General features: G+C 63.7%; 48 protein-coding genes (2 of these 48 cut by a window edge). 19 read left to right on the forward strand and 29 right to left on the reverse strand.

What is annotated here, in order from left to right; translation table 11 throughout:
* Window positions 1–3,406: the 3' portion of an FtsK/SpoIIIE domain-containing protein gene (locus tag LFT47_RS14655; RefSeq protein WP_236811887.1), read on the forward strand. The gene continues 725 nt to the left of window position 1, outside the view; 3,406 of the gene's 4,131 nt are visible here — the last part of the coding sequence; the start codon falls outside the window, past its left edge; it ends in the stop codon at window positions 3,404–3,406.
* A gap of 6 nt (window positions 3,407–3,412) precedes the next feature.
* Here the strand turns inward: LFT47_RS14655 and LFT47_RS14660 are convergent, their stop codons facing one another.
* A complete protein-coding gene (locus tag LFT47_RS14660) occupies window positions 3,413–3,799 on the reverse strand; it encodes a hypothetical protein (protein WP_236818605.1) in 387 nt (128 codons plus the stop codon).
* 339 nt (window positions 3,800–4,138) lie between these two features.
* On the opposite strand from LFT47_RS14660, the gene LFT47_RS14665 reads away from it, so the two are divergent.
* The gene (locus tag LFT47_RS14665; protein ID WP_003804966.1) at window positions 4,139–4,387 is read left to right on the forward strand and encodes a WhiB family transcriptional regulator; all 249 of its coding nucleotides are present in this window, start codon (window positions 4,139–4,141) and stop codon (window positions 4,385–4,387) included.
* Between the two features lie 98 nt (window positions 4,388–4,485).
* Here LFT47_RS14665 and LFT47_RS14670 read toward each other — a convergent pair whose 3' ends face one another.
* Genes LFT47_RS14670 through LFT47_RS14685 form a run of 4 tightly spaced genes read right to left on the reverse strand, consistent with a single transcriptional unit; the run spans window position 4,486 to window position 12,851 of the window.
* Window positions 4,486–5,955 (reverse strand): sensor histidine kinase, encoded by a 1,470-nt coding sequence (locus LFT47_RS14670; RefSeq protein ID WP_236811889.1) that lies wholly within the window; start codon window positions 5,953–5,955, stop codon window positions 4,486–4,488.
* A 30-nt stretch (window positions 5,956–5,985) separates the two neighbouring features.
* Window positions 5,986–10,839, reverse strand: a complete 4,854-nt coding sequence (locus LFT47_RS14675; RefSeq protein WP_236811891.1) for an NAD-glutamate dehydrogenase — start codon at window positions 10,837–10,839, stop codon at window positions 5,986–5,988.
* Between the two features lie 57 nt (window positions 10,840–10,896).
* Complete coding sequence (locus LFT47_RS14680; RefSeq protein WP_236811893.1) at window positions 10,897–12,210, reverse strand: AAA family ATPase; 1,314 nt, start codon at window positions 12,208–12,210, stop codon at window positions 10,897–10,899.
* Entirely contained in the window at window positions 12,207–12,851 is a 645-nt protein-coding gene (locus LFT47_RS14685; protein ID WP_236811895.1) for an SAF domain-containing protein, read from the reverse strand. The genes LFT47_RS14680 and LFT47_RS14685 overlap by 4 nt, the downstream gene beginning before the upstream one ends.
* A 153-nt stretch (window positions 12,852–13,004) precedes the next feature.
* On the opposite strand from LFT47_RS14685, the gene LFT47_RS14690 reads away from it, so the two are divergent.
* Window positions 13,005–13,220: a helix-turn-helix domain-containing protein gene (locus LFT47_RS14690; protein WP_059387549.1), complete on the forward strand. Its 216-nt coding sequence runs from the start codon at window positions 13,005–13,007 to the stop codon at window positions 13,218–13,220.
* 45 nt (window positions 13,221–13,265) lie between these two features.
* On the opposite strand, the gene LFT47_RS14695 is transcribed toward LFT47_RS14690, so the two are convergent.
* Window positions 13,266–13,838 carry a hypothetical protein gene (locus LFT47_RS14695; protein ID WP_236811898.1) on the reverse strand — a complete coding sequence of 191 codons (573 nt, stop codon included), beginning with the start codon at window positions 13,836–13,838 and terminating at the stop codon, window positions 13,266–13,268.
* Window positions 13,839–13,992: 154 nt separating this feature from the next.
* Between LFT47_RS14695 and LFT47_RS14700 the strand changes: the two genes are divergently transcribed.
* Entirely contained in the window at window positions 13,993–14,778 is a 786-nt protein-coding gene (locus tag LFT47_RS14700; protein WP_236811900.1) for a LysM peptidoglycan-binding domain-containing protein, read from the forward strand.
* A gap of 69 nt (window positions 14,779–14,847) precedes the next feature.
* Entirely contained in the window at window positions 14,848–15,360 is a 513-nt protein-coding gene (locus tag LFT47_RS14705; RefSeq protein ID WP_236811901.1) for an Rv3235 family protein, read from the forward strand.
* Between the two features lie 136 nt (window positions 15,361–15,496).
* Here the strand turns inward: LFT47_RS14705 and secA are convergent, their stop codons facing one another.
* From secA to mtrA, 7 genes are all read right to left on the reverse strand, one after another.
* On the reverse strand, window positions 15,497–18,241 hold the full coding sequence (gene secA / locus LFT47_RS14710; RefSeq protein ID WP_236811903.1) for a preprotein translocase subunit SecA: 2,745 nt from the start codon (window positions 18,239–18,241) through the stop codon (window positions 15,497–15,499).
* A gap of 134 nt (window positions 18,242–18,375) precedes the next feature.
* Window positions 18,376–19,617 (reverse strand): winged helix-turn-helix domain-containing protein, encoded by a 1,242-nt coding sequence (locus tag LFT47_RS14715; protein WP_236811904.1) that lies wholly within the window; start codon window positions 19,615–19,617, stop codon window positions 18,376–18,378.
* A gap of 32 nt (window positions 19,618–19,649) precedes the next feature.
* Complete coding sequence (gene hpf / locus LFT47_RS14720) at window positions 19,650–20,375, reverse strand: ribosome hibernation-promoting factor, HPF/YfiA family (protein WP_234748144.1); 726 nt, start codon at window positions 20,373–20,375, stop codon at window positions 19,650–19,652.
* 162 nt (window positions 20,376–20,537) lie between these two features.
* Window positions 20,538–21,443 (reverse strand): ComF family protein, encoded by a 906-nt coding sequence (locus LFT47_RS14725; protein ID WP_236811905.1) that lies wholly within the window; start codon window positions 21,441–21,443, stop codon window positions 20,538–20,540.
* 143 nt (window positions 21,444–21,586) lie between these two features.
* Window positions 21,587–23,248, reverse strand: coding sequence for an LpqB family beta-propeller domain-containing protein (locus tag LFT47_RS14730; RefSeq protein ID WP_236818607.1), 1,662 nt, complete (start codon window positions 23,246–23,248; stop codon window positions 21,587–21,589).
* 53 nt (window positions 23,249–23,301) lie between these two features.
* Window positions 23,302–25,161, reverse strand: coding sequence for an MtrAB system histidine kinase MtrB (mtrB, locus tag LFT47_RS14735; RefSeq protein ID WP_442863473.1), 1,860 nt, complete (start codon window positions 25,159–25,161; stop codon window positions 23,302–23,304).
* Between the two features lie 103 nt (window positions 25,162–25,264).
* On the reverse strand, window positions 25,265–25,939 hold the full coding sequence (gene mtrA / locus LFT47_RS14740; RefSeq protein ID WP_236811907.1) for an MtrAB system response regulator MtrA: 675 nt from the start codon (window positions 25,937–25,939) through the stop codon (window positions 25,265–25,267).
* Between the two features lie 176 nt (window positions 25,940–26,115).
* On the opposite strand from mtrA, the gene LFT47_RS14745 reads away from it, so the two are divergent.
* From LFT47_RS14745 to LFT47_RS14770, 6 genes are read left to right on the forward strand one after another with little or no spacing between them, the layout of a single operon-like run.
* Window positions 26,116–27,378: a hypothetical protein gene (locus LFT47_RS14745; protein ID WP_236811908.1), complete on the forward strand. Its 1,263-nt coding sequence runs from the start codon at window positions 26,116–26,118 to the stop codon at window positions 27,376–27,378.
* Window positions 27,375–28,061 carry a DUF4129 domain-containing protein gene (locus tag LFT47_RS14750; RefSeq protein ID WP_236811909.1) on the forward strand — a complete coding sequence of 229 codons (687 nt, stop codon included), beginning with the start codon at window positions 27,375–27,377 and terminating at the stop codon, window positions 28,059–28,061. The genes LFT47_RS14745 and LFT47_RS14750 overlap by 4 nt, the downstream gene beginning before the upstream one ends.
* Entirely contained in the window at window positions 28,058–29,227 is a 1,170-nt protein-coding gene (locus LFT47_RS14755; protein ID WP_236811910.1) for a DUF4350 domain-containing protein, read from the forward strand. Before LFT47_RS14750 ends, LFT47_RS14755 begins: the two co-directional genes overlap by 4 nt.
* 41 nt (window positions 29,228–29,268) lie before the next feature.
* Window positions 29,269–30,312: an AAA family ATPase gene (locus LFT47_RS14760; RefSeq protein ID WP_236811911.1), complete on the forward strand. Its 1,044-nt coding sequence runs from the start codon at window positions 29,269–29,271 to the stop codon at window positions 30,310–30,312.
* A 40-nt stretch (window positions 30,313–30,352) separates the two neighbouring features.
* Entirely contained in the window at window positions 30,353–31,645 is a 1,293-nt protein-coding gene (locus tag LFT47_RS14765) for a DUF58 domain-containing protein (RefSeq protein ID WP_236811913.1), read from the forward strand.
* Window positions 31,646–31,698: 53 nt separating this feature from the next.
* Window positions 31,699–32,433: a DUF4166 domain-containing protein gene (locus tag LFT47_RS14770; RefSeq protein WP_236811915.1), complete on the forward strand. Its 735-nt coding sequence runs from the start codon at window positions 31,699–31,701 to the stop codon at window positions 32,431–32,433.
* A gap of 15 nt (window positions 32,434–32,448) precedes the next feature.
* Here LFT47_RS14770 and LFT47_RS14775 read toward each other — a convergent pair whose 3' ends face one another.
* Window positions 32,449–33,486 (reverse strand): hypothetical protein, encoded by a 1,038-nt coding sequence (locus tag LFT47_RS14775; protein WP_236811917.1) that lies wholly within the window; start codon window positions 33,484–33,486, stop codon window positions 32,449–32,451.
* 4 nt (window positions 33,487–33,490) lie between these two features.
* Window positions 33,491–33,877: a chorismate mutase gene (locus LFT47_RS14780; protein ID WP_236811919.1), complete on the reverse strand. Its 387-nt coding sequence runs from the start codon at window positions 33,875–33,877 to the stop codon at window positions 33,491–33,493.
* Between the two features lie 78 nt (window positions 33,878–33,955).
* Between LFT47_RS14780 and LFT47_RS14785 the strand changes: the two genes are divergently transcribed.
* Window positions 33,956–34,615: an NADPH-dependent F420 reductase gene (locus tag LFT47_RS14785; protein WP_236811921.1), complete on the forward strand. Its 660-nt coding sequence runs from the start codon at window positions 33,956–33,958 to the stop codon at window positions 34,613–34,615.
* A gap of 80 nt (window positions 34,616–34,695) precedes the next feature.
* Here LFT47_RS14785 and LFT47_RS14790 read toward each other — a convergent pair whose 3' ends face one another.
* From LFT47_RS14790 to mnmA, 5 genes are all read right to left on the reverse strand, one after another.
* Window positions 34,696–36,405: an ABC transporter ATP-binding protein gene (locus tag LFT47_RS14790; RefSeq protein WP_236811922.1), complete on the reverse strand. Its 1,710-nt coding sequence runs from the start codon at window positions 36,403–36,405 to the stop codon at window positions 34,696–34,698.
* Window positions 36,402–37,451, reverse strand: coding sequence for an ABC transporter permease (locus LFT47_RS14795; RefSeq protein WP_236811923.1), 1,050 nt, complete (start codon window positions 37,449–37,451; stop codon window positions 36,402–36,404). Before LFT47_RS14795 ends, LFT47_RS14790 begins: the two co-directional genes overlap by 4 nt.
* Before the next feature lies 1 nt (window position 37,452).
* Window positions 37,453–38,541 (reverse strand): ABC transporter permease, encoded by a 1,089-nt coding sequence (locus LFT47_RS14800; RefSeq protein ID WP_236811924.1) that lies wholly within the window; start codon window positions 38,539–38,541, stop codon window positions 37,453–37,455.
* A 115-nt stretch (window positions 38,542–38,656) separates the two neighbouring features.
* Window positions 38,657–40,285 carry an ABC transporter substrate-binding protein gene (locus LFT47_RS14805; RefSeq protein ID WP_236811925.1) on the reverse strand — a complete coding sequence of 543 codons (1,629 nt, stop codon included), beginning with the start codon at window positions 40,283–40,285 and terminating at the stop codon, window positions 38,657–38,659.
* 257 nt (window positions 40,286–40,542) lie between these two features.
* Window positions 40,543–41,664, reverse strand: a complete 1,122-nt coding sequence (gene mnmA / locus LFT47_RS14810; protein WP_236818609.1) for a tRNA 2-thiouridine(34) synthase MnmA — start codon at window positions 41,662–41,664, stop codon at window positions 40,543–40,545.
* A gap of 235 nt (window positions 41,665–41,899) precedes the next feature.
* On the opposite strand from mnmA, the gene LFT47_RS14815 reads away from it, so the two are divergent.
* Window positions 41,900–43,138, forward strand: a complete 1,239-nt coding sequence (locus LFT47_RS14815; protein WP_236811926.1) for an NAD(P)/FAD-dependent oxidoreductase — start codon at window positions 41,900–41,902, stop codon at window positions 43,136–43,138.
* Here LFT47_RS14815 and LFT47_RS14820 read toward each other — a convergent pair.
* The 3 genes from LFT47_RS14820 to LFT47_RS14830 form a co-directional block, all read right to left on the reverse strand.
* Complete coding sequence (locus LFT47_RS14820) at window positions 43,117–44,385, reverse strand: cysteine desulfurase family protein (protein ID WP_236811928.1); 1,269 nt, start codon at window positions 44,383–44,385, stop codon at window positions 43,117–43,119. The genes LFT47_RS14815 and LFT47_RS14820 overlap by 22 nt on opposite strands.
* 95 nt (window positions 44,386–44,480) lie before the next feature.
* On the reverse strand, window positions 44,481–45,146 hold the full coding sequence (locus LFT47_RS14825; RefSeq protein WP_236811930.1) for a helix-turn-helix transcriptional regulator: 666 nt from the start codon (window positions 45,144–45,146) through the stop codon (window positions 44,481–44,483).
* A 51-nt stretch (window positions 45,147–45,197) separates the two neighbouring features.
* Window positions 45,198–46,076 (reverse strand): diacylglycerol/lipid kinase family protein, encoded by an 879-nt coding sequence (locus tag LFT47_RS14830; RefSeq protein ID WP_236811932.1) that lies wholly within the window; start codon window positions 46,074–46,076, stop codon window positions 45,198–45,200.
* A gap of 237 nt (window positions 46,077–46,313) precedes the next feature.
* On the opposite strand from LFT47_RS14830, the gene LFT47_RS14835 reads away from it, so the two are divergent.
* The 5 genes from LFT47_RS14835 (at window position 46,314) to LFT47_RS14855 (ending at window position 50,333) form a co-directional block, all read left to right on the forward strand.
* A complete protein-coding gene (locus LFT47_RS14835; protein ID WP_236818611.1) occupies window positions 46,314–47,273 on the forward strand; it encodes a J domain-containing protein in 960 nt (319 codons plus the stop codon).
* A 44-nt stretch (window positions 47,274–47,317) separates the two neighbouring features.
* Window positions 47,318–47,785 carry a tRNA (cytidine(34)-2'-O)-methyltransferase gene (locus LFT47_RS14840; RefSeq protein WP_236811934.1) on the forward strand — a complete coding sequence of 156 codons (468 nt, stop codon included), beginning with the start codon at window positions 47,318–47,320 and terminating at the stop codon, window positions 47,783–47,785.
* 232 nt (window positions 47,786–48,017) lie between these two features.
* The gene (gene sigK, locus LFT47_RS14845) at window positions 48,018–48,614 is read left to right on the forward strand and encodes an ECF RNA polymerase sigma factor SigK (protein ID WP_236811936.1); all 597 of its coding nucleotides are present in this window, start codon (window positions 48,018–48,020) and stop codon (window positions 48,612–48,614) included.
* Window position 48,615: 1 nt separating this feature from the next.
* Entirely contained in the window at window positions 48,616–49,494 is an 879-nt protein-coding gene (locus LFT47_RS14850; protein ID WP_236811938.1) for an anti-sigma factor, read from the forward strand.
* Between the two features lie 77 nt (window positions 49,495–49,571).
* The gene (locus LFT47_RS14855) at window positions 49,572–50,333 is read left to right on the forward strand and encodes a MerR family transcriptional regulator (protein WP_236811940.1); all 762 of its coding nucleotides are present in this window, start codon (window positions 49,572–49,574) and stop codon (window positions 50,331–50,333) included.
* 89 nt (window positions 50,334–50,422) lie between these two features.
* Here the strand turns inward: LFT47_RS14855 and LFT47_RS14860 are convergent, their stop codons facing one another.
* From LFT47_RS14860 to LFT47_RS14885, 6 genes are all read right to left on the reverse strand, one after another.
* The gene (locus LFT47_RS14860) at window positions 50,423–51,796 is read right to left on the reverse strand and encodes a GntT/GntP/DsdX family permease (protein ID WP_236811942.1); all 1,374 of its coding nucleotides are present in this window, start codon (window positions 51,794–51,796) and stop codon (window positions 50,423–50,425) included.
* Window positions 51,793–52,338, reverse strand: coding sequence for a gluconokinase (locus LFT47_RS14865; RefSeq protein ID WP_236811944.1), 546 nt, complete (start codon window positions 52,336–52,338; stop codon window positions 51,793–51,795). The genes LFT47_RS14860 and LFT47_RS14865 overlap by 4 nt, the downstream gene beginning before the upstream one ends.
* 74 nt (window positions 52,339–52,412) lie before the next feature.
* The gene (locus tag LFT47_RS14870) at window positions 52,413–53,192 is read right to left on the reverse strand and encodes a PIG-L deacetylase family protein (RefSeq protein WP_236811946.1); all 780 of its coding nucleotides are present in this window, start codon (window positions 53,190–53,192) and stop codon (window positions 52,413–52,415) included.
* A gap of 5 nt (window positions 53,193–53,197) precedes the next feature.
* The gene (locus LFT47_RS14875; protein WP_236811947.1) at window positions 53,198–54,151 is read right to left on the reverse strand and encodes an electron transfer flavoprotein subunit alpha/FixB family protein; all 954 of its coding nucleotides are present in this window, start codon (window positions 54,149–54,151) and stop codon (window positions 53,198–53,200) included.
* A gap of 14 nt (window positions 54,152–54,165) precedes the next feature.
* On the reverse strand, window positions 54,166–54,966 hold the full coding sequence (locus LFT47_RS14880; RefSeq protein WP_236811948.1) for an electron transfer flavoprotein subunit beta/FixA family protein: 801 nt from the start codon (window positions 54,964–54,966) through the stop codon (window positions 54,166–54,168).
* A gap of 288 nt (window positions 54,967–55,254) precedes the next feature.
* Window positions 55,255–56,946: a S1C family serine protease gene (locus LFT47_RS14885; protein ID WP_236811949.1), complete on the reverse strand. Its 1,692-nt coding sequence runs from the start codon at window positions 56,944–56,946 to the stop codon at window positions 55,255–55,257.
* Between the two features lie 331 nt (window positions 56,947–57,277).
* Between LFT47_RS14885 and LFT47_RS14890 the strand changes: the two genes are divergently transcribed.
* Window positions 57,278–57,671, forward strand: partial view of a TPM domain-containing protein gene (locus LFT47_RS14890; protein ID WP_236811950.1) — the 5' end (the start) only. The gene runs 1,670 nt beyond the window's last position; 394 of the gene's 2,064 nt are visible here — the first part of the coding sequence; it begins with the start codon at window positions 57,278–57,280; its stop codon lies beyond the right edge, outside the window.

Consider the following 57,671-nt stretch of genomic DNA (forward strand, 5'->3'; position numbering starts at 1 on the left):
CACGGCAATTTCTGCGATCGCGGTCCTCGCGCCTGCATTTTCGGGCAGACGCGAGCGCCGCTTTCTGGCTGCCGCGATCGCGGCGGCAGCCGAACAAGACCGGGCCCGACGACGGCGGTGTTCACCGTCCGCCGCTGAGCTCGCCTTCGCCGTCAACTCGGCAGCTTTTCCCTCAAGGGAACACGGGCGAATGCAGCTGGCGCTGCCAAGAACCACCACAACGCAAGGATCCGGCACAGCCCAAGGAGCCAGCGCGGCGCAAGCCTCGGGCACAACCAAACGAACGGCGGGTTGCCGCGATGTGTGGCTCCGGCTTGGCACCTCTCCGCAGAACGCCAGGGTTGCCCTCGATCCTGCGGACCCGGGCTTTCAACCACCGCAGCTGGGCCCCGTTCCGGTAGTTCTGGATCCTTCCATCCAGGCCGTTTCCCTCACGGGACCCGAAGCCAAGGTGCAAGGAATGTTCAGATTTCTGCTCATGCAGCTGGCAGCTTTCCCCGCCGCTAGCAATGCTCCCGTCCTCATACACGGCCCACTATCCCACTTGCCGTCAAGCGCCCGGTTCCTTCCCGGCCTCACCTTGACCACGGACGCCCCTTCAGCCGTGGCTGCCCTTTCCGCGCTCGCGGATAGACCGGGAGCACTGTTTCTGGTGGGGCCCGAACGTGATCCCGCCGTCGACCCACTCCGGCGGCTGGCGATAGAGTCCGGCTGGAGAATCTTCCAAAGCACCGCGAGGGGCGACGAGAGCGGTTCCGTCGAGCTCTGGAACAAACGCGCAATCCTTCGTTCGCCTCATTCGGAAACGGAATTTGACCCTGACCTTGTCCCGCACCCGGTCTTCGACCGCTACTGCCGCTCATTGGCAAGATTGCCCCGCTTGGCGAAGGAAGGGGCGCCGCCCGTCCCCTCTACCTGCCAACTTGCCGAATTGCTTCCCTCTGAGCCCTCAAGCATCGCTGCCCGCTGGAGCGCTTCTTCAGCACGCGGAGGGCTATCAGCGTTTATCGGGCACGGAGCTGACGGGCCCCGTTCGCTGGACCTGGTTTCGGACGGCCCGCATCTCCTCGTTGCCGGAACTACGGGATCCGGAAAGTCTGAGCTTCTGCGCACGATCGTGGCCGCGATCTCGCTAACCCACAGCCCGGACAGGGTCAACTTCCTGTTTGTTGATTTCAAGGGAGGTTCGGGCCTCGGGCCGCTGGCAGATCTTCCGCACTGCGTCGGAATGCTTACGGACCTCAGTGAACACGAGCTTGAACGTACCCTCTCCTCCCTCAGGGCCGAGATTCGGATGCGGGAAGCGAGCCTTGCGAAGGCCGATGTCCCTGATTTGCCCGCGTATTGGGCCAAAGCCGGAGGAACCGGGAGCGGGGGCACTGCGGGTCGGAGAAGCCAGCTCCCGGTACTGCCCCGCCTTGTCCTTGTAATCGACGAATTCAGGATGCTCATTGAAGACGCACCAGAGGCCTTGGCCGAATTGATGCGGATCGCCACCCTGGGCCGTTCCCTGGGAATTCACCTGATCATGGCGACACAACGTCCTCAAGGTGCGCTGAGTGCGGATATCCGGGCCAATGTCACCACCAGCATTGCCCTTCGCGTCCAATCAGAAATGGAATCCCGGGACGTCATCAACTCGCCGGCAGCGGCCTCGATTCCGGTCTCCCTGCCTGGCCGCGCCTATATGGTTCGCGGAGCGGAAGATGCCGAGCCCTTTCAGTCAGCAACCCTCTCGGGCAGCGAAAATGCGCGGGCGAACGCAAAGGCCATTTCGTTGCAGGCAGCGGGGTCGCTCCGCTTCAGCGGTTCGTCTGAAACCGCGTTGGCGGAGGCTCAGGGTGCGATCGCAACGCCGGCAGAAGCCGCCCGCCCCGTTATCGAGGCAATCAACCGGGTTTGGGACATCCGCGGAGGTATGCCGCCCCGGAAACCTGTTGCACATCCACTTCCCGAGTCCATCACGCTTCCGGAATCCCTTGGCATCACAGCAATGATGGGCAAGCACTCTGCAAGCGGAACGCCGGCAGGCCCGACCGCCTACCTTGGCTTGGCAGATTTGCCCTCGCAACAACGAGGTGCCAGCCTGTGCTGGACTCCTATCGTCCACGGGAATCTTGGACTCGTTGGCCCTCCTGGAAGCGGAGTTGAAGACACGTGTCGGGCAGCGGCTGCGCAGCTTGTCGGAGGTGCCGATGAACTCCATCTCTATGTCCTCGACGGTGACGGTTCATTCGCCGACGTGGCCGCCCAGGGACGCGTGGGGGCCGTTGCCTCCCCCCACGACATCAGAAGGGGCGTTCGCATCCTCGAGAGGCTCGCAGCTGAGATGTCGGCGCGGCAATCCGGGGGAACCGCCGCCGGGCAAGTCCCGCTTTTGCTGGTCATTTCGAACTGGGGTTCGTGGGTCTCCGAGTTACGCGCCGGACCGCTGGCCTGGGCCGAAGACGTTGTCCACGCCATCGTCCGCGATGGACAGAAGACAGGACTGGCTGTGCTTGTCACTGGCGACCGCGAACTGACCGCCTCGCGCATGTTCGCGTCAATCCCCAACCGCGCATACTTTCCCGCCGGGACCACAGAAGAAGGGCGGTTGGCGTGGCCCCGTTTTTCGGCCATGAATCCCCTGAAGGGTAGGGCGGTCGTAAGTGGCAACTTGCTCGGGGGTGACACCGCAGTTGCGCAGCTTGTCGAGCCGCCGCCAATAGCGGCTTGGCCGTACTGTGTGCCCCCCGAGCCTGCACGGCGCCCAATCCGGGTGGAGCCCTTGCCGCAATTCATCCGGGCTTCGGATCTCACTGCGGATGGCCGAAGCGGCACTACTCCCCTTTCCCGCGCCCAGGTGCCCGGGTCGGTGCTCCTAGGGGTTGGAGGGGACGAACAAGAACCTGCTTGGATGACACTGCCTCGAGCAGGCGTGCTCCTCGCCCTCGGCACCCCCGGTTCCGGCAAGTCGTCGTTTCTGGCCGCTTTGGCCATGCTCAACCCAGGCCATCAATGGTGGACACCACCCAAAGGGGCCGATCCTGACGCCTTTTGGGCCGAATTCAACCGGAATGCAAGCCGCAGGCTCGTGGGAGCAGAAGTCATCCCCCTTGTGGACGACGTAGAACGCCTCACCAGCGAAACTGCTGTCCTCCTGGCTGAACTTCCTGGTATGGGTTTCTCGGTGGTGGCAACTGCGGGCAGCCCCGCCCTGCTGCAGCTGACGCCCCTTGCTTCCCTGGCCCGAAACCACGGAAGCGGAATTCTCCTGGGCAACGGGCCGCCCACGGCTCGAGATTTCTTCGCTCTGCGGGTCGATGTCGAACCGGCGCCGCCACCGGGTCGTGCAGTCCTCATCGAGAATGGACGAACACGCACTGTCCAGATCGCCGCTCCGGGCGAGGAAGCCGTACCCCGGTGAAAAGAGTCAAAGGGCTGCGCGGGATCCGCCCGTTCGGGAGGCAAAGGCAATGACCCGCTTGTCGAACAAAAACACGATTCCGGCCAAAGCCGGCACCACCATGGCCAGGCCGGCAGGAACCAGTCCTCCGGTCATGGTGGGAAACCCGATCGTCAGGGCGAACAGCTGGGCAACCAACGCGGGTGCCCGGGTCCAACGGTAGCCACGGAACAGGAAGTGCCCCACGGCAAACAACAATGCAGAAAAAGCCAGCAAAAGGCCAAGGGTAAATACGGCTCCCCAGAAGGAGGCCACCGGAGCCCCGGTCACCAGCTCGTATACATACAGGGCCCCCGTGGCCAATAATGCGAGGGCTTCCAGCACAACCACAATGGAAATAACAACGATCCCCACAGGGCGCGGCCCACCGCCGGATGACCGGCCAGTGTTCTCGCTGCCGGTCCGCTGGCTGTCGTCGCCGGGCGCTGCTGGGTCATGGTTAGGGTTCAGAGGGGGTCTTGACACATTGGCACCATACCGGACATAGTCGAATACCTGTGAGCAGACCGGTGGCCAATGTGATGCATCGCTCACGGTTTCAAACGCTAAAACCCCTTGTTTACATGGCGTTAACATGACACGCTTGACTCAGACGACCAAGGGGGCCCAATGGGTCCCCTTTCCTATGAAGCCTCTCGTGAATATTTTCACAAAAGGCTTAACTAGTACTCACGAATGGAGTGACTGATCAGCATGGATTGGCGTAACCGCGCAGCCTGCCTTGACAAGGACCCGGAGCTTTTCTTCCCCGTAGGCAACACCGGCCCTGCGCTTCTCCAGATCGAGGAAGCGAAGAGTGTCTGCCGTCGCTGTCCCGTTGTGGACACATGCCTTCAGTGGGCCCTTGAATCGGGCCAGGACGCTGGCGTCTGGGGCGGCATGAGCGAGGACGAGCGACGCGCACTCAAGCGACGCGCAGCCCGCGCCCGCCGCGCTTCCTAAGCGACTGGACCCGCGAAGATGGCCCGGACCGATAGGTCCGGGCCATCTTCGCATTCCCGACAGCGGTCACCGATAGAGCGCCCCGCCAGCGGCCGGCGTCAGCTCCGCACCAGGTTTAGGACGATCTCGACGGCGGTGCCACCGCCGTCGCGCGGCCGCCACTGGATGCTGCCACCCAACTCGCTCGTGACAAGAGTCCGCACAATCTGAAGGCCAAGACCCTCCGTGTACGACCCCTCGGGCAGTCCGACGCCATCATCGGCGATCGTCACCGTGAGGAGTTCATCGCCGCGCTCCCCCGTGGAACGATCGGCCATCAACCACACAGTTCCGGCCCGTCCTTCAAGGCCGTGTTCCACGGCATTTGTCACGAGCTCATTGATGACCAGCGCAAGGGGCGTGGCGAAGTCGCTCGGCAATTCGCCGAACAGGCCCGCGCGCTCAGTCCGGACGTGCTGCGAAGGGGACGCCACTTCTGCCGAGAGCCGGAACTGGCGTCCAATGAGTTCATCGAAATCAACGCTCTGCGTGAGCCCTTGTGAAAGCGTCTCGTGGACCAACGCAATCGTCGCCACTCGTCGCATTGCCTGTTCCAGGCCTTGTTTCGCCTCGTCGCTGACCATCCGTCGCGACTGCATGCGCAGCAAAGCAGCCACCGTCTGCAGGTTGTTTTTGACGCGGTGGTGGATTTCACGAATTGTCGCGTCCTTGGTCACCAATTCGAGCTCGCGGCGTCGCAGTTCTGACACGTCGCGGCACAGTACCAGGGCACCGAAGCGATGCTTCTCGTCGCGCAATGGAATCGCGCGCAACGACAAGCTGACGCCGCGGGACTCGATCTCGCTGCGCCACGGCATCCGACCGGTAACGACCAGCGGCAGCGTCTCGTCCACCATACGCCGGTCCTTGAGGAGTCCTGCGGTTACTTCCGCGAGGGACCGTCCTTCCAAGGTTTCCACCTCGCCGAGGCGGCGGAATGCGGAGACCCCGTTCGGACTCGCGTACTGCACGATGCCGTCGGCGTCGAGCCTGATCAGGCCATCACCCACGCGGGGAGCGCCCCGGCGCGAACCCGTCGGTGAAGCGAAGTCCGGCCAGAGGCCCAGCGTTCCCATCCGCAGCAGATCGTAGGCGCATTGCCTGTACGTAAGCTCCAGGCGGGAAGGCATCCGTGAACTGGAAAGATCCATATGCGATGTGACGACGGCAAGGGTCCGTCCGTTCCTGACCATGGGCACTGCTTCAACCCGCAGGGCCATCTCGCTGCTCCAGCTCGTTTCGCTGGAGCGTTCGATGGAACGGCTGGACCACGCTTTGTCGACTATCGGTCGCAAATCCGAGCGGATGCCTTCCCCGACGAAGTCCGCATGAAACACCGTATGGCTCGTCGACGGCCTCACGTGAGCAAGCGCGATGTAACCGAATTCAGGATGCGGAAACCACAGGGCCAAGTCCGCGAACGCCAGGTCGGCGACCATCTGCCAGTCGCCGACCAGGAGGTGCAGCCATTCGGCATCTCCAGGCCCGAAATCAGCGTGCTCCCTGATGGGGTCTGTAAAGATTGCCACTGCACCTCCATATAACGCCCAGGCTTGTCCCTAGCGTCGAACGATTGACCTCAAGAGCCTCAATGCTACCGACAGAGAAGCCATGTCGTCGGCCTCCAGCGCGTTGACCTCGTCGAACATGCTCTTCGCGCGGCCCAATTGCTCGGCATTGAGGCCTTCCCAGGCCCGCAAACGGGCCTCGGCGTCGAGGCCGGCGTCGGTCGATTCGAGCACCGACGTCGTCATGTCCGCTACGGTCGAGTAGAGGTCGTCGCGCAGTGCTGCCCGGGCAAGCGCCTGCCAACGGTCATCGCGCGGGAGCGCTGTGATCCGCTCCAGCAACGAATCGACGTGGAATCGATCGAATACCGTGTAGTAAACGTGGCTGACCTCTTCCACGCGGGCGTCGCGGCTGTGCGTGATCTTGGCGATGTCCAAGAGCACGAAGCTCTCGAAGAGCTCGGCCCAGCGATGGGCGAGCGTGTCGGGAAGGCCCCACGAGCGCGCCTTTTCAAGCCACCCTGTAACCCGCTCTTTGTCGCTGCCGCGCAAGTAGTCGAGCACCCTGGCCCGCATCGGATCCATCATCGGCTTGAATTCCGCGACGATCTCCGAGATCGGCTTCGAGGCGTTGCCCTGGCTGAGCAACCAGCGAACGGCGCGGTCAAGAAGCCTTCGGATGTCGAGGTGGACGGTGCTCCAATGTTCCGTGGGGAACGAAGCAGGCAGGGCATTGAGCTCCCGCACCATCGAATCGAGTTCGTAGATCTCACGGAGGGCTACGAACGCCTTCGCGACGGCGACCTCGGTAGCCGAGGTCTCCTCCATGGTGCGGAAGGCGAAGGTGATGCCACCCAGGTTGATCATGTCGTTGGCCACCACAGTCGCGATAATCTCGCGACGCAAGGGATGGGTGTCCAGTTCGGCGTCAAACCGTTCGCGGAGCTGCTTCGGGAAGTAAGAGCGAATCGTCTTACGGAACCAAGGATCGTCAGCCAGATCGCTGTCGCGCAATGCCGAGCCCAATTCGATCTTGGCGTAGGCGGCGAGGACGGACAGTTCCGGGGACGTCAGGCCCTGGCCCTGTTCCAGCCGCTCACGAAGGGTATCGGTGGTCGGCAGCGCTTCAAGGTCCCGTTTGAGGTCGGCGGACTTCTCGAGCCAGTCCATCAGGCGCTCGTAGCTCGGGCTCCACTCGGCGACGCGTGTGCGGTCGTTGAGCAACAGGATGTTCTGGTCGATGTTGTCTTCGAGCACAAGGCGTCCGACCTCGTCGGTCATGTCGGCGAGGAACGATGTGCGCTCAGAAGCATCCAGTTTCCCGGCCGCAACCATCCGGTCCACGAAAATCTTGATGTTGACCTCGTGGTCGGAACAATCCACGCCGGCGGAGTTGTCGATCGCATCGGTGTTGAGGATGACACCCTGCAGTGCAGCCTCGATGCGTCCGCGCTGCGTCATTCCGAGGTTGCCGCCTTCGCCCACGACCTTGACACGGAGCTCCCGTCCGTTCACGCGGATGACGTCGTTCGCCTTGTCTCCCACCTCGGCGTGGGACTCGGTGCTGGCCTTGACGTACGTTCCGATCCCCCCGTTGTAGAGGAGATCGGCCGGAGCCAGGAGTATCGCACGCAGAAGCTCCGGAGGACTCAGCTGAACCGTACCGTCCGGCAGGCCGAGGGCTCTCCGTACCTCCGGCGAGATCGGAATGACCTTGGCCTGGCGGGGGAAGACTCCGCCGCCGGCGCTAATGAGCGAACGGTCGTAGTCATCCCACGAGGAACGGGGAAGGTCGAAGAGACGCTTCCGCTCGTCGAAGGACGAAGCCGCATCCGGCGTCGGGTCCAGGAAGATATGGCGGTGGTCGAAGGCGGCCAGCAGGCGGATGTGCCTGGAGAGCAGCATTCCGTTGCCGAACACGTCGCCGGACATATCGCCGACACCGACCACAGTGAATTCCTCAGTCTGGGTGTCAAGGTCCAGCTCGCTGAAGTGGCGCTTGACCGACTCCCATGCACCGCGCGCCGTAATGGCCATGGCCTTGTGGTCGTATCCTACCGAGCCACCGGAAGCGAATGCGTCCCCCAGCCAGAATCCATACTCGGCGGCCAGGCCGTTCGCGGTGTCCGAGAAAGTTGCCGTGCCCTTGTCCGCGGCCACCACCAGGTACGAATCGTCGTCGTCCTGACGAACAACGTCCGACGGCGGCACAATCTTCTCGCCGTCGGCAGTGGTCACGAGGTTGTCGGTGAGATCGAGCAGGCCGCGGATGAAGGTCTTGTAGCTTTCGATACCTTCCGCCATCCACGCGGCGCGGTCAAGTGCCGGATCCGGAAGTTGCTTCGCGAAGAATCCGCCCTTGGCACCGGTCGGCACAATCACAGCGTTCTTCACCGTCTGCGCCTTGACGAGCCCGAGGATCTCGGTCCGGAAGTCTTCACGGCGGTCCGACCACCGCAAGCCGCCACGAGCCACCTTGCCGAAGCGCAAGTGCACGCCTTCAACGCGTGGCGAGTAGACCCAGATCTCGTACTTTGGCCGCGGGAACGGCAGTCCGTCAATCGTGGTCGGATCGAGCTTGAAACTGACGTACGACTTGCCTTGGAAGTAGTTCGTGCGCAGCGTCGACTCAATGAGATTGACGAAAGTCCGGAGGACCCGGTCGGCGTCGAGCGTGGCCACCTGGTCAATTGCTTCGGCCAGTGTGGCGCGGGCGCCCTCCTGGCGGGCCGGACGCGCGCTGTCAGGCGAAGAAGGATCGAAACGGGCCCCAAAGAGGTCAATCAGTCCGCGGGCAACCTCAGGGTTGGCGAGAAGAGTGTCCGCAATGAACTCGAAGGAGTTGGTGTTCCCCATCTGGCGCATGTACTTCGCATAGGCGCGGAGCATGACAACCTGCCGCCAGTGGATACCTTCCCGGAGCACGAGACGGTCGAAACTGTCGGATTCCACCGCACCGGTCACCGCGGCGCTGAAGGAGTCCGCCAAGAGCTGGCCGGTAGCCACGGGATCGACACCGGCTGGGTACTTCAGGCCAAGGTCATAGAGGAAGAAGTCCCGGTGGTCGGCAGTCTCAATCTCGAAAGGCCGCTCATCGAGAACCTCAAGGCCAAGATTGTGGAAGTAGGGCAGGATCTGGCTCAGGCTCTTGGGCTCCAAAAGGTAGAGCTTGACTCGGGCATCCTCTTCGAGCAGCTCGCCGGCGCCGTTGGGCAGGTAGACATGCACTCCGGGGACCGCCTGGACAGCGACGGCGTCCCGGTCAGTCGTGGCGGCATACTTCTCGAAACGCTCAATGTCCTTGAGGGCGTCCTCGACTTCGTAGTCGACACGGTAGCCGGCGGGAAACGCATCCGCCCACAGGGCTGACAGTCGCTCGGCATCCAGACCGCTGGTGTTCTCACGAAGCACCTCCGCAATTCCTTCGGCCCATGACCGCGAAGCCCGGACAAGCCGCTTTTCGAGTTCACCGGCGTCGACGTCGCGGAGCTCCGCCTCCCGTGGCAGCCGGATACGGAAGAACACCCTTGAGAGTGCGGACTCCGTGATCCGGGCCTCGTAGTCAATGCTCTCGGCTTCGAAAGTTTCGCGGAGTTCCTGCTCGATTCGTTGCCGGACGTTGGTGGTGTAGCGGTCACGGGGCAGGTAGACCAGTGCCGACATGAACCGGCCGTAGATATCCGGGCGCAGGAAAAGCTTCGTGCGGCGCCGTTCCTGCAGACGCTGGATGCCCAAAGCCGTTGCTGCCAGGTCCTCGGTCTCGATCTGGAAGAGTTCATCACGAGGGTAGGTCTCGAGAATACCGACGAGGTCCTTGCCCGAGTGGGAGTCCGGCGGGAAACCGGCCGAGCGGAGCACGGCGTCGACCTTTTCCCGAACGATGGGGATGTTCCTTACGGACCCGGTATACGCGCTCGTGGCGAAGAGGCCGATGAAGCGGCGCTCACCGTTGACGTTGCCAGCGACATCGAAGCTCTTGACACCGATGTAGTCCAGGTACGCGGGGCGGTGCACGGTAGACCGCGAGTTGGCTTTGGTGATCACCAAGGCGCGCTTCTCGCGAGCCTTGCGGCGTCCGGCGTCGGTAAGGTGCTGGATTTGGTGCGGGTGGTCCCCCGCCCTCAAGAGTCCCAAACCGCTCGCTTCGCGCAACTCAAGGACGTCTTCACCGTTCTCGGTGATGAGGTCGTATTCCCTGTAACCCAGGAACGTGAAGTTGCCGTTGTCCAGCCAGCGCAGCAGGTCCTGCGCTTGCCTGAGCTCCGCGATGTCTTCCGGGTGGGCCACCTTGTCGAGGGACGATGCCAGCTCGAGCGCCTTGGTGCGCATTTTGGGCCAGTCTTCGACGGCGGCGCGGACGTCGTTCAGGACCCGGTGGATTCCGTCCACGAGCTCCTTCTGGAAGTCGTCGGCCACTCTGTCAACCTCGACGGCGATCCACGACTCCATGTGGGAGACGTTGTCACCTTGCGAGATCAGATGGGCGATATTCGGCATCGCCGCGGTGTCACCGCTTGAGATGCCGATATTCGACGGCACCCTGGCAATATCGGACAGATCGCCGGTGACGTGATCACGCGAAACCACGAAGAGCGGGTGCATGACAAGCCGGATAGCGCAGTTCTGGCGAACCAGTTCGGCGTTCACCGAGTCCACCAGGAATGGCATGTCGTCCGTGACGATGTACAGGATGCTGCGATCACCCTCGTTGGCAATCCTGACATTGGCGGTGCCCGGCTTGCGGCTCTGCCCCGTTTCCCGGTGTGCCGCCGCCCTCGAGGTCAACTGCTCGGCAGCGTATCCGCGCGCGTCCTCCTCTGCGAGATGCTCATAGTAGTCCCCGAAGAACCCTTCCCGGACTACTGCAGGTTTAGAACGATCCTCCACGCTGGATCCTGACGACATCGACAAACGCCTCCATCACATCTCAAATGCTGCGTCCTTGCAGCCCACATGGCGAGCCTAACGCTTTAGACGACGCCTTGCTCTGGAATAAACGACAGAGGATTTGCCATTTTGCTGGACGGGTGCACAGACCATTTTTGCGATTGCGAGCCGCAATGCAGATTCGGGCGCAGCTTCGAAGAGCACAGCGCCGGACAACAGGGCAGCGTCGCACGCTTCAGGATCGGATGGAAGGAATACCTCGATGCCATGACCGGGGCCGTACCGCTCCCATGCCTCGCGGAGTTCACGTTCGGGTGAGCGGCCAGCCGATGCGGCCCGGACCTTGTTCAATACCACGCGGGGAGCCGCATGCGGGACTGCCCGTTCAAGCTCGGCGAGGCCACGTACGAGTCGCGGAACCCCGACCGCATCGGCCGCGCCGACGGCGTAAACGGTGTCCGCCAGTTCGATGCTGCGGAGGGTTGCCGCATTGCGTCGAGGGGCCATGGTGTCGAAGCTGAGTTCCTCGTCCGCTTCGAGGCAGAAACCTGCATCGACCACGACGACGTCGGCGATCGCCTTGGCGAGTTCAAGTACCGACGAAAGCGCGGCGGCCCGGAGCTCCGGCCACCGGTCCGCGCGGGTAATGCCGGTAAGAACCCGGAAACTCGTGGCCTTGGCGAAGACCGGCGCGGCGATCCGCTTGAGGGAGTCAGCATCCAGCAATCCCTGGTCCGCCAGTCGACAAGATTGCGCCAGTCCGGCGGATTCGTCCAGCAAACCAAGCGATGCTGCGACACTGGCCCCGTAGCTGTCTGCATCGAGAAGGATCACTGATTTGCCTTCAGCCGCCAGTTCCGCGGCAACGTTGACAGCCACAAGAGTCCTGCCCGGTGCCCCGGTGGGCCCCCAGACTGCGATGATCCGGCCGGCGCCTGCCAGCATGCGCTCCGGTTCATCCGCCGCGCCGGTGGGACGGAGTTCTGCGCCGGTGTCCGCAAACCCGGAATCCCGATGTTCCGCGCGTCGCCTTCCCTGCCCGGGCAGCTGGCCTACGGCATCGGAAATCCTGGAAGCCAGCGTTGCCGAATCTACATCCAGCGACGCGGTCACGACGCCGATGCTCCGCAGACGGCCCGATTCCTCCGGGTCATCGCTCAGTGCAACAACGGAGACTCCGACAGCCGCCAGCCGGTCGACCAGCGACGCCGTCAATTCCTCAGCGCCTTCGGCGATGACCGCCGCGCGCGCGAGACCGCTTTGGCAAGCGGCCAGAAGTTCTGCGAGTTCACCGCACCGACGCACCACCGTCACCGGCCCGTGGAGCCGCTCGAGTCCCCCGACCAGATCCTCACGGGACTGCCCGACTGTGACAACCGGGATACTCACTTGCCGGCACCGCCCGGATTCCAAACCACGGCAATCTTCGCTTTGTTCGCCTGCGCTCCAAGAAGTTTCGGCATCTGCTCATCGGTCACCAGGACCAGAACCACTTTCTCCTTGGACGCTCCGAGGGTGGAGGCGCCCTCCGTGACCTGGGCGATCTCGGCACCCGGCAACAATAACTGCGGCGTGCCGAAACCGTTCCGGGCGTCGGCGTGTGCTACCCAGACGTCAACGCGGGATCCTGCCACAGCCTGCGAAGGCAGTGATTCCTGGATCGCGATCGCCACCGGTTTGCGGTCCAGGGAGTCGGCGGCCCCCAGGCTCTCCTGCGGGATGAGTTGGTTCTTGGCAATTCTCTGAACGGCGACTTTACCTTCGGGCAGACCGTCAGCCAGAGTCAGGTAACTGGACTCAACGTCGTCGAGCCGGACTTTGACGATCGCAAGATCGTCCTTGCTGACCTTCTGGCCCACGGCAATCGACTCGCGCGCCGCATAGACCTGAGTGGTACGGTCCGCGGTTCCAACGAGGGCGATGACTCCAGCCAGCGATGCCAAGACCAGGAGAATCCCCACCAATAGTCGCGGATCCCTCCATGACGGTTTCTTGAGCCGCGCTGCAGCGGCCGCGGTAGTTACACCCATCCTTGCTCCCCCGTTTGCATAGTTTGTCCGCGTCGACGTTCGGTGGCCTTTATTCTGACTGGAAGGGCGTTCCTTCCGAAAGCTAAATGCCCCAAATTACGTCAACCTGTGGATAACCCCGGCAACTGGGTCGAACAGTGGCAAAATGGATGCATGCCCCGATTCCTCACCCTCGCTGATGTCGCCGAACAGCTTCAGATCAACTCGCCGCAGGCATACGCGCTCGTGCGAAGCGGAGAGCTCAAGGCGATCCAAGTGGGTGGCAGGGGCCAGTGGCGCGTCGAAGAGAAGATGCTCGAGCAGTACATCGAGGAACGCTACGCCGAGGCGAGCAGGATCATCCAAGAGGCCAAATCCAAGTCCTCCTGATCTTTGCCACCGCCCCAGGCTGCGCCGGCGGGGAGGTTGGCCGGGCTAGAAGTCCTGGCCCCGCAATGAGCGCAGCGCGGCAAGGGCCTGGAACGGAATTGTCGCCACAGACACGACGTTTCGCGACCGGCGGACTTCGCCCGGCAACACGACGGCGAGATCAAAGTGATCCTTGCCCACGCGATCAATGACGCCCCGCATGGTCCGCTCCGCCCGCGCCGACTCAAGCAGATGAACCGCCAGCTCTGCCCTGTCGCGGGCCAGCATTCGGAGAGCACTGGCCAAACCAAGCCGCTGCGACGCCTTCGATTGACCTGGCCGCACTTGCCGTCCTAGGCCCTCATACGCCAATGCAGCCGTGACAGGCACCAACCACTGGTGGCGACCTTCGTCGAGGACCAACGATTCGCTGCCGACATGGCTAAGCGTCCCGGACACCTGCGTACCGGACCGGAGCGTCACATCGATCTTCTGGCCGATTGCTCCACGTAGCCTGTCGGAGACCTCGATTCCGGCCAGCTCCACCCGGGCTCGCTCTGAAATTTCGGATTCAAGTCCCAGCAATCGTTCAGAGGCCAGTTGTGCCTCCATGTCTTCAAACAGAGCATCCCAACGCATTGCGTCAGCGTAAGCGGGCACCCCTCAATGGTCAATCTTTCGTCATCGACGCCAGACCGCTAGACAAATCCCACTCTTTGTGGTCAAAATAAATAAATCTCTATCAAACAGCATCAAATGACATCAAATGGCATCAATTGGGTAAGGGGAACCCATGGAACAGACGAACAAACCCGTTCGGAACGATGTCGCGATGGCGGCGACCATCCTTGTGCTCGCTCTTTTGCTCGCTGTCGCTGGACTGATCTTGGTCGACCGATGGCACTCCGCAGCAGGACGACTCCAGGAACCCACGTTCGAAGACCTCCTGGGAGTCATCGCAACTGCCGCCGGTCTGGCGATCGGAGCCTGGTGGATCGCGACGTTCCTCTTGGCAATGGCGGCCGCGCTTCTCCGGCAAGCGGGAAAGGATCGCTGCGCGAGTGCCACCGCCAAACTCAGCCCTGCCTTCATGGTCAGACTGGCTGGTGCAATTCTGGGCCTGAGTCTCGTGGGAATCCCCTTAGCGAATGCGTCTCCGGCACAGTCTGAACCAGCGTGGAGCCCGGCAAACGGCTCAACGCCTTCCGGCGGCATCTCTGCCCAATGGACACCCTCCTCCAGTCCTTCTCCCCACCTCCCAGTCGTGCCCTCGCTTGAGTCCAGTTCTTCGGAGATCGACCCCCATTGGCAACCCCGCGCACCTGTCGCCGAGCCGGGGCTTCTGGGTCCCGGGCCGCAGCGCGCCGCGGAACAGCCGGCGTCGCCAAATCAAGGCGAAGTGGTGGTGAAGCGGGGAGATTCACTGTGGTCGATTGCTACCCGGCAGCTGGGGCCTATGGCCAGCGACGTGGACGTCGCCCTCCACTGGCCGAAGTGGTACGCCGCAAACAGGCACGTGATCGGAAACGACCCGGGTTTCCTTGTCCCGGGTCAGATCCTGCAACCACCGCCCAACTAGCACTCGGGCTGCCACCATCCGAACTACCATCACCCGCCGTCAACCAGCGATTCGTCACCGAGGAAGCACATGAGCGCATCACCAGCCGTCCACAGCCTGCCCAATGCAATCGTCCAGGCGACTTCGTCGATTGCCTCCCGTTCAATCGTGGCGTCACCCCCGGCCAAATCCCGAACGGACGGGCCATCCGGAAGGGGGCCCTCTTCTGCCCGCAAAGCGGCCCAGATCCGCAGCCTCGACGGCGAAATCCGCGCACTGGCCCGCAGCATCGCCCAAGCCGCGGTCGAAGTCCTTGCCGGTACCCGGCCGGTGCAACAGCTCTCACGGACCCTGGACCCCGGATGCCTCGGCGCGCTGCAACACCGGGCAGCACTGACGCGAGCCCATGCTGCCAACTCCCAAAGCGGGCAACCCCGCGTTCACCGAAGTCCGATGGTCCGCTCCGTGCGTGTCTGCGCTGTAAACGACGGAGTGTACGAGGCCAGCTTGGTTGTCTCGGAAGAACTCCGCTCCCGAGCAGTAGCCATGAGGCTGGAAGAGAGCAACGGCGCTTGGAAAGTCACGGCCCTCGAAATCGGCTGACGGGGCCCAAAAGCAGCAAAACGGAAAGGGACCAGAACGGGTGTTCTGGTCCCTCTCCGTTTTTGCTGCAGGCATCCGTTCGTTGGACACGTCCGGCGGTTGCGGCGTCAGCTACATGCGTCAGGCAATCGAGATGTCAGCGGCGCTTCTTCTTGTTGGATCCGCGCTGCCTGTCATCGGCGGCAGCCTTGGCGGGGTTGCCTGAGCGACCCGAGGCCCTACCCTCAACGCGGGTCTGGCTCGCTCCGTCTTCACCCGGCGCCGTGTACTGCAGCTGAACAGGCTTTTCCGGGGCTTCGAGCCCGGCCGCGCGGATCTGTGGATCGTGGTGTTCCACGTGACCGCCTTCAGGGCTGCCGTCCACCACCACCACGTCTTCGGCGGGCGTTACTTCCACTTCCAGGTTGAAGAGGAAGCCAACGCTCTCCTCGCGGATGGCCTCCATCATGCTCTGGAACATGGTGAATCCTTCACGCTGGTACTCGACCAGCGGATCCCTTTGGGCCATGGCGCGCAGGCCAATGCCTTCCTTGAGGTAGTCCATCTCATAGAGATGTTCCTGCCACTTGCGTCCGAGGACCGAGAGGACAACCCTCCGTTCAAGCTCGCGCATGTTCTCGGCGCCAATGGCTTCTTCCCGCTCTTTGTATACGAGTTGCGCGTCCGAAAGGATCTCGTTTTTGAGGAACTCAACGGACACTCGGGCCTTGCCGCCGGCTTCGTCAATGATGTCCTGGGCCGTGACGGTTACCGGGTACAGCGTCTTCAGGTTGGTCCACAGTTGGTGGAAGTCCCAATCATCGCCGGTTCCCTCCGCCGTCGCTGCGTCGATCAGGGCGTTGATGGTGTCTTCGAGGAAGAACTGGACCTTTTCGTGCAGATCGTCGCCTTCAAGGATCCTGCGGCGGTCGCCATAGATGGCTTCACGCTGGCGGTTCAGGACGTCGTCGTATTTGAGGACGTTCTTGCGCTGCTCGGCGTTCCGCCCTTCGACCTGGCCCTGTGCCGAAGCGATCGCACGGGACACAAGCTTGGATTCGAGGGCAATGTCGTCCGGTACGGAGCTGTTCATCAGGCGCTCGGCGGCGCCGGAATTGAAGAGCCTCATGAGGTCATCGGTCAGCGAGAGGTAGAAGCGGGACTCGCCCGGGTCACCCTGGCGGCCCGAGCGGCCACGGAGCTGGTTGTCGATTCGACGGGATTCGTGGCGTTCCGTGCCCAGTACATACAGCCCGCCAAGTTCAAGCACTTCCTCATGCTCGTCCTTGACTGCCTGCTTGGCTGCTTCGAGCGCTTCCGGCCACGCGGCCTCGTACTCCTCCGAGTTTTCTTCAGGATCCAGGCCCCGCTTCGCCAGCTCGGCGATGGCCGTGAACTCGGCGTTTCCGCCCAGCATGATGTCAGTACCGCGGCCGGCCATGTTGGTAGCGACCGTGACAGCGCCCTTGCGTCCCGCTTGCGCGACAATGGCGGCCTCCCGTGCGTGGTTCTTCGCGTTCAGAACCTCGTGCCGGATGCCTTCCTTCGCAAGCAGCTTGGCAAGGTATTCACTCTTTTCCACGCTGGTGGTGCCGACGAGCACGGGTTGCCCTTTTTCGTGCCGTTCCGCGATGTCTTTCACGACGGCTTCGAACTTCACGATTTCGTTCTTGTACACAAGGTCCGACTGGTCGATGCGCTGCATGTCCCGGTTGGTGGGAATGGGCACCACCCCCAGCTTGTAGGTGCTCATGAACTCAGCTGCTTCAGTTTCGGCGGTACCGGTCATGCCCGAGAGCTTGGAGTACATGCGGAAGTAGTTCTGCAGGGTCACTGTGGCGAGAGTCTGGTTCTCAGCCTTGATCTCGACGTTTTCCTTGGCCTCGATCGCCTGGTGCATGCCTTCGTTGTAACGCCGTCCGGCAAGGATACGGCCGGTGTGTTCGTCGACAATGAGGACCTCGCCATCCAGGATGACGTAGTCCTTGTCCCGCTTGAAGAGCTCTTTGGCCTTGATGGCGTTGTTCAGGAAACCGATGAGCGGGGTGTTGGCGGATTCGTAGAGGTTCTGGATGCCGAGGTAGTCCTCGACCTTCTCGATACCGGCTTCGAGAACACCGACAGTGCGCTTCTTTTCGTCGACCTCGTAGTCGATTTCAGTCTGGAGACGCTGCACAACCTTGGCGAACTCGCTGTACCAGCGGTTGGTGTCGCCCTGGGCCGGACCGGAAATAATGAGCGGGGTACGGGCTTCGTCGATGAGGATGGAGTCCACTTCGTCGACAATCGCGTAGTTGTGGCCGCGCTGCACGAGCTCAGATTTGTCCCACGCCATGTTGTCGCGCAAGTAATCGAAGCCGAATTCGTTGTTGGTGCCATAGGTGATGTCCGCCGCGTACATCTGGCGGCGCACTTCGGGATCCTGGTTGGACAGGATGCAACCGCTGCTCAGGCCAAGGAAGCGATACACACGGCCCATGAGCTCGGACTGGTATTCGGCGAGGTAGTCGTTGACTGTAACGACATGCACGCCCTTGCCGGTCAGGGCATTGAGGAAGGCCGGAGCGGTGGCCACCAGGGTCTTTCCTTCACCGGTCTTCATTTCGGCGATATTGCCGAGGTGAAGAGCGGCCCCACCCATGAGCTGCACATCGAAGTGGCGCATCCCGAGGGTGCGGGAGGAAGCTTCACGCACGGCTGCGAACGCCTCCGGCAAAAGATCGTCCAGCTTCTCGCCGTCCTCGTGACGGGCACGCAGCCTGTCCGTCTCCTCGCGCAATTCGGCGTCGGAGAAGGTCTTGAAGGAGTCTTCGAGGGCGTTGATGGAATCGGCATAGGTCCGCAGTTGCCTCAGGGTTTTTTTGTCACCCGTGCGGAGAAGTTTTTCGATAAGTGATGCCACGTAAAGTTGCTCCCAGTCTCAAGCTGCCGAATTCTGGCGGTTTCAGTCTACGGGAGAGACCAACGCCCCGCGGCCCCGTTTCCCTGAGAGCGGAGCGCAGTCGCCCGCAGGCCGCTGCCGGAGACCCCTGGACCTCAGCCGCGGGCCACTGCCGAGGCAAGCGCTGACGAGAGATCGCCCATAGGTGACACGACGACGTCGTCGAGCCCCAGCCACTCAGCCATAAGCCGCAGCTCAGCAGAAAGTTCGACGGCGGTGTCCGCCGGGGCGTCCGGCTCCGCGTGGGCGGCACGCACCAGAAGCTGTTTGGCCGAGCGGTCGGCCTTGAGATCCACGCGCGCGACCACAGCGTCCCGGAGGAGGAAAGGCAGCACGTAGTAGCCGAACTTGCGTTTCTCCGCGGGCGTGTAGATTTCGATCCGGTAATGGAAGCCGAACAACTCTTCGAGCCTTCTACGCTCAAAGACCAGTGAATCAAACGGGCTGAGCAGCGCGCGGCCCGTGGCGGACCGGGGAAGCCGGGCGTCCACATGCCGGTACAAAGCCCGGTCCCATCCGCGCACCATGACCGGCTCCAGGCGCCCGGCGGCAACAAGCCTGTCGATCGATGCCGCAGCGGCCTTCACTGGAGTCCGGAAGTAATCGGCGAAGCAACGGATTGTTCCGATGCCATGGGCCTGGGCTGCGGCGTCGATTAGCCTGTCCATGGCCGCCGTCGGCAGATCGGAGGCACCGTCCGGGAGCGCACCTCGGCGAGCGACGACGGCAGCCAGTCCCGGCGGCAGAACCCGCGATGTCAGCGTGTACAGGCGCTCGAATTGCTCTGTCCTCGACGCGGCCGTCACGAGCCCTTCTTCAAACAAATGCTCCAAAACCCTTTTGACCAGGTTCCAATTCCAGCCCCAGTTATCGTGCTGCCGGTCTTCCTGGTGCCCCAGATGCGCGGTCAATTGAGCGGCAGTCATGGGGCGCCCGGTGGCGAGCGCGCCAAGGATCCGGTTGGCCATGTCCTCCCGGATTCCGCTTTCCAAGTGGGCCGCGCCTACCCATGCACGGTTTTGCCACAGCAACAGATCCTGGAAGTGTTCCGGGCGGATGAAGCTCGCCTCGTGCGCCCAGTACTCCATCATGCGCCGCGGGCTTCTCCCGGCCATCGCATGAAGGATGGTTCGGTCGTAGTTGCCGAGCCTTGAGAAGAATGGAAGGTAATGACTGCGTGAGAGGACATTGACGGAGTCGATCTGCACCACGTGGAGGCGGGCAAAGGTACGGCCCACCGTCCGTGAAGTCACGGGGCCGGTGGGCCGTTCCTTGTCCAGTCCTTGGGCTGCCAATGCAATCCGCCGTGCCTGCAACAGGCTCAGCGAAGCGGCCATGCCAGTCCTTTCATGGGAAATACGAATGCGGCCTAGGCTGTGGCTGCCTGGTCATTCGAACGGTAAGCGTGGATCTTTTCCTCCACGGGTTCGTCTCCTGGTTCGCATGTGGAGTCGAGAGTGATTACTCCATATGTCCAGCCACGGCGGCGGTAGACGACCGACGGCGTGTTGGTTTCCTTGTCCACGAACAGGTAGAAATTGTGGCCCACCAATTCCATGTTGTCCACCGCGTCATCAAGGGTGAGCGAAGCGGCGGGGAAAACCTTGCGACGAATCAGGACCGGGGAATCACCGGCCGGAATGTCGTTGTCGACGTCGTAGGGCGAGGTCTCCACCGGTGGCGTCGTTGGCTCCTGGTGGTTGCTGGCCTCTACGTAAATGGGTTCGCTCGCGCTGGCCGGCTCAAGCGTCGCAGTAGCCTCACGAACGGCTTTGGGGGTGTGGCGGCCGTGGTGGACCTTCTTGCGGTCCTTGGCCCTGCGGAGTCTCTCCAGCAGCTTGCTATAGGCGAGATCAAAGGCGGCAAACTTGTCAGCGGCGCTCGCTTCGGCCCGGATCACAGGGCCCCGGCCCAGAACTGTCACTTCCACCGTGAGCTGGCCCGGTGTCTGGCGCGGGTTGGTTTCCTTTGAAACCTTTGCGTCAACCCTCTGGACCTTATCCCCAAGCGATTCAATCTTTGATATCTTCTCGCCGGCATACTCGCGGAAGCGATCCGAAACGGTCAGATTACGGCCGCTGATCATGAACTCCATGGTGCCCTCCAAACAACTCAGGTGACACGATAACGGCGCTTCTCGGGGCTGGTCTGACGGACAGTCGAGCCCCTTTCCGAGCCGCTATCGACAGGTACATCTGTTCTTGGTACCCATAACCGACGTTAGTTCATCGCCACTGGTAATTCATCCTTTCGTCACTTATTTTTTGTTTGAGTCGGTGCTGGTGGCCGCGTCCAGCCCGTCCGTAGGAAGATCGCTACCGGCCGGCGGCCGGGTGGCTGCAAGGACCACCGCCCCACACACCACGCCTCCGGCCGCCGCTATAGCCCGGGCGGCTTCGGCGAGGGTTGCACCCGTAGTGAGGACGTCGTCGACGATGACGCATGGCTTACCCTCCAAAGACCCTTTGCGTAAGAGGCGGACGGTCATGGAGTCGCGGACACGGCGCGCACGCTCTCCGCGGCCCAAGCCCTTTTGCCCGTTTCCCGCACCCCGGTTTCCAGAGCTTCGGATTCCAAACCCGGGCGCCTTCTTCAACGCATCCGCCACGTGCAGACCAGGCAAGGCGTTCAAGCACCGCAGGCGGCCGAGCAAGAGATGGACCGGACTGAAGCCGCGGCGCCGGAAGGCCGCGTTGCTGCTGGGAACTGGTACGAGGCAGATGTCGGCCCTGTCTCCTACGGCAGACCGAATGGCCTTGCCCAGTGCAGGCGCGAGCACCGAGGCCAGCCGTCCCTGGCCTAGGTGCTTGAAAGAAAGCAAGGCCTGGGCCAGCTCGTCCCGATAGTGTCCTCCCGCAACAACGGGCAGTATCACGTCCCCGTGCACCGTGAGCAAGGCTGGCGCCTGTCCTTCAGCACGGAATGGACGGGTGCACAGCAGGCGTAGGCGCCGTGCACAAGTGCCGCAGAGCGCCGAATCCTCGGAACCACAGCAGACACATTCCACCGGGGCCAAAACGGCCAGCAACTCGACGAAGGCTTCGCCAGCGACCTGCGCGAGCCTCGCCAGTCGGGCAGGATGGACTCCCCGATGGCGCGCGCCGTCACAGGGGAGGACAGTGAGGTCAGGGTCACGCACCCGGCGACGGCTCTCAGTACCCATGCTCCAAGCATCCGGCTCCTCGCCCGTGACCAACACTCCCCAACCGCGCTATGTGGAGAACAAGTGGCGACGTTGTCGGAACTTGGGCCCACGCCGCCAGGGTTCCCTGGCCGAGCGAAGCGAGGTTAGGGAGGCGGTGGGGACTAGCCCGGGAAGGAGGGGTCCACCGGGCCCTTGAGTTGCAATTCCCAGCCGTTGCCCACTCGTTGGAACACGCCTGCGCCCGACTGTCCGAAAATCTGCTCCGGCCCATTGCCCGCGCTGATAGTCGTCAGGTTCGGCCACGCAGGCAACAGCTGCGGCTGGCTTGAGGTCAAGGACAACAGCTCGGGAACCACGTTCTCGGTCGACGAGGCTTTCATCACCGCGACTGTCGTGGAATTGACCCAGACCCCTTGATCAACAGGAGCGGAAGCGAACAAGGTTATCGGTGCGGTCAGATCCTTGGGGGTCCCGTCAGGATTGCGGACAATACCGGTCACCTGCACCGATGACTTGCCGTTCATCTCGGAAATCACCAGCGCGCGCGTCCCTTCACGGGATATCCGGAAGTCCCTCACCACACGTCCTGCCAACCATGGCGGCGTCATCGTCACGGTGGGGACGGGCTGGCCTTGGGGAACGTTGGACGGCTTGAACGCCGCGACCTCGGTGGCACCGTTGGCTCCCGGACCCGCCGTCCAGACCCAGTCCTGCGGGCTGAAGGAGGGATGGCTCAGCGTGGTCCGGGTTGTCAGTTGGCGGGCGGGTTGGCCGGGAATCATCGAATACAAGGTGGTTCCGGCCCCGTTGAGGAAGGCCACCGCCTGGGATGTCGGGGACTCCGCCGGATTGCTCGGGTTCAGTCCGGCCACCGGCTGCATGTCCGGGAGGGCCGAGACCCTGTTGTTCTCGTAGCGCACGAGTTCTTCGTTGCTGACGGCGATTTGGCGCGCAGGAGCATTCTTCTCAAGCACGGGCGGCAGGACCGAACCATTGTCCTCCACCCGGACAAGATCCTGGTCAGCCCGCAACTGGACGTTCACCACGTCCGGCTGGCTTCGGAAGGTCAGGGTCAGCTGGTTTTGCATGCGCTGCCGGTCCTCGGCAGAAGCATCCACGAGCTCCTTCGCGGAAAGGTCCACTTGGGCTGCTCCCGACACTACCGGCACCGACTCCCGGGCCAACTTCATGCCGGAAGGAAAAGCGCTGACGACCGCACCCTGGAGGTACGGCGCAGGACCGTCAAGCAACGCGCTGGTCATCGCCTTGACAGTGTTCTTCTTGATGAACCACCGGACATCCGGAACCGCATACGTGAACGAGGGGTCGTAGAAATAGATGGGCTGGGCCGCGTAGATGACTTTGAACGTCTCTTCCGGGATCGCGGTGCCATCCGGGACCGCCGAGATCCGCCATTCGCCGTCAACTTGTTCCAGGGTCACCGGAATTGTCTCGGTGGTTCCTTCCGGGAACTGTGTCGCAACGCCGTCGGCGTCCACCGAGTAGGCAAGGTCCAGCTGGTACTTGAACTCGTTTTCCACACCGGTCTTGACGACGGTCGCCTTCCGGAAAACGAGCGTGCGTTTGTCGGACTTCCAGCTGACGGACAGCGCCTGCGTGAGGTACTGCCGGGCCACGGCGTAGTCGCCTTCGTAACCGCTGCCTGCACCATAGAAGTCTTCGATGATCGACTCCGGGGTGGCCCCGGAGTGGGGCGGCGGAGGGAAGAAGACTGGAGCGTTAGGGTTGCCCGCGCTTTCGTCCTTGCTCTTTCCCACCGGGCCGGACCGCGGGATCTGGGCACAGGAACTCAGGACCACCATGAGGACCGCAAGAACGGCGATCAGGGCCCTTAACAGGTACGAGCGTCGGGAACTCAAGGTGCCGTCCCCCCTTGGGTTTTGTCGGCTTCGTCGTCGCCCGCCGGAGGCAGTGCCGGAGGCAGAGCAGGCGGCAGTGCCGGAGCGCCTTCAGCCCTCGGGTCGTCAGCTGAATCGCGCTCGAGTTGCGGCTCGCCCGCATCCAGAACGAGCATCTGGCGCTCAGGAGCGGCGCCCGGTAGATGGATCTCGGCAGGTTCAAGCTGCAAAGGTGACTTCACGATGGTGCCTCCCTTCTTGAGAGGCAGTGTCAGCCGGAAGTTGGAACCGGATCCCTTGCGCCCCCAGGCCTGCAACCAACCGTTGTGGAGCTTGGTGTCCTCCGCGGCAATGGAAAGTCCCAGTCCGCTGCCGCCCGTGGTCCGCGCACGGGCGGGATCGGCGCGCCAGAAACGATCAAAGACCCGCGCGGTTTCTGCCGCGGTCATCCCTATGCCGAAGTCACGCACCGAGATGGCGACTGCCTCCTGGTTGGCAGCAACGGAAACGTGGACAGGTTTCCCCTCGCCGTGTTCGACGGCGTTGAGCAGTAGGTTCCGCAGGATGCGGTCGATCCTGCGGGCGTCCATTTCCACGATGATGCGCTTGTGCCGTGACGCAAGGCGCACTTCGGAGCCATACTCCGCGGCAACGGGCGAGGCACCGTCGATGACATGCGAAACCACCTGGAAGATGTCCGTAGGTTCGGAGTCCAACACGGCGGCCCCGGCGTCGAAGCGCGAAATCTCCAGCAGGTCCGAAAGCAACGACTGGAAGCGTTCCACCTGGTTGTAAAGCAGTTCGGCGGAACGCTTGTTGATGGGGTCGAAGTCATCGCGGGCATCGAACAACACTTCGGCTGCCATCCGAACGGTGGTGAGCGGTGTCCGCAGTTCATGGGACACATCGGAGACGAACCGCTGCTGCATCTGGGACAACGTGGCGAGCTGGGTAATCTGTTCCTGCAGGCTCGCGGCCATGTGGTTGAAGGAGGCGCCCAGCCTGGCCACCTCGTCTTCGCCCTTGACCACCATCCGCTCCTGCAACTGGCCTGCGGCCAGCTTTTCGGAGACGACGGCGGCGTGGCTCACCGGACTCACGACGTTCCTGGTCACATACCAGGCGATACCGCCGATCATCAGGATGAGTGCGGCACCGCCCGCCCAGAGCACGTTCTGGATTTCGTCCAGGGTTTGTTGGGCGGTATCAAGGTCATAGAGGAGATAGAGCTCGTAGACCGTGCCGTTGAACGTGACCTTGTTTCCGACGGCGATGCCAGGGTGGTCCTGGTTGCCGACGGGGAACTCAGTGGAAGCCCAGTACTGGTCCTTGCCCGATTCCTGCACCGACTTGCGGAGTGCCGGAGGGATGACGCGGACCGTCAACTGATCCGAGGCCCGCGATTCCACCCAGCGGTTGCGCGGCTTGGTTTGTTCGGGCATCGCTTCGAAGACGTATCGCCGCTGGATGACCGAGCCGTTGCCCTCCACCGCTTTGAGCGTGTCGTAGACGAGGGTGATGACGCTTGACTGGTCGTTGGCCTGTGAACCGTCGAAGGTGTCCTGGACTTGCTTGACGTAGTAGCGGCTCTCGGATTCGGCTTGTTTCAAACGCTCCTGGAACAGGTTGTTCGCTATTTGGTTCGAGAGGTACGCGCCGACCACCGCAAACGACACCATCGACAGCACGATCGTCACCGCGACGGTCCTGAATTCGAGCGAGCGGCGCCAGCGGCGCAGCAGTGCGCGCCACAAGTAGCGGATACCCGGCCGGATGTGGCGAAGTCCGGTCACTACGAGGCGGGAGACACGCAGTGCGAGGATCAGGGCGCGGCGGGTCCAGATGCGGGCGCGCTCCAGGATCCACGGGAGGTTCAGTGCCCGGGCGTCCGTGTGTTCCGGGACAGGATGTCCTGAAACGGGATGTTTGACCTTGGCCGCCGGGGCCTCTTGGTCAGTGCCGGGCTCGCCGGTGGAAGACTCAGGCGCCTGCTTTATATCCGACACCACGAACCGTCAACACAACTTCAGGAGCTTCCGGGTCACGCTCGATCTTGGACCGCAGTCGCTGGACATGGACATTGACCAGTCGGGTGTCGGCAGCGTGGCGGTAGCCCCATACCTGCTCAAGGAGCAGTTCACGGGTGAAGACCTGCCAAGGCTTTCGCGCCAGCGCGACCAAGAGATCGAATTCCAGGGGCGTCAATGAAATCCGCTCGCCGCCACGGGTCACCAAGTGGCCCGCCACGTCGATGGTGACGTCGGCGATCCGTAGGGTCTCGGGCGCCTTCTGGTCTCCCGGCCGCAGCCGGGCGCGGACCCGCGCAACGAGCTCGGCCGGCTTGAACGGCTTGGGCACGTAGTCGTCAGCACCGGATTCAAGGCCGCGTACGACGTCGGAGGTATCGGATTTGGCGGTGAGCATGACGATGGGGACGTCAGACTCCCCGCGGATCTGGCGGCACACTTCGATGCCGTCCGATCCGGGCAGCATCACGTCAAGCAACACCAGATCTGGCTTTGAGGACCGGAAGACCTCCAGCGCTTGCCCGCCGTCCGCGCAAAAAACCGGGTCGAAGCCGTCGTTCCGCAGCACGATGCCGATCATTTCGGCCAGCGCTTCGTCGTCGTCTACTACCAGGATGCGTGCCTTCATAGTTATATATTCCCTTATCCCCAAGCCTTTGTCCCGTTGAGCCCAATCACGGCATGGCGCGCTGCAGCCGGCAAGCAAATGGGCTATGAGGCACGACGGCGGAACTATAGGCTGGTGCGAACGGCCCCTTTCGGGGTCCGTGCATTGCCGCGGACGCATCTTTTGGGGAGGAAAACGTGTCACAACCCGATCCGGGTTACCGGCCCGAACAAGGACCGCGGCCACCATGGGGCGCCCAGCCACAATGGGGCGCACCGCAACCCGGCGCCCAGCCGCCATGGGGCAGCCCGCCGCAATGGGGCGCTCCACAGTATCCGGGGCAATCGTGGGGCGCGCCGGTCGATCCGAGCTGGCAGGCAGGCGGTCCGCCGCCGTATGGGCAGCCCCGCTACGCGGCTCCCCCGAAACCCGGAATCGTGCCGCTCCGGCCGCTCTTCTTCGGTGAAATCATGGACGGCGCCTTCCAGACCATCCGCCGGAACGCCAAAACCATGTTCGGGTCCGCCCTCATTGTCCAGGCCATCACCGGCGCATTGAGCGAGGTGGCCGCACTGGGCATGCTCGCGAACCTTCCTGCCGGAGGAAGGTTCGCGAGCCAAGCCGAGGCGACCCGGTATCTTGGCCCGGTGTTTGGCGCCCTTGCCGGGATTATGGGAATTACGTTGCTCGCCCTGGCTCTCGCATCCATCCTGCAGGGCGTCATGGCCATCCCCGTCGCCAGGTCCGCGTTGAACCGGCCCACCGGGTTCAAGCAGATGTGGTCCCTGGCACGCTCGCGTCTCTGGCCCCTTGTAGGATTTGCCTTCCTCCTCATTGCCGGATCTTTGCTCTTCTTTGTGGTCCTGTTCCTGCTGGCTGCCCTCATTCTGACCGGGTTGGGACCGGCCGGGTTGCTTTTGCTTTTCCCGCTGGGACTCGGTGGCTTTGTCGTATATGCCTGGATTTACACGAAACTGTTGGTGGCACCGGCCGCCATCACCATAGAAGAGCTCGGCCTCTTCGCCGGCCTTCGACGCTCGTGGACCCTGACGAGCCGGAATTGGTGGCGGATCTTCGGAATCACGCTTTTTGTGTCATTCATAATAGGTGTCATCGGACAGGTCATCCAGATCCCCCTGGGCCTGGCCGCCGGCGGAATAACCTCTGTGTTCGCACCCCATGCGGGCGCCTCGCAAGTGACGACGACGGCGATTGCCCTGGCGGTGGTTTCGCTGGTGGTAGGGGTCCTCGTCAGTGCAGTCGGCTTCGCCTTCCAAACCTCCGTGGCAGCCCTCATCTACATGGACCTGAGGATGCGGCGCGACGGACTGGACGTGGAGCTCCTCCGCCTTCTGGAGACCGGGGAAGATCCCGACGGCGTTCCGGGCCGCCGCCGGGCACGTCAAGCCGGTGCGCAACCATGGCCGCCGAACACCGCTCAGGGTTTCCCCAGAGGATGATCCCGGCATCGGCGCCCTTCGCCTTTCTTTTCGCCGCCTCCGAGCCTCCCGTCGATCCCGATCGCGGCGAGGCCCAGCGGTGGGCGGCCGAGGAACTGTCCAAGCCGCAGTACGCATCGGCCAAACCCAGTTGGCTCGATGAGATGTGGAATCAGTTTGTCGACTGGCTCCGCTCGCTGAACGGCGATTCCATCGGCGGAGCAAATATCGGCGTGCCGCTGATCGGTGCCCTGGCCGTGGTCCTCATTGTGGTTGCGGTGATAGTTGTCAGGCCGAGGCTCAACGCACGGAAGAAGACGTCGGCGAAGGTTTTCGACGGCGAGCCGACAGTTGATGCCGACGCGTTCCGCGCGCGGGCATCTGCCGCGGCAAGGCGTGAGGACTGGCAAACCGCCGTCGTCGAACAGTTCCGCGCTGTGGTTCGCTCTGCGGAGGACCGGGCAGTCATTGATACCCAGGCTGGCCGGACGGCGGACGAGGCGGCTGCCCAATTGGGGCGCGCGTTCGGGGCAGCCAGTTCGCGGCTTGAGGATGCGGCCAGGATTTTTGATGGCGTGAAATACGGGAGGGCCACCGCCACCGCTTCCGACCATGCTGCCGTGCTCGTATTGGACAACGAACTATTGGCCATGAGACCTGATTTCGCAGGGCAGTCCGCCAGCGGTTTGGCGGTGCCGCGGTGACAGCGGACACTCAAACAGTCCGATGGTCCGCGCAGTTGCCGGGCTGGTTGCACCGCCACATGGCCTGGATCATCATCGGGGCCATCGTGGTGGTACTCGGCTCTGTCACCATGGCCCAGTCCCCCGCGAACTCGGACACGGCACCCCTGTCTGCCCGCAATGCCGCTCCGGATGGCGGCATGGCCGCGGCCGAAATCCTGCGGCGGCACGGAGTCGCGGTCACGGAGTCCGATTCCTTCGCGACGACAACCTCGTTGCTGGCCGGGAAGCCACGCGCCACCGTCTTGTTGTATGACCGCAATGGATATCTCGATTCCGCCCAGTTGCACAGGCTGCAGCAATCGGCCACGCGCGTCGTGGTCGTGGCTCCCGGCCTCCGAACCCTGACCGGGCTGGGCCGCGACATCCATAACGCCGGAGTCGTTCCCAACGGGACGTCGACCTTGGAACCAGGGTGCGGGCAAGCGGATCCACTTGTTGCAGGGCGTGTCTCCGGCAAGGACGCATTCCTTTACGCAGGAGCCGAGGCTACCTGCTACCGGCCTAGCAGCAACGACGGCGGCATGTACGCGGCGAGCGCGGACGGTCGGCTGGTGGTTCTCGGCAGCACAGCCCTTCTCAGCAACGATCTCCTGCAGGTGGAGGGCAACGCAGCATTGACCCTCCGGACCCTCGGGCCAACATCGGATCTCGTCTGGTATCTCCCGGGCCTCGGTGACGTACCGAATGATGGCACACCGCCCACGCTGGATGAATTGGCGCCACCGTGGGTCGGCTTCCTGGGATTGTGGTTGGCGGTGGTCGCGTTGCTCGCTGTGCTGTGGCGGGGCAGGCGGCTTGGGCCACTGGTGTTCGAGCCGCTGCCAGTAGTGGTCAAGGCTGTTGAGACCGCCGAAGGCCGCGCCCGTCTCTACCAGGATTCCCGCGCTGTCGGCCGGGCGGCCGACAATCTCCGGGCCGGCACTTTGACCAGGCTCGCCAAGCATTTCCGGCTCGGCCCCGAGGCCGGCGCAGATGCCGTCTTCGATGCCGCGTCCCGAAAGATCAACCGGCCGGCACAGGAGCTGCGGATGCTACTGCTGGACCACCGGCCACGCACCGAGCCAGAACTTGTCCAATGGGCACAAAGCATCGAAAAACTCGAGCAGGAGGCAATAGCCCCATGACCAATCAAGCCCAGAGCAATCAAGCCCAGAGCAATCAGCCAATGAGCAATCAAGCAGACAGCTACACCGACGGCGGCTATGGCTACGCGGGAGGACCGGCGTCGCCGGGGCAGCCAGCGCCAGGAGCTACGCGGTCCGACCCTGCCCGCAAAGCCTTGCTCGACGTCCGTCACGAAGTGGGCAAGGCCGTCGTCGGACAGGATGCAACGGTGACTGGCATGCTCATCGCGCTGCTCTGCGGGGGCCACGTACTGCTTGAGGGTGTTCCGGGCGTCGCCAAAACCCTGCTGGTACGGGCCTTGTCCACTGCGTTGAGCCTGGATACGAAGCGCGTCCAGTTCACTCCGGACCTCATGCCGGGTGACGTCACCGGCTCGCTGGTCTACGACTCGCACACCTCGGAATTCACCTTCCGCGAAGGACCGGTGTTCACCAACATCATGCTGGCGGACGAAATCAACCGAACGCCGCCCAAGACCCAGGCGTCGTTGCTGGAAGCCATGGAGGAGCGCCAGGTATCGGTGGACGGAGTCTCCCGGCCCTTGCCATCGCCGTTCATTGTTGCCGCCACGCAGAACCCCGTCGAATATGAGGGCACCTATCCCCTGCCCGAGGCGCAGCTGGACCGCTTCCTGCTCAAGCTCTCCATGCCGCTGCCCGGACGTGCCGAGGAGATCGAAGTGGTCCGCAGGCATTCGGAAGGTTTTGATCCGCGGAACTTGCTGGCTGCGGGAGTCCGGCCGGTAGCGGGCCTCGCCGAACTCCAGAATGCCCAAGACGCGGTGGCCGGAGTGACAGTGGCCCCCGAGATTCTCGGCTACATCGTGGACGTCGTGCGGGCGACGCGGGCGGCGCCGTCATTCCAGCTGGGAGTCTCCCCGCGGGGCGCCACTGCGTTGCTGAACACCTCGCGTGCCTGGGCATGGTTGTCCGGACGCAACTTCGTCACCCCCGACGACGTCAAAGCACTCTCCCTGCCGTGTTTGAGGCACCGTGTGGGTCTTCGACCCGAAGCCCAAATGGACGGTGTGAACGTCGATGATGTCCTTGGCAGCATCCTGGCCTCTGTTCCCGTGCCGCGCTGATTGGCCGCAGCTCGTGACTCTCAATTTCGGGCGGCCCTGAATGGCGATCACAGGCCGCTTCGTGCTGCTGGTTTTCGCCGCAATGGCCCCGTTGCTGCTGTTTCCCGCCTGGGGCACGGTCCTCCTCACCTCCGCCATGCTGCTGGCCCTGGTGGTGTCCGACCTCCTGCTGGCCGCGTCGCCAGCCAAGATCGCCCTGCAGCGGAAGGATCCCGGGAATGTCACCCTGCACGCGGAAACGGAATCCGCTCTGACGCTGGAAAACGGCAATCGGCGGACCTTCCGCGGAATGGTGCGTGACGCCTGGCAGCCCTCCGCGGGGACCGTCGCCCCCGTCCAACGCATCGAGATCCCGGCTGGTGAGCGGCGGCGGATGTCGGTACGGCTGAGGCCCACTCGGCGCGGCGACCTGACGGCACCGCACGTTACGCTTCGTTCCTTTGGCCCGCTTGGCCTGGCTGCCAGGCAACGTACTGTTTCCCTCCCCGGCCGTCTTCGCGTCCTGCCGCCGTTCCGCTCCAAGCGGCATTTGCCGTCCAAGCTGCGGAAACTGCGGGAACTCGACGGCAGAGCGGCCGTGCAGATCCGCGGGGCCGGCACGGAGTTCGATTCACTCCGCGATTACGTGCGGGGCGACGATGTGCGCTCGATCGACTGGCGGGCGACCGCCCGGCGCACCGCCGTCGTCGTCCGGACCTGGCGCCCCGAACGGGACCGCCGCGTCGTGATCATGCTCGACACCTCGCGCACGGCGGCAGCCCGAATCGACGACGAGCCCCGCCTGGACACCGGGATGGAGGCCGCTCTCCTGCTGGCAGTGCTGGCTGAGCGAGGCGGAGACCGCGTGGACTTCTTCGCCTTCGACAGGCGCGTCCGCGGGCGCGTCGATTCAGCAGCAAAAGGCAATCTCCTCGGCTCCTTGGTCCAGGCCATGGCTCCCCTTGAGGCGGAACTCATCGAGATGGACTGGGCCCAGGTCCCGGCCCAGGTAAGGGCCATTTCCGCGCACCGTTCCCTCGTGGTCCTGTTGACCTCGCTCGACAGCGGCGCCCCCGAGGAAGGACTCATTCCCCTGGTGGCGCAACTCGTCCGGCAGCACGTGGTTCTGCTCGGATCGGTCCGGGACCCTTTGCTGGGCCGAATGAAGGAAGAACGCACGACGGCGAGCCAGGTCTTCCGTGCCTCGGCGGCCGAACGTGCCCTGCTGGACCGTGAGGCCGTCAGCGCCCAATTGCGCCAGCTTGGCGCGGAGGTAGTCGACGCCGAGCCGTTGGAACTGCCGCCGCTCCTGGCGGATGCGTACATTCGACTGAAGGCAGCGGGCCGCTTGTAGCCTTGCAACGCGCCGAGTCCAGATATCAACAACCCGGAATCCGAGGAAAGCACATGAGCACACCCATCTACGAGTTGGCCCTGGGCAGCCAGTTCCGTCAGTTGCAGCCCGAGCTCCAGGACTATTTCTCCCTTGCCCCAGGCTCCGGATCCTACGGAATCGGCGAGGGCGTCTTCGACGTGGTCGGTTGCCGGCAGAAATGGCTCCGACCCCTCCTCGCCACGGTCGCAGGGGAAGAGGCCTTCTTCCCCGAATACGGCGAGCGCATCCCGTTCCGCATCGAAAACCATGCGCACCTTGATCCGTTCGGACGGTCCAGCCTCACGGCCCGGCGTGAAATTTTCTTTCCCGGGCACACCCGGCTGTTCCATGACACCACTGTTGCGGAGACTACCAACGACGGCGGCACGCGCCTGGTCGACTATGTGGGCCGGTACCGCAGGCTTGCCACGGCACTGGACCTGGATGTCACACCCGAGGGGCGGCTTCGCGGCGTCTCGGGCGCCTCACGTTTGTTCCTGGGTCCGCTGAGGCTCGCTTTGCCGGCTTCCCTTGACGCGAAGGCCTACGCGGAGCAGTGGTGGGACGGGGCGGAAGGCAAGCACAGGATCCAGGTCAAGGTGCTTCAGCCACACGTCGGACTGGTCCTGGTCTACGCCGGCTCTTTCGATTACCGTTTGGCGCCCTCGCTACCCCCGACGGATGGCGCCGCGCCTGCGCGGAGCGCCACCGCCGCCGTCGGGCTCCCCCGCTATGCCGAGCCGGACCGTTGGGAACGGCGCGTCTAGAAGGCCCGCAGGAGGCTAGCCGAGCGCGAGCTGGTTCAGCCCGTCCGCAATCTGGGTCAGGCGGTTCAGAACCTCTTTGGCTCCCGACGGCGAGAACCCGGCCAACCCCTCCGAGGGCGTGACGCGCACGGCCCCCAGGCTCGACGCCGGTAGGCCGAGTTGGCGCCAAGGCCGCCAGACGGTGTCCACAAGTCCGGCGGTGCGTGGCAGGGTTGCCCGCGGATTCTCGATGGGCAAAGCACCTGCCCACAGGCATTTGCCGGCTTCCACCGCGGTGGCAATCTGTTCCCATTGGCGCGTGGTGAGTGCCTTGAGCGGAAGGGCGACGCCGTCCGCTCCGGACGACAGGATCTGCTGGATCGGGGCTTCGATTTCGGGAACGGACACCACGGTCTCCGCCACTCCTGCGGCCCGCAGCGCGTCGATCACCAAGCGCCAAGAGCCCGTGACCTCTTCGCCCGGGATGGAGCGCAGGGTGCGGTAGCCGCTCGCCGTGGGAATGGTGCCGGCCAACACGGAGGAGATGTCCGGTTCGTCAAGCTGGACCACTATCCCGGCGCCGGGCACCGCAGCGCGGACGCGGGATATGTGCTCAGCGACGCCGACCGCCAAGGACTCCGCAATGTCCCTCCGGGCACCATAGTCAAGAAGGGCACGTTCCCCGTTGTGCAAGTAGAGGCCCGCCGCAAGGCTCAGCGGTCCGCGCAACTGGATCTTCAGTTCCTCGGCGGAGGATTCTTCCGAGCCGGCAACGTCGGCCAGGACGTTGATGTCCGTAGCAAGGGCGGACTTCGCACGCCGGAGGTCCTTACCTGGGCGGTCAACCAGGCGCCAGCCGTGCGGCTGCACATCGATGGCCAATTCAACCAGGAGGGATGCCGTCCGGCCGAGGGCATCCGAGCCGACCCCACGGTCCGGAAGCTCGGCCAGGAACGGCAGGTGCGGGCTGCCCAGCTCGCCGCGGATGATCCGGGCGGCCTCAGCAGGATCCGTTCCGGGCCAAGGACCCAATGCCGTGGCGGTCACCTGGTTCTGCGCGGTTTCGGCGGCCACGTGTTCAGGCCTGCGCGATGGAAGCCTGGTGGCCCTCGGCGATTGCCTCGTGGTGCCGGATGACCTCACTGATGATGAAATTCAGGAACTTCTCGGCGAAGGCAGGATCGAGGTTCGCCTCTTCGGCGAGCCGGCGGAGCCGCGCAATCTGGGCGGACTCACGTCCGGGGTCCCCGGCGGGAAGCTTGTGCGTCGCCTTGAGGACGCCCACTTTCTGGGTGGCCTTGAAGCGTTCCGCGAGGAGGAAGACGAGGGTGGCGTCGATGTTGTCGATGCTGGAGCGGATGGAGAGCAACTCGTCCATGACGGCCTGGTCCACGCGGCCGGCGAGGGAGCTGGCGGAAGGATCGAAGGAGTCGGCGTCGGGGAGGGCGTGGTTCTGCTCGGTCATTCCTCCAGTCTAGGGTGTGCCGGCCGGGCCTTGAGGGGCAGAATGGGCATGTCCGCGCCGATGATAAGGAGAGCACGCATGAAAATCGCAGTTCTTGGCACCGGAATGGTGGGGCACACTCTGGCCGGAAAATTGGTGGCGATAGGCCACGAGGTCATGATGGGTTCGCGGGAGGCCGGCAATCCCAAGGGGATGGAGTGGGCGGCGCAGGCAGGTCCGGGAGCAAGCTCCGGTTCCTTCGCGCAGGCCGCAGCCATGGCCGAGATCGTGATCAACGCAACCCCCGGGATGGTGTCCCTCGCCGCGTTGAGTGAAGCCGGGGCTGCGAACCTGGCGGGCAAGGTCCTGGTGGATGTGTCCAACCCGCTGGACTTTTCCGCCGGCTTCCCGCCGTCGCTCTCCGTCTGCAATACCGACAGCATTGCCGAAACCATCCAGCGTTCCTTCCCCAAGGCCCGCGTGGTCAAGGCCCTCAACACCTTGGAGGCGCCGCTGATGGTTGACCCGCTCAGGCTCGCCGATGGCGCCCACGACGTCTTCGTGGCCGGTAACGACGACGACGCTAAAGCCACCGTCGTCGCGCTCCTGCAGGAGTTCGGCTGGCTCCCGGAACACATCCGCGACCTGGGTGGCCTCGACGTCGCCCGCGGCCTCGAAATGTGGATGCCGCTGTGGCTCCGGATCTTCATGCGCCAGCCGAAGGACAAGCTCTTCAACATCAGCATCGTGTCCGAATAGCCTCAGCCAAAGGGACATGCCCGCCCTTCGCGGAGAAGGGCGGGCATGTCCGTTCTTGCGGATCGTTGCTTGGATGGCGGCTAGATGCCCAGCAGCGCGCGGTTCTCTTCCCGGCGTCGGGCCTGCTCGTCAGGATCCGGCACCGGCAGCGAGGCGATGAGCTTGCGGGTGTAGTCGTGCTGGGGATTGCCCATGATCTGGCTGCCGATCCCTTGCTCCACGAGCTGGCCCTTGTACAACACGCCCACCCAGTGGGAGAGGATGTCCACGACGGCGAGGTCGTGGCTGATGAACAGCGCAGCGAAACCGAACTCTTCCTGGATGTCCTTGAACAGCTCCAGGACCTTTGCCTGCACGGATACGTCGAGGGCCGAGGTCGGCTCGTCGGCGATCAGGAGGCGCGGGTTGAGTGCGAGTGAACGCGCCAGCGAAGCACGCTGGCGCTGCCCGCCGGAGAGCTCGTGCGGGAAGCGTTCGGCGTACGACGCCGGCAGCTGCACCGATTCGAGCAACTGCGCCACGCGCAGGCGTGCTTGAGCCGGGCTCGGGTGGGTATGGATGAGCAGCGGTTCCGCCACGCACTCACCGATGGTCAGGTGAGGGTTGAACGAAGCGGCCGGGTCCTGGAAGACGAAGCCGATGTCCTTGCGCAGCGGCTTGAACGTGTGCTCCTTGAAGCCCAGCATTTCGTAACCAAGGACCTTGAGACTGCCGCCGGTTGCCCTGTTCAGGCCTGCGATGGCGCGACCGATGGTGGACTTACCCGAACCGGACTCGCCAACCAGGCCAAAGACCTCGTTCTCGGAGACCGTGAAGCTGACGTTGTCCACGGCTTTGAACCCTGGCTTGCCGAGGCGGCCCGGATACTCGATGGTGAGGTTCTTTGCCTCAACCAGTACCTTTCCGGTCTGGTGCAACCGTTCGGTGGCCCCTTCGGACGCTGAGTTGCGGCCGAGGTGCGGCACGGCGGCCAGCAGCTTCTTGGTGTAGTCCTGCTTCGGCTCGGCGAAAAGGACCCTGGCGGTGGCCTCTTCGACGACGTCGCCTTGGTACATGACCACGACGCGGTCGGCCAGGTCGGCCACGACACCCATATTGTGCGTAATGAGCACAATCGAGGTGCCGTACTTGTCCCGCAAGTCCCGGAGCAACTGAAGGATCTCGGCCTGGACAGTGACGTCCAGGGCCGTCGTCGGCTCGTCCGCCACGATCAAACCCGGGTTCAGGGCGAGGGCAGCTGCAATGACGACCCGTTGCTTCTGGCCACCGGAAAGCTGGTGGGGATAGTAGTTGACGCGGGTTTCGGGATCGGGGATGCCGACCTTCCGCAGGGCTTCGGTGGCCCGCTTCTTGGCCTCCTTGGCCGAGATGCGGTGTCCGTCCGAGGCGTGGGCCCGGATGCCTTCGGCGATCTGCCAGCCCACCGTGAACACCGGGTTCAGGGCCGTTGACGGTTCCTGGAAGACCATGGCCACGTCGCGGCCGCGGATCTTGCGCAGTTTGGCCGCACTGACGCTGATGACGTTGTTGCCGTTGATCAGCACGGCTCCGGAGCTGATGGCTGTTTCCGGGAGCAGGCCGAGGATGGTCTTGGCCGTGACAGTCTTGCCGGAGCCCGACTCCCCGACGATCGCCAGCACTTCGCCGGCTTTGACCTCGAGGCTGACGTCCTTGACCGCATAGACGTCTCCGCTGTCTGTGGCAAAGGTGACTTTGAGCCGTTCGATGTCCAGGACGGGCTGCCCGGATGTCAGCGGCTGGTCCGAAATGTTGCCGATGTTGGTGGTCATGCCTTGCCTGCCTCTGGGCTGCCTGATTCCGGTTTGGGAGCTGTAGTGACCCCTGCGTTCGTGCCGTCGGTTCCTGCCGCGGCCTTGGAGCGGGAGGCCTTGCCTCCAGCACGCTTGCGGCCACGGAGGCGGGGATCGTTGAGATCGTTGATGCTTTCGCCGACCAGGGTCAACCCCAGCACTGTGAGGACGATCGCGATACCGGGGAAGACGCCGGTCCACCAAATGCCGGACGATGCGTCCGCCATGGCCTTGTTGAGGTCGAAGCCCCACTCTGCGGCCGAGGACGGTTCGATGCCGAAGCCCAGGAAGCCAAGGCCGGCGAGGGTCAGGATCGCTTCGGAGGCGTTCAGGGTGAACATCAGCGGAAGCGTCCTGGTGGCGTTCTTGAAGATGTGCCGGGTGATGATCCGAAGGCTGGACGCGCCCAGGACCATGGCGGATTCCACGAACGGTTCGGCCTTGAGCCTGATGGTTTCGGCCCGGATCACGCGGAAGTACTGCGGAACGAACACCACGGTGATCGAGAAGGAGCAGGCGAGGATGCCGCCCCAGAAGCTCGACTGGCCACGGCTGATGACGATCGACATGACGATCGCCAAGAGCAGGGAGGGAAAAGCATAAATGGCATCGGCGATGACTACCAGCACCCGGTCCAGCCAGCCACCGAAATAGCCGCTGAGCAGGCCCAGCGCCACACCGAGGAAGATGGACATCACCACGGCGACGACGATCACGGTCACAGCGGTCTGTGAACCCCACAGGACGCGGGAGAGAACGTCATAGCCGCCGACGGTGGTGCCGAGCAGGTGCTTGCTGCCGGGGGCCTCCTGGGTGGGGAACGAACCGGATGCATCACTCAGTTGGGAATAGCCGTATGGCGCGATGAACGGCGCGAGAACGGTCGAGAGAAGGAATATGCCCGTCAACACAAGCCCGGTGATGAGCATGCCCCGCTGGAGGCCAACGCTCTTGTTGACGTGGGAAATGACGGGAAGGCCGGACAGGAAGGACTTCTTCCGTCTTGAAATTGTTGCGGTGCTCATGTCAGTACCTCACTCGCGGGTCGATCAGCGCGGCGACGACGTCCACGACGAAGTTGGTAAATGCGACGATGACGGCCAGCAGCACCACGATGCCCTGGACCGCCACGAAGTCCCTGGCGTTCAGGTACTGGACCAGCTGGTAGCCAAGGCCCTTCCATTCGAAGGTGGTCTCGGTGAGCACGGCTCCGCCGAGCATCAGGGCGATCTGCAAACCCATGACTGTGATGATGGGGATGAGCGCCGGCTTGTAGGCGTGCTTCGTCACGAGACGGAACTCGCTGACGCCGCGCGAACGGCCGGCCTCGACGTAATCCTTGCCCAGCGTTCCGATGACGTTGGTCCGGACGAGTCGCAGGAAGACACCGGCGGTCAGGAGACCCAGGGCGATAGCGGGCAGCACTGCGTGGGACACGACGTCGCCGAGTGCGGTGAGATTGCCGCTGCGCAGGGCGTCGAGCCAGTAAATGCCGGTGGGAGCGGCAAGTTGGCCCATGGTCAGCTCGGTGCGGGTGGACACCCGACCGGCCACTGGGAGCCAGCCGAGCCAAACGGAGAACGTCAGCTTGAGCAGGAGTCCGGAGAAGAAGACCGGAGTGGCGTAGCAGAGGATGGCAAAGCAGCGAAGGAAGGCGTCAGTGGCCTTGTCGCGACGCTGTGCGGCGATCATGCCCAGCGGGATGCCGACCGCGAGAGCCACGATCAGTGCGTTGATCGTCAGCTCGAGGGTGGCTGCACCGAACGTCGACAGCATTTCGACGACGGGGCGCCGGTCCGTAATGGTGGTGCCGAAGTTCCCGGTGATCAACTGACCCAGGTATTCGAAGTACTGGATGATGATCGGCCGGTCGTAACCGGCGTCGTGGATTCTTTGTGCGAGGACATCCGGGGGAAGCCGGCCACCCTGGGCTGCGGTGATGGGGTCTCCGATGACCCGCATGAGGAAGAATACAAGCGTCACGAGGATGAATATCGTGGGAATGATCAGGAAGAACCTGACCACGATGTACCTGCCGAGACCCCCGCCCGCTGATTTACTCTTGGGAGCGACCGCGTCCGGTTCGACGTCGGGCACCTCTATAAGTGTTGTCATTGCTACCTAAAGTTCATTGCCCGCGGATCGCGCGGGGTTTTGCTCAAAATGTGAGGCAATCAGCAATAAGGGGAGGCAAAGCACCTGTTGGCACCCGCCTCCCCCTACCGGCTGCTTACTTTGAAATAGTTCCCAATCGGAACTTGAAGGAAGCGTCAAGCGTCTTGTCGACGCCGTTCACGCCCTTCGCCGAGATGGCAACCTGGGCACCCTGGAGCAGCGGCAAAGTGGAAATGTCCTTTGCCAGAGCGTTCTGGGCGTCCTTGATGGTGGATTCGCGAGCCGACTTGTCCGTGGTGGTCAGCTGCTTGTTGATCAGGTCGGTCACGGCCTGGTCGTTGAAGTGGTTCTTCAGGAAGCCACCGTTCGGGAAGAACGGGGTCAGGTAGTTGTCGGGGTCGCTGAAGTCAGGGAACCAGCCGAACTGGAACAACGGGTACTCGTCGGCGCGGCTGGCCTTGCTGTAGGTCACCCATTCGGTGGACTGCAGGTTCACCTTGAAGAGGCCCGACTTCTCAAGCTGGTCCTTGATCATGGCGTACTCGTCGCCCGAGGACTTGCCGTAGTGGTCCGGGTTGTACTGAAGGTTCAGGGTGACGACGTCCTTGACACCCGCATCGGAAAGAACCTTCTTGGCTTTGTCCAGGCTCGGCTTTCCGTTGTCGCCGTAGGCATCCTTGAACGACTCGTTGGCGCCCAGGAAGCCGCTGGGGACGTTGGAGTACAGCGGCAGGTATGTGCCCTTGTAGACCTGGTCCGCGATTGCCTGGCGGTCAACGAGGTTGGCCATCGCCTGGCGGACGGCAAGTGCCTTGGCCGGGTCGGCTCCGGCTGCCTTGGCGCCGAACGGCATGGTGTTGAAGTTGAACGTGATGTAGCGGATCTCGCCGCCGGGACCAACGTTGACCTTGACCTTGGAATCCTTCTTGAGGTCGTCGACGTCAGTGGCGCTGAGGCTTCGGTTCGCAACGTCGATGTTGCCCTGCTGGATGTCCAGCTTCATGTTGGTCGGCTCGGCGTAGTACTTGATCGTAGCGGCGTCGTTGGCCGGCTTGCCCAGGACACCCTGGTAGTCAGGGTAGGCCTTGAGGCTGATGAGCTCATTCTTCTTGTAGCTGTCGATCGTGTACTGGCCATAGAACGCCTTGGCCTTGATGATGTCGTCATCCGAAAGAAGCTTGTCGGCTGGGAAGACCTGGTGGTCCACAATCGGCGCGGCCGGGCTGCTAAGGATCTGCGGGAACGTCTGGTCGTTCGCGAGCTTCAGCTTGAAAACGGCGGTGTTGGCGTCCGGGGTGGTGACGCTGTCCAGGTTTTCGAGCAGGCTTGCGGGACCAGCGGGGTCGTTGATCTTGAGCTGCCGGTCAAACGAAAACTTGACGTCGGCGGAGTCCAGCGTGTGGCCGTTGGCCCACTTGAGTCCGGGCTTCAGCTTGACGGTGTACTCGGTGGGCGACGTGAACGACGCCGACGCTGCCAGGTCCGGAACGGGGTCGGCGCTTCCTGGCTTCGAGTTCAGGAGGAAGGAATAGACCTGGTTCATCACCATGAAGGAACCGTTGTCGTACGAGCCTGCGGGATCGAGTGCGGTCACCTTGTCGGTGGTGCCATAAGCGATCGGACCGCTGGCAGCTGAGGAAGCTGAACCGCCGCCGCCCGCCGGGCCCGTGCAGGCCGTCAAAGCGAATACGGAGATGCCCGCGAACGCGATAGCGCTTCGCAAGGCTTTTTTGTTCAATGCCATCAGTGAACTTTCTGTTCGATGGATACGGCGAACCGCCGTCGGTAATTTCTTAGGAGCGCATACTCCTGACTCCACGATTCAATCAGAAGCTTTTTTGGTGAAACGTTTGATTTTGTGAGTTGAGACACAAAATTTACTTTTCTTTTGGCTCGAAGTCGGCTAGGCGGACCGCCCCATGCCGCTCCTGATGTTGGAACGACCCTTGGTTAGCGCTCACAAAATTGTGGCGCTTTTCCCACTGCAGTGCGTTACGAGGCCTAGAGCTCCGCGCGCTGAAGGGACCGGGCGGCGTCGATGGTTGCCTGGCCCAGGACACGGGTGCCTTGGTACAGCACGATGGTCTGCCCGGGGGCCACTCCGCGGAGGGGATCGACGAGGGTAACCACGAGGCCTTCGCGCTCAATGCCGGCCTCGTCGACGTGCCGCTCGACAGATGCCTTGGCGGGAACGGGATCGCCGTGGGCCCGGACCTGGGCGTAGCAATCGAATTCGGCGCCGGTAGCCACCTCGGCGATGGGCAGACCGGCCCAGGACACCTTGATTCCGCGGATCTCGTCGATGGCCAAAAGGGCTTCGGGCCCGACGACCACCTTGTTTTCCTTGGGCCGGATTTCCAGCACGAAGCGCGGCTTGCCGTCGGCGGCAGGGGTGCCCAGCTTGAGGCCACGGCGCTGGCCTACGGTGAAGGCGTTGGCTCCCGGGTGCTCCCCTACCTTGGTTCCCGCCTCGTCCACGATGTCGCCCGTTGTCATGTCGATCTTCTCGGCGAGCCAGCCGGCGGTATCGCCGTCCGGAATGAAGCAGATGTCATGACTGTCAGGCTTGTTCGCGACGGACAGGCCGCGGCGTTCCGCCTCTGCGCGAACCTCGGCCTTGGAGGGAGTCTCTGCCAGCGGGAACATGGAGTGCTTGAGCTGTTCATGGGTCAGGACGCCGAGTACGTAGCTTTGGTCCTTGGCCCAATCGGCTGCGCGGTGGAGTTCAGGATTGCCCTCCGCGTCCTGGATGACCTTGGCGTAGTGGCCCGTGCAGACCGCGTCGAATCCCAGGGCGATGGCCTTCTCCAACAAAGCGGCGAACTTGATCCGCTCGTTGCAGCGCATGCAGGGATTGGGAGTGCGGCCCGCGGCGTATTCATCGATGAAGTCCTGGACAACGTCTTCCTTGAAGCGCTCCGAGAAATCCCAAACATAATAGGGAATCCCCAGTACGTCGCAAGCGCGCCAGGCGTCGCGGGAGTCTTCGATGGTGCAGCAGCCGCGGCTGCCCGTGCGCAGTGTTCCGGGCATGCGGGACAGCGCCAGGTGGACGCCGACGACGTCGTGCCCCGCCTCGACGGCGCGGGCGGCGGCAACGGCGGAGTCGACTCCGCCGCTCATGGCTGCAAGAACTCGCATGCTGGCTTTCTGTTGATGTGTGGGGAGAAGAACTGCGCTAAAGAGACTAAGCGCCCAACTATTCTAGCGCCCGCCGGAATTCCGCCCAAAAATACCTTGACCGCCGTCGCGGACGATTCTAAAGTCAAAACTAACAGTTTTAGATCTGCCTGGGCCCGCGTCCACGCGCACCCGGACTGCCCACGCGAAACGCCCACGCCCCGCGAATCGAGTCACCATGGACACTGAACACATCGTTATTGCAGGCGGCGGGTTGGCCGGCGCCACGGCGGCCAAGACCCTGCGTTCCGAAGGCTTCGACGGCCGCATCACCGTGGTCAGCGCCGAGAATGAGCAGCCCTACTTGCGGCCTCCCCTCTCCAAGGAGTTCCTCCTGGGCAAAGCCGGCGAGGATACCGTCCCGGTGCTGGCGGCCGGCTGGTACGGGGAGAACGACGTCGAGCTCCTCCTTGGCGACCCGGTCGCAACCGCCGATCCTGCCGCCCACACGGTACAGCTGGGATCAGGAACCGAGCTTCGGTTCAACAAGCTCCTGATCGCCACGGGGGCGCAGCCGCGCCGGATTCCGCTCCCCGGTTCCGATCTTGCCGGTGTCATGACATTCCGGACCTTCAATGATTCGCGCAGGCTCAAGGAAGAACTGTCGGTCGGGGGCCGGAATGTGGTGATGATCGGCTCGGGTTGGATCGGCATGGAGCTTGCCGCAGCCGCGAGCAGCTACGGCAACACCGTGACCCTGCTTGGACTGGAAGACGTGCCGCTCAGCATGGCCATTGGCCCCGAACTGGGCGGCTTCTTCCGCAAGCTGCACGAAAAGCACGGCGTGCGGTTCCGGCTCCCCGCGAGCGCCGCGGAAATCAGAGGCACCGGGGGAAAGGCGAGCGCCGTTGTCACCAACTCCGCCGAGGTCCTTCCTGCCGACCTCGTGATGGTGGCCGTCGGCGTGGTTCCGGATACAGCCTTGGCCGAAACCGCCGGGCTGGACATCCGCAACGGAATCGTGGTGGATTCTTCGCTCCGGACCAGCAGTCCGGACGTGTTCGCGGCCGGCGATGTTGCCAACGCCCTCCACCCCTTCACCGGCGATCATCACCGCAGCGAGCACTGGTCCAACGCACTCAACGGAGGTAAGGTCGCCGCGAAAGCGATGCTGGGACAGGACGCAAAGCTCGACGTGGTCCCGTATTTCTACACGGACCAGTTCGACGTCTCAATGGAGTATTGGGGATATCCCACGCTTGCGTCAGGTTCCGTACCCGCCATCCGGGGCACGTTGGAGGAAAACAGCTTCATGGCCTTCTGGCTACGGGACGGCGCCGTCGTGGCGGGCATGAGCGTCAACCAGCAACGGGTCCAGAAGCCGGTCAAGGCACTCATTTCGGGGCGCATTCCGGTAGACGTGGACCGCCTGACTGATCCGGCCGTTCCGCTGGATCAGTTGTTGCCCGGAACCTGATAGGCGGCCGAACCGCCGGCAGAGGCGCTGTCGTAGCCCCGGGCCACAGTAGCTGCAGTCTGGATGCTGGACTCGTGCCCAGCCATTCCGGCAAGCTTCGCCCGGGCATACGCGTCCGGAAGGGCCTTGAGCAGGGCGTCGACGTCGGCGTCGTTTGAAGAGTGGCCCAGGCTGAACCGTTGTGCCCCGCGGGCGGTGTCCTCGTCCAAACCCATGGCAAGCAAGACGTGCGAGGGCCTGGGGACTCCCGCAGTGCAGGCGGATCCGGTGGATGATTCGATGCCCGCGAGGTCCAGCAGGAACAGCAAGGAATCGCCTTCGCAGCCAGGGAACGTGAAATGCGCGTTGCCGGGTAGCCGGGCGTCTCCCGGCGCTCCACGCAACACCGCCTCGGGAATTGCAGCCCGGACACCGTCGATGATCCGGTCCCGCAAAGCACTGATCCGCTCGCGCTCTGCTGCCAGGTTTTGAGCGACCGACTCCGCCGCGGCGGCGAATGCCGCGATCGACGCCGTGTCCAGGGTTCCCGAGCGGACATCACGCTCCTGCCCTCCCCCGTGCTGGACTGGAGTGACCTTGGTGGACCGCCCGAGGAAGAGGGCACCGACGCCCACGGGCCCGCCGATTTTGTGGCTGGAGACCGACATCGCGGCGAGCCCTGTGTCTCGGAAGCTCAGCGGAATCGAGCCGAAAGCCTGGACTGCGTCCGAGTGCACCGGGATGCCGTGGGCGGCAGCGATTTCCACGATCTCCTTGACCGGCTGGATGCTGCCCACCTCGTTATTTGCCCACATGACGGTGACCAGGGCTACCGATCCCGGATCACGCTCGATCTCTGCCCGTACAGCTTCCAGCCGCACGACGCCCTGGGAATCGACGGGGAGCCACACCGCTTCAGCCCCTTCGTGCCGTTCCAGCCATTCGACCGTGTCCTGCACCGCGTGGTGCTCGACGGCGGAGCAAAGGATCCGCTTGCGGCGGCCGTCTTCGTCGTGGCGGGCCCAGTACATCCCCTTGACGGCGAGGTTGTCTGCTTCGGTGCCTCCCGACGTGAAGATGAGTTCTGAGGGGTGCGCCCCGGCTGCTGCCGCAATCGCCTCCCGCGCCTCTTCCACGGATCGCCGGGCACGCCGTCCGGAAGCGTGCAACGATGACGGATTGCCGGTCCGTGCCAGCTCGCGGGTCATGGCGGTGAGGGCGACGGCGGCAAGGGGCGTGGTGGCGGCATGGTCCAAGTAAACAGGCACTACCCAATTCTATCGAGGCAGGTCTATCGAGGCAGGCGGATCCGGGCTTCGGCGGTAGAAGGAGCCTTTCTGGGCCGCTTCGCTAATCGGCCGGACTAATCCGCGGGAAGGATCCTGGCGCAGCAATGGCCTTCGCGGTTGTCATCGGCGATCCGGTCCTCGGCAATTCCGCAGGCGGCCGCCGCTCCGCTCAGGAAGGCGCCGTTCATGGCGCAGACGACGCTGGTGTGGCTTTCGGCCAGCCGGTGGAAGGGGCAATTGGCCAAGGAGTACCCGCCGCCGTCGTCAGCTTCCGGCCTGTAGCCATAGCTCGCCAGGATATCCTCGAAACCAGGTTCCGTACTGCCGGCCTCGCGGCCCCGGGTGTAGGCGGTTTCGAGGAGAGCTTCGCGGGGAGAACCACCCTTCGCCATCAGGTCCTGGATGGCAGTGGCCATCACTTCCCCGGCGAGGTCATAGTTGCGCTCCGGAACCGAGGCGCCGATCTCCTCAATGACGGGCGTGTACAGCTTCGCAGGCCGTCCGGAACCCGGCCCGACCTTGCCCCCGAGCTTGCGGAACTCAACATTCAGGAGCCCGTCACGGACCAGCCGGTCGAGGTGGAAGGAGGCCGTGCTGCGGGGAAGCCCCAGGGCCATCGCGGCGTCGTCGCGACTTACTGCATCGCTTGCGCTGCAGACGTGCTCGTACAAGCGACGCCGGTTGCCGTCGTCGAGGGATGCCAAAGCGGAGAGCCGACGCAGCCAGGGAAGTCCGGTCATGGATCCAGCTTAACTCTAAAATCAACACTCATTGCTTAATCCTTCGGGATTTCAGGCCAACACCCGCAGGGCGCCCGGAACCACGTCGATGTCCAAGGGAAGGAGGCCGATCCGCTCGCCGTCGGCGTAAGCCACCACGTTCTCGGCGGCAAGGCGCACTGAGCGTACCCGGCGGATTTCCACGGCCGGGTGCGAGGTGTGCCGTCCGGAGAAGACCTTCGGGAAGACCGCAAGCAGGCCTAGCCGGGACAGGGGCTTGACCATAAACAGATCCAGCAGCCCGTCGTCGGGCGCGGCATCCGGGACGATGCGCATCCCACCGCCGATCGACTGGCAGTTGGCCACGGAAATCAGCATGGCGCCTTCCTTCGATGTCACGCCGTCGGCCGTCACGGTGTAGTGGATCGCCCGGAACGATCCGAGCTCCCGGAGCATCGCGAGGGTGTAGCGGAGCGTACCGCGGGGCCACCTCCAGGAGTTGGCCCGTTCATTGACCGCGGCGTCGAATCCCGCGGAGACGGCCCCGGCAAACCACATGGTCCGTCCGCCGGTGGTGATGCGGCCTGCGTCGAGTACCCGCCCGCCGTCGGCGAGCGCCGAAATAACGCGGGCACAGGACCCCTCGACATCCTGCAAAGGCAGTCCAAGCATCCGGGCTACGTCGTTTCCCGTGCCCACGGGAACAATCCCGAGCGGCAGGCCGGTCCCGCCGAGTGAATTGACGCCCAAATGGACCATGCCGTCGCCGCCCACCACCACCAAGGCGTCGGCGCCTGCGCTAAGGGCTTCGTCTACCGCTTCCCGCAGGGCGTCCATGCTGTCGCGCCGAAGTACGACGACGGCGAGACCCGCCGCGCGGAGGCAGCGGGCGGCGGCGTCCCCGGCAAGGGCGTGCCGTCCAAACGCAGCGTTGGGATTGACCGCAAGCACGATCCTTCGGCGGGAAGATCCGTTCACCCCATCGGGGCCGGGTCTTGGCGGGTCAAGGGGATGATCGGGTCCGGCCGGGGAGTTCACAGCATGAATCATGCCACCGGCAGGGGCGGTATCCGGGGAACTAAAGCCCGGGCCGCCGTCGTTCTCATGGTGGGCTGGCTAGACTTGCCAAGATCGCCGCTCCGCACCGGGACGGCGGGAAACTTCAGAATCCCACAGAAAGGCCCGTGGTTGGCTCAGGGCAGCAGTTCCCACTATCAGATCCTCCGGGTTCCCGTCACTGCGACGGACAAGGAGATCAAGGTGGCCTACCGGAAGGCTGCGAGGAACGCACACCCGGACCATGGCGGGGATCCTGAGGTCTTTCGACAGGTCACGCTCGCGTACGAGACACTGATTGATCCCAAACGACGCGCGGAGTACGACCGCCGTTACGCGAGCGGCCCGTCGGGCAGGGCGAACCCCTTCCCGGCGCAAAGACCGGATTACGCCGGGGCCGGCGCTGCCGGACCGGAAACCCGCACCACCGCCGGGGTCCACAGGCCGAATACCCCGCGCAACACCGCCGGCGACGCCCCCGTGTACGTCCCGCCCTTCGATGATCCGCATGAGGTGCCCCTGCTCTCCAAGGGCGAGGCCGCGCTGCAGATCCACGGGCTTCCCCGGAAGCGTGGAATCTTCGGTGCCGAAGCGCGCATTCAGCGCGAAATGCGGACAGTCCAGCTCATCAGCCGCCAAATACTTCCTGCCATCCCCTCGGCACGGCTCATCAACGGGCTCCGCTCCCCCTCCGACGACAGCCACATCGATCACGCCCTGCTTGCCGGCTACCGCCTGGCGCTCATCGGATCCATGCTGCTGCCCAAGGGCGCCTATGCCTGGGACGGTGTGGCGCTCAAGCACGGCGGACGTTCGGTGCCACCGCCGCAGCTCGGGCTGATCGTTCGCCACATGCAGGAAATCTTCCCGGAACTGAATGTGACAGCTTGGGTGGTAGTCCACAGCCCGGACGGCAACCCGCACGAACCGGTCATCGACCATTACCGGCGCACGGATGGAGACTTCGGTTCGGTGCAAATCGTCAACGCTTCCGGACTGGCCCGCGGCCTCAAGCAGTTCCTGAGTTCGGGTCCCGCGCCCAACACCGTGGTTGTTCCGGTCCTGGCCCGGCTGCTGCGCGGCATGCACTGAGCCTGCAGGAACAACCCTGTATTTTCGCTGGCTAGGATTGATACGTGTTCCGCATCCTCTTCCACACCCCTGAAATCCCGGGCAACACGGGAAACGCGATCCGGCTCGCCGCCATCACCGGCGCGGAGCTGCACCTTGTGGAGCCGCTGGGCTTCGATTTCTCCGACGCGAAGCTGCGCCGCGCGGGACTTGACTACCACGACCTCGCGGTGGTCACGGTGCACAAGGACATCGAGGCCGCCTGGGCGGCCTTGCAGCCCGAGCGCGTCTTCGCCTTCACGTCCGACGGCGAATCCTCCTACACGGACATTGCCTACGAGGAGGGCGATGTATTGCTGTTCGGCCCCGAGTCCGTCGGGCTTCCGGACTGGCTGAAACAGGACCCACATGTCACGGCCCGCGTCCGGCTCCCCATGCTGCCGTCCCTCCGCTCGCTTAACCTTGCCAATGCCGCCTCCATCGCGGTGTACGAGGCCTGGCGCCAACACGGTTTTGCCGGGGCGAAACTCTAGTCTGCGGGCCCGGCCGCCCGGACATTCGCAAGCTCGCGTCGGCGGGTCACCCATCCAAAGCTCTCCCTGCGCCGAATACCTTGTACAGGCACCAACAGCCTGGGCAGGCAGCTGGCCTGCGTGGCAAGGTGCCGGTGAAGCGACGGCCGCGGAAGGGGCGCAGGTGACTACCCTCAAGACTCGCAGTGCTTCTGGTACTGCCAGGGTCACGGGCAATCTATGCTGGACGGTGATGGATACACCGAATGTGCGAGGCCCCGAGGCCCCCAGCGTGATTGCCGGCTCGAATGCGCAGCTTGCGGAATTGCTGGGGTTGATGGCCGACGGCGATCGCGTCGCCTTCAGCGAGTTCTACCGCCTTACGGCACGGAGGGTCTTCGGCATGGCCAAGCGCGTCCTGGTGGATGCGGGCCTGAGCGAAGATACCACCCAGGAAGTCTTCATCCAGGTCTGGCAGAACGCCGGCAAGTTCAATCCCGAGGCAGGCAGTCCCCTCGCGTGGCTCATGACCATCACCCACCGGCGCGCCATCGACCGTGTCCGCTCGGCCCAGTCCGCCACGGACCGCGAAGCCAAATATGGTGCCGCGAGCCAACTCCTTGACCACGATTCAGTGGAGGAAGAAGCGAGCAGCCGGCTTGAAGCCGAGGCCGTCACCCGTTGCCTCGGCACTCTGACGGAAACGCAATTGGAATCCGTGCGGCTCGCCTACTATGGCGGGCTCACGTACCGGGAGGTCGCTGAACAGCTCGGTGCCGCTATTCCGACCATCAAGTCCCGCATCCGCGATGGACTTCTCCGACTCAAGACTTGCCTGGGGGTGAGCTGACATGACCGAACACGATGACAACAAGCAGAATGCCGGGAAGGAAGGCCTCCGCAGGATGTTCGCCAGCGATATAGCCACCGATCTTGCCGAAGGCCGGGTCCTGGAGCTCGCCGAGATCTATGCCCTCGACGCCTTGAGCGACGCCGAGCGGGCGGAAATCGACAACTACATTGCCACCGCACCTGTTCGCTCAGCGTTCCTTGAGCGGGTCAGGCAGTCACGCGAAACGCTCGCGGCCTCTTTCGCGGACGAGGCCGAACCGCGGCCCGGGCTCTTGGATGACATTCTGCGGCAGCTCCCGCAACAACCGCGCACTGCACAAACCGGCACGGCTTCCGCGCCGTCGTCGGTTCCCGAAGTGCCGGCTGGCCCAGCAGGACACGTTTCCCCGGACGTCGTCGACCTCGCCGCCGCCCGGAACCGGCGTGATCGCCGACGCTTCGGCGGCGTCCGTGGTTGGGTGGCAGCCGCCGCGGCGGCCGCGGTTATTGCGCTTGGCGGTATCGGCGTAGGCGTCTACGTGGCCGGGCAGAACGATCCCGTGAACCAAGTACTGCAGGCGGGCGATGTCCGTCAAGCCACGGTCGACGTCAACGGCGGCGGCACTGCGACCGTGTCCATCTCCAGTTCGAAAAACGCCGTGGTGGTCCGGATGAATGGAGTTCCCGCTCCCCCGGCCGGCAAGGTTTACCAGATGTGGCTTATTCCCAAGGATGGCTCCGACCCTGTCTCCCAGGGACTCATGGACGCCAAGGCCTTGAGCCATCCGGCGGTTGTCTCGGGCATTGCCAGCGCGGCGTCCATCGGCATCACGGTTGAGCCCGTGGGCGGCTCCAAGAAGCCGACGCTCCCGACGGTCGCAGCAGCGCCCCTCACCTAAAGCGAGGGGCCCTGCCCGCATGGGCTCTTAACGGCGGGGCTTGACCTTGACGTAGCGTCAACTTCTACGCTGGACACATGAAGCAGGACAAGGCAGGTACCTGGACCATCTCCGAACTGGCCAAGGCCAGCAAGGTTTCCTCGCGGACCTTGCGCCACTATGACCAACTCGGACTACTGGAGCCTGCCCACACGGGACACAACGGCTACCGGTACTACGGCCAGCCTGAGCTGCTGCGACTGCAGCGGATCCTCCTGCTTCGTGAACTTGGCCTTGGGCTCGAGACCATCGGCGAAGTTCTGGATGGCCAGGCCGATCCCGTGGAGGCACTTGCCGTGCACAGGAACTGGCTGCTGGCCGAGCGCGACCGGCTGGACCGGATGTCCCGGACGGTCGACGCCACTATCGCAGCACTACGTCAAGGAGAAACCATGACCGCGGAGAACATCTTCAAGGATTTCGATAACAACCCCTACGAAGCCGAGGCGCGCGAGCGCTGGGGCGAACGTGCCGTCGACGCGAGCAAGGCCCGGCACTCGGCAATGACAACGGCCCAGAAACAGGCCTTCATGGAAGAGTACGCGGCGCTGAACCAGGATCTCGCCCGCTGCTTCGACGCCGCCCTTCCGGCGGATCACCCGGACGTCCAGGCAGTTGTCGGCCGGCATTACAAGTGGATCTGCGCCAGTTGGACGCCCAACGCTGAATCCTATGTGGGCCTGGGACAGATGTATGTGGACGACCCCCGGTTCACCGCCAATTACGACAAGGTCCGGGTAGGCCTGGCTCCCTACCTGCTCGAAGGCATCAAGGTCTACGCAGCAGAAAAGCTCAGTTAGGTACACCCCAAGAAAAGCACAACGGCGGCCCGTCCCCACTGGAAACACAGGGGACGGGCCGCCGTCGTAGTTACTTCTAAGCAGCCCCGCTAAATGATCAGCGAGAGCACCATGATGAAGCCGAAGCCGACCACCGAGATGAGCGTCTCCATCACCGACCACGTCTTGAACGTCTGACCGACCGTCAGGCCGAAGAGTTCCTTCACGAGCCAGAACCCTGCGTCGTTGACGTGGGACAGGAAGAGCGAGCCTGCGCCGATGGCCAAGGCGAGGAGCGCGGCATGCGTCGGACTCAGGCTGCTTGCCAAAGGAGCCACGATGCCTGCAGCCGTCACGGTGGCAACTGTCGCCGAGCCCGTGGCCAGTCGAAGGGCAACAGCCACGAGGAAGCCCAGGACCAGCACGGACATGTTGGCGCCTTCGGCCCATTTCTTGACCGCGTCACCGACGCCGGCGCCGATGAGGGTCTGCTTGAAACCGCCGCCCGCGCCCACGATCAGCAGGATCGCGGCAATCGGTCCGAGGCTGTTGCCGAGCTTGGTAGTGATCTTGCTTCCGGTGAAGCCGACGGCGTAGCCGAACGTCACCATGGCGGCGAGCACAGCCAAGGTCATCGCGACGAGGGGCTGGCCAATGAAGTCCAGGACGGTGCGGACCATCGGGGCATGGGCGGCGTCGGGCCAGACAATGTCCGCAACGGCCTTCAGGAGCATGAGCACCACCGGGAAAATGATCGTCAGCAAGGTGACAAGGAAGGTCGGTTGGCGCTTGACGTCGCTGAGATCGACGGCGTGCTTGGTGTCGATACCGCCCGCCACCGCGGGGGCATCCACGGGAACCCACCGCGCGGCCAAACGGGAAAACAACGGTCCACAAATGATCACTGTCGGAACGGCCACCAAGAGCCCAAGAGCCAGCGTGGTTCCTAGTTCAGCCTTCACCGCACTGATGGCGATGAGCGGGCCGGGGTGCGGTGGGACCAGGCCGTGCAACACGGACAAACCCGCGAGCGCCGGAATGGCAATGCGCATGAGCTTCATCTGCGAGCGCTGGGTGACCAGGACGATCACCGGAAGGAGCAGGACGAGGCCGATCTCGAAGAACATCGGGAGGCCGATGATGACAGCAACCAAGGTGATCATCCAGACCACCTTGTTGCCGCTGGCTTTCTCCAGCAAGGTGTCCACCACGCGGTTTGCGCCGCCGGAGTCCGCCAGCAGCTTGCCCAGCATGGCGCCGAGGGCAATCAGGAGGCCGACCTCTTTAAGGACGCCGCCCACGCCGTCTTCGAAGTTGCTGACCACCTTGTCGAGGCCGACTCCCGATGCCAGGCCGACGAAGGCCGAACCTAGTACGAGGGACAAGAACGGGTGGACCTTGAATTTGGCGATCAGCAGGACGATCAGCGCAATGCCGATGGCCGCGACCACAAGGAGTTGGGTATCGTGCCCGGTCCAGTTCACGCTGCATCTCCAGTTGTGTGTGCGGTCTGTGCCTCAAGGCCGAGCCGTTCGATGATTTCGTCTGCTTCTTCAGCCGGGGAGGCGGAGACGCACAGCGAGATGTGGTTCTCTTCCTCGGTGGGCGCCTCCAGTGCATCGAACTGGGATTCCAGCAGCGAAGCAGGCATGAAATGCCCGTGGCGCGAAGCCAGCCTGTCGGAAATCTTGTCCTTGCTCCCTTGGAGGAAAACGAACACGACGCCCTCGCCGCGCAGGACATCCCGGTACTGCTTCTTCAAGGCCGAGCACGTGATGATGCCCGGCTTTCCTGCTGCCGTACGTTCCTTGATCCAATCGGCAATGATCTCCAGCCAGGGCCAACGGTCCTCATCGCTGAGTGCGTGCCCCGCCTGCATCTTTGCGACGTTCGCTTCCGGGTGCAGGTCGTCGCCTTCGGCGAGGTCCCACCCCAGCCGGCCAGCCAATACGCCGGCCACTGTCGATTTACCGGAACCGGAGACACCCATGATCACCAATACCGGTTGTTGTGCAGTCTTCGCCATCAAAGTCTGCCTCTCTCAATTAAATATGATTTAAACGAGACTAAGCATATGACACAGGTTACACATCAGCAATTTCAAAAACCGGCGATGGTTTGGGACCCGTTGACTTCCACCACATGGAACGCCTCGGCGCTGCGCCCGCCCGCCATTCCGGCGCGCGAAGCATTGTGCCGGAGCATGCCCCGCACACCCCGTTCCATGCCCTCCAGATCGGGGTGCTGGCTCGCATGGATCCGGATGGCAGCCAGTTTCGCGTCGATGTGGTCGGTGACATCCACGAAATAGTTCTCACGGGTTTCGGGACCGGCGAAGAGCCACAGCCAAGGCAGCTTGAAAGCCTCGAGGCCGGCTTCCGCCAGTTCCGGGTAGGCGAAGGGGTTCTCCACCGCGGGGTACACAGCCCGGGTCACGATCTCCCCGACGGCGAGGTGGTCGGGATGGCTCTTCTGGATCCTGTCCCAGTTGCGTTCCGGGTGCATGGCCAGCACGATGTCGGGGCGGATTTCGCGGATGAGCTTCACCACTTGCTTGATGACCCCATGCGTGGGTTCCAGGTAGCCATCGCGCTCATGGAGGTAGTGCACATCCGTCACGCCGACGAGGGCGGCGGCTTGCCTCTGTTCCTCTGCGCGCATGGAAATGATCTCCTCGCGGTGGGCAGGATCGAAACCTCCGGCGTCGCCGTCGGTCATGACGCAGTAGCTGACCTCGACGCCGGCAGCGGTCCAGGCAGCGATGGTGCCGGCCGCGCCGAAGTCAATGTCGTCCGGATGGGCGGTAAAACAAAGCACCCGCTCGACGCGCTCCGTGGAGGCGTTGAACGGGCTCTTTGCTGACGTGGCGTCAGAAGACAAAGGGATCAGCCTTTCCGCTTTTTGATCTCTTCGGTGGCCTGCGGAACAACCTTGAAGAGGTCACCGACGATGCCGAAGTCTGCGATTTCGAAGATCGGCGATTCAGCATCCTTGTTGATCGCGACGATGACCTTGGAGGTCTGCATCCCGGCCTTCTGCTGGATCGCTCCGGAGATGCCCGCCGAAATGTAGAGCTGCGGGGACACGGTCTTGCCCGTCTGGCCAACCTGGTAGTCATGGCCGATCCAGCCTGCATCCGTGGCGGCGCGGGAAGCCCCGAGTGCACCGCCCAGCACATCAGCCAGCTCTTCCAAAGGACCGAAGTCGCCGTCGACGCCGCGTCCGCCGGCAACCACGATCCGGGCTTCGGTGAGCTCGGGACGGCCGCTAACCGGCTTTTCTGCACGCCCGGTGACCCGTGCGGCATTCGCGGTGGCATCGGCCGGGACGTCGATAGTGGCGGTTTCGGGCGTGCTTGCCGCGGCCGGGGTCCCGACGTCGACGCTGTTCGGCTTGATTGTGAGCACGGCGACGGCGGTGCGCGCCTTGGCCGTGGTGGTGTACGAGCCTGCCAGGACCGACTTGTGGGCCGTGCCGTCGGCGTCGACGCCCACGACATCGGTGATGACCCCGGCGTTGAGCTTCACGCCAAGACGGGCCGCAATTTCCTTACCGTCGGCGGTGTTCTCCAGAAGGACGGTCCCGGCCCCGGAGGCCGCAACGACTGCGGCGAGATATGCGGCTTTCGGCGCGACCAGGTAATCGTCCAGGTCCGTAGCGGACGGGCGGTAGAGAGCCGAGGCTCCTTGGGCACCCAGGGCGGCCACGACGTCGTCGTGCAGCTCGCCGTTGACGGCGACCACAACATCCCCGAGGGAACGCGCGATCGTCAGGAGTTCCAGGCTGCTCTTCTTGAGCGCCGCGCCCGGGTTGTCAATGAATACAAGTGCTTTTGCCATGTGTCGGAATCCTCTTAGAGCAGCTTCTGGGCGGCCAGGAACTCAACCAGCTTGATGCCGGCGTCGCCTTCGTCGGTGATGATGGTGCCGGCAGTGCGCGGCGGCCGCGCCTCAGCGGTCTCGACGGCGGTCAGCGAACCCGCGGCGCCCACCTGCGCGGCGTCGACGCCGATATCGGCCAGGGTGAGTGCCGTGATTTTCTTCTTCTTGGCTGCAAGGATGCCCTTGAAGTTGGGGTATCGCGGCTCGTTGATCTGGTCAGTCACGGATACCAGCGCGGGCAAGCTTGCCTCCACGGTGTCCGCGTGGGCGTCACCGTCACGTCGCGCTACGATGCGTTCGCCGTTCACCTCCAGGGAGGAGGCGAAAGTGACTTGCGGGAGTCCGAGCCGCTCAGCGAGCTGGGCCGGAACCAAGGACGTTTCGCCGTCGGTCGAAGCCATGCCCGTCAGGACGAGGTCCACGGGCGAATCGGCGCCAAGATGCCGGATCGCCGCTGCGAGAGCCAGCGATGTGGCGGCGGCATCGGAACCGGCCAACGCGTCATCGCTCAAATGCGCTCCCGAGGAGGCACCGATCTGCAAGGACTTCTTGACGGCGTTCACGGCACCGGCGGGACCCATGCTCAAGGCGATGACCTCGTTGCCGGCCTTCGCGCCTCCGCGGGCTTCGCTTAGCTGCAGCGCGGCTTCAAGCGCATACTCGTCCAGTTCGGACAGAATGCTCTCGTCGCGGTCCACGGTGTTGCCCGGGCCGGTGAGGTGTCGGTCGAACTGCGCGTCCGGGACGTGCTTGACCAGAACAACAATCTTCAATGTATCTCCCACTGTGTTCGAGGCAGCCTTCCATACTCGGGGATGGCCAGCAACTAGGCGCATGGCCAAGAGTGCCCGGCGTACGGGCTCGTCCTAGCTAAGCATATTGCGGAACAAGTCGGACAACCGCGCCGCGTTAACTCCTGTTTCGTGGATCGCCCCGCTTGCGGCAGCAAGGGCACACAACGACGGCGGGCCGCACCGCATGTGGTGCCGCCCGCCGTCGTCGACTGATTGTTGGTTTCCGTGCTGGAATCCGCTGCTGTTGCCGCTGCTACAACGCAGCTGTTACGGTGCGGCATCCAAGGTCACGTCGAGCTCCTGCGACTGGCCGCTGCGCTGGACGGTCACCTTGACCGTTGCGCCTGCCGGCTGCTCCCGGACAGCCGCAGTGAGCTGCTCTGGATCGGTGATGTCTATGCCCGCGAACTTCGTCACGACGTCGCCCACCTTGAGTCCGGCCTTCTCAGCTGCCGAGCCCTTGGTAACAGCCGCAACCTGCGCGCCCACCGAGAACCCGGAGCTGCTGCCTGTTGCCGACTTAGGCTGCACGCTGACGCCGAACTGCCCGTGGGTGGCCTTGCCGTTCTTGATGAGTTCCTGCGCAATACGCTTCGCGTTGTTGATCGGGATGCTGAAGCCCACACCAATGTTGCCGCTGGACGAAGACGAAGAACTGCTGCTGCCGGCAGAAGCGATTGCCACGTTGACGCCGATGATCTCGCCCTTGGTGTTGACGAGCGCTCCACCCGAGTTGCCCGGGTTGATCGGCGCGTCGGTCTGGATCACGTTGAGCGAAACGGTGCCCTGGCCCGCACTGCTCTGGCTCTGGCCACCACCTGGAGGGGCGAATTGGAATCCGCCCTGGCCGCCATTTTGCGAATTGTCCGAGCCACCGTTGGGAACAGCCGAGGACGCCACGCTGATGGTGCGGTTGAGCGTGGACACGATGCCGTCGGTGACCGTGCCGGGCAGGCCGAGCGGAGCGCCGATGGCGATGGCGTTGTCTCCGACATTGATCTTGCTGGAATCACCCAGGGTGGCCGGCACGAGGCCGGAGGCGTTGTCAACCTTGATGATGGCGAGGTCCGAAAGCGGGTCCGTACCCACTACCGTCGCCTTCAGCACACGTCCATCGCTCAGCCGCACTTCAATGGCGGCATTGGCGCTGGCACCGTCTAGGGTCACCACGTGGGTGTTCGTCAGGATGTGGCCCTGGTCGTCGAGGATGATGCCCGAACCAGTGCCGCCCGTGCTTCCGCTCGAAGCCATGATGGTCACGACGCTCGGCGAAGCCTTGGCCGCCGCTGCGGTGATGGCGTTGACATTGTCCGTGTTGTTGACAATCACGGTTCCCGTCTGGCCGCTTGTGGCCGCCGCCGGGGTCCGGCTGCTGAGCAATTGATCGCTGGCGGCCACCACCCCTCCGCCCACGAGACCGGCTGCCAGGATACAGGCCACCAAGGTCCCGACGCCGAAGACCGGCTTGCGTTTCGGGCTGGCCGCCGGACCGCCCGGGTGGGCCGGGAACTGCTGCGTGGGATAGTGCTGCGAAGGGTTCGGTCCCCCGTAGAAAGGCTGGTGCTGCGGGTAGGGGTGCTGCGGTCCCGCGCTGTGCTGGGGCGCGCCGTTCTGTGGCGCACCGTTCTGGGGAGCGCTGTGCTGTGCCTGGATCTGCTCGGTGGCGTTTTCGGCCCGGCTTTGGGGCCACGGTGCCGGGGCTACCGGGCCCTGCGCCGTGTGATCCGGCTGCGCGGGGTGTTCGGGCTGCGCCGTGTGATCCGGCTGCGCGGGGTGTTCGGGCTTCGCGGGGTGTTCGGGCTTCGCCGTGAAATCCTGACCCGGCTGGTATGCCGGCAGCGGGGCCGTAGGCTGGGAATTGGCTTGCTTGTCCGCCTCCGCCTGGCCGGCGCCCTCAGGACCATGGTTCTCGGGGCCATTGTTCTCAGGCGCGGCGCCCTGTGCTGGGTTCTCCGTCATGGGACTTCCTTTCTTCCTCGTCCCCTTAACTATCGTCGCTCTTGCTGGATCAAGAGTCGACGTTCGCTGGGAGCTTGCTGAACGCCGTCACCGGAATGGCCCTGTGCCCTCGAATGGCGCCGACTAGCCCCTCAACGCTGGAGAAGGGAGGATCTCTCCCCGTTTCGCTGGCGGCATATTTGCCGCTGTGGACGCTCCAAAAGGTGCACCATAGTATCAAGTGGAATTGCCACAGCGACCTGCGGCTTGATAACCATGCGTGGGGGCGCTGACGCATTCTGTTTCGATTGCTCCGGCCCGGACCAATCGCAGACGTGCTGAAGGGTTGCACATGCGGTCAATGTTGAAACGTGTATTCGCCGTCATCGGCCTGGCTGGAATGCTGGTCCTCCCGGCCACCGCAGCCTGGGCCGAGGGTCCAGTGACAATCCCCTCCGGCCAGAACATCGTGGACAACGCGAATGTCCTGGGCAACCGCAAGGGCGAGGTCCAGGACGCCATCCAGAAGCTCCTGAAGGACCACAAATACAACTTGTACGTGGTCACTGTGAATTCCTTCGACAACCCCTCATCGCCCGCAGACTGGGCCACGGCAGTGGCCACCAAGAAGGGCATGGGCAAGGCTGACGTCATTCTGGCCATTTCCACGGCCGGTCAGTACTATTTCGCACCCAACTCTGCAAGCGCGATCTATTCCAAGAGGTCAACCATTTCGGCCAATGCCA

This window comes from Arthrobacter sp. FW306-2-2C-D06B, from assembly GCF_021789175.1.
Lineage (GTDB): Bacteria > Actinomycetota > Actinomycetes > Actinomycetales > Micrococcaceae > Arthrobacter.

What these genes read in the sequence shown, in the direction of transcription:
- LFT47_RS14790 (WP_236811922.1), bottom strand. Translation starts at nt 36,405, where the DNA reads ATGACCACCAACATCGGCAACATTTCGGACCAGCCGCTGACATCCGGG.
- LFT47_RS14700 (WP_236811900.1), top strand. Translation starts at nt 13,993, where the DNA reads ATGGAACAGACGAACAAACCCGTTCGGAACGATGTCGCGATGGCGGCG.
- mtrA (WP_236811907.1), bottom strand. Translation starts at nt 25,939, where the DNA reads ATGAAGGCACGCATCCTGGTAGTAGACGACGACGAAGCGCTGGCCGAA.
- LFT47_RS14865 (WP_236811944.1), bottom strand. Translation starts at nt 52,338, where the DNA reads ATGGCGAAGACTGCACAACAACCGGTATTGGTGATCATGGGTGTCTCC.
- LFT47_RS14750 (WP_236811909.1), top strand. Translation starts at nt 27,375, where the DNA reads ATGATCCCGGCATCGGCGCCCTTCGCCTTTCTTTTCGCCGCCTCCGAG.
- LFT47_RS14780 (WP_236811919.1), bottom strand. Translation starts at nt 33,877, where the DNA reads ATGACCGAGCAGAACCACGCCCTCCCCGACGCCGACTCCTTCGATCCT.
- LFT47_RS14730 (WP_236818607.1), bottom strand. Translation starts at nt 23,248, where the DNA reads ATGGTGGTCCTGAGTTCCTGTGCCCAGATCCCGCGGTCCGGCCCGGTG.
- LFT47_RS14850 (WP_236811938.1), top strand. Translation starts at nt 48,616, where the DNA reads ATGACCGAACACGATGACAACAAGCAGAATGCCGGGAAGGAAGGCCTC.
- LFT47_RS14725 (WP_236811905.1), bottom strand. Translation starts at nt 21,443, where the DNA reads ATGGGTACTGAGAGCCGTCGCCGGGTGCGTGACCCTGACCTCACTGTC.
- LFT47_RS14800 (WP_236811924.1), bottom strand. Translation starts at nt 38,541, where the DNA reads ATGACAACACTTATAGAGGTGCCCGACGTCGAACCGGACGCGGTCGCT.
- LFT47_RS14690 (WP_059387549.1), top strand. Translation starts at nt 13,005, where the DNA reads ATGCCCCGATTCCTCACCCTCGCTGATGTCGCCGAACAGCTTCAGATC.
- LFT47_RS14815 (WP_236811926.1), top strand. Translation starts at nt 41,900, where the DNA reads ATGGACACTGAACACATCGTTATTGCAGGCGGCGGGTTGGCCGGCGCC.
- LFT47_RS14765 (WP_236811913.1), top strand. Translation starts at nt 30,353, where the DNA reads ATGGCGATCACAGGCCGCTTCGTGCTGCTGGTTTTCGCCGCAATGGCC.
- LFT47_RS14825 (WP_236811930.1), bottom strand. Translation starts at nt 45,146, where the DNA reads ATGACCGGACTTCCCTGGCTGCGTCGGCTCTCCGCTTTGGCATCCCTC.
- LFT47_RS14855 (WP_236811940.1), top strand. Translation starts at nt 49,572, where the DNA reads ATGAAGCAGGACAAGGCAGGTACCTGGACCATCTCCGAACTGGCCAAG.
- LFT47_RS14875 (WP_236811947.1), bottom strand. Translation starts at nt 54,151, where the DNA reads ATGGCAAAAGCACTTGTATTCATTGACAACCCGGGCGCGGCGCTCAAG.
- LFT47_RS14695 (WP_236811898.1), bottom strand. Translation starts at nt 13,838, where the DNA reads ATGCGTTGGGATGCTCTGTTTGAAGACATGGAGGCACAACTGGCCTCT.
- LFT47_RS14885 (WP_236811949.1), bottom strand. Translation starts at nt 56,946, where the DNA reads ATGACGGAGAACCCAGCACAGGGCGCCGCGCCTGAGAACAATGGCCCC.
- mnmA (WP_236818609.1), bottom strand. Translation starts at nt 41,664, where the DNA reads ATGAGCGGCGGAGTCGACTCCGCCGTTGCCGCCGCCCGCGCCGTCGAG.
- LFT47_RS14770 (WP_236811915.1), top strand. Translation starts at nt 31,699, where the DNA reads ATGAGCACACCCATCTACGAGTTGGCCCTGGGCAGCCAGTTCCGTCAG.
- sigK (WP_236811936.1), top strand. Translation starts at nt 48,018, where the DNA reads ATGGATACACCGAATGTGCGAGGCCCCGAGGCCCCCAGCGTGATTGCC.
- LFT47_RS14685 (WP_236811895.1), bottom strand. Translation starts at nt 12,851, where the DNA reads ATGGGTGTAACTACCGCGGCCGCTGCAGCGCGGCTCAAGAAACCGTCA.
- LFT47_RS14705 (WP_236811901.1), top strand. Translation starts at nt 14,848, where the DNA reads ATGAGCGCATCACCAGCCGTCCACAGCCTGCCCAATGCAATCGTCCAG.
- hpf (WP_234748144.1), bottom strand. Translation starts at nt 20,375, where the DNA reads ATGGAGTTCATGATCAGCGGCCGTAATCTGACCGTTTCGGATCGCTTC.
- LFT47_RS14805 (WP_236811925.1), bottom strand. Translation starts at nt 40,285, where the DNA reads ATGGCATTGAACAAAAAAGCCTTGCGAAGCGCTATCGCGTTCGCGGGC.
- LFT47_RS14785 (WP_236811921.1), top strand. Translation starts at nt 33,956, where the DNA reads ATGAAAATCGCAGTTCTTGGCACCGGAATGGTGGGGCACACTCTGGCC.
- LFT47_RS14715 (WP_236811904.1), bottom strand. Translation starts at nt 19,617, where the DNA reads ATGGCCGCTTCGCTGAGCCTGTTGCAGGCACGGCGGATTGCATTGGCA.
- LFT47_RS14795 (WP_236811923.1), bottom strand. Translation starts at nt 37,451, where the DNA reads ATGAGCACCGCAACAATTTCAAGACGGAAGAAGTCCTTCCTGTCCGGC.
- LFT47_RS14760 (WP_236811911.1), top strand. Translation starts at nt 29,269, where the DNA reads ATGAGCAATCAAGCAGACAGCTACACCGACGGCGGCTATGGCTACGCG.
- LFT47_RS14665 (WP_003804966.1), top strand. Translation starts at nt 4,139, where the DNA reads ATGGATTGGCGTAACCGCGCAGCCTGCCTTGACAAGGACCCGGAGCTT.
- LFT47_RS14675 (WP_236811891.1), bottom strand. Translation starts at nt 10,839, where the DNA reads ATGTCGTCAGGATCCAGCGTGGAGGATCGTTCTAAACCTGCAGTAGTC.